Origin of the sequence: Streptomyces sp. NPDC088810 (genome assembly GCF_044750305.1) — a bacterium.
GTDB lineage: Bacteria > Actinomycetota > Actinomycetes > Streptomycetales > Streptomycetaceae > Streptomyces.
This window is the reverse complement of sequence record NZ_JBIVJQ010000002.1, coordinates 167879-224388: the sequence shown is the minus strand read 5'-3', so window position 1 is coordinate 224388 and position 56510 is coordinate 167879. Positions and strand designations below refer to the sequence as shown.

General features: G+C 72.5%; 52 protein-coding genes (2 of these 52 running past the window's edge). 35 read left to right on the top strand and 17 right to left on the bottom strand.

The window, feature by feature from the left end:
• The 4 genes from ACIP4Y_RS07685 to ACIP4Y_RS07670 form a co-directional block, all read right to left on the bottom strand.
• Positions 1-689, bottom strand: partial view of an acyl-ACP desaturase gene (locus ACIP4Y_RS07685; RefSeq protein WP_401389143.1) — the 5' portion only. It extends 286 nt beyond the left edge of the window; only the first 689 of its 975 coding nucleotides appear in the window; it begins with the start codon at positions 687-689; its stop codon lies beyond the left edge, outside the window.
• 227 nt (positions 690-916) lie between these two features.
• Complete coding sequence (gene ddaH, locus ACIP4Y_RS07680; protein ID WP_401389140.1) at positions 917-1693, bottom strand: dimethylargininase; 777 nt, start codon at positions 1691-1693, stop codon at positions 917-919.
• A gap of 143 nt (positions 1694-1836) precedes the next feature.
• Positions 1837-3462: an ABC-F family ATP-binding cassette domain-containing protein gene (locus tag ACIP4Y_RS07675; protein WP_401389138.1), complete on the bottom strand. Its 1626-nt coding sequence runs from the start codon at positions 3460-3462 to the stop codon at positions 1837-1839.
• Between the two features lie 303 nt (positions 3463-3765).
• Positions 3766-4182: an SsgA family sporulation/cell division regulator gene (locus tag ACIP4Y_RS07670; protein ID WP_401389135.1), complete on the bottom strand. Its 417-nt coding sequence runs from the start codon at positions 4180-4182 to the stop codon at positions 3766-3768.
• 223 nt (positions 4183-4405) lie between these two features.
• Here ACIP4Y_RS07670 and ACIP4Y_RS07665 point away from each other — a divergent pair, with 223 nt between their 5' ends.
• Together ACIP4Y_RS07665 and ACIP4Y_RS07660 are read left to right on the top strand one after the other, a co-directional pair.
• Complete coding sequence (locus ACIP4Y_RS07665) at positions 4406-5551, top strand: WD40/YVTN/BNR-like repeat-containing protein (RefSeq protein WP_401390619.1); 1146 nt, start codon at positions 4406-4408, stop codon at positions 5549-5551.
• A 75-nt stretch (positions 5552-5626) separates the two neighbouring features.
• Complete coding sequence (locus ACIP4Y_RS07660) at positions 5627-5965, top strand: plasmid stabilization protein (protein WP_358637064.1); 339 nt, start codon at positions 5627-5629, stop codon at positions 5963-5965.
• 43 nt (positions 5966-6008) lie between these two features.
• Here ACIP4Y_RS07660 and ACIP4Y_RS07655 read toward each other — a convergent pair whose 3' ends face one another.
• The gene (locus ACIP4Y_RS07655) at positions 6009-6305 is read right to left on the bottom strand and encodes a YciI family protein (RefSeq protein ID WP_358637066.1); all 297 of its coding nucleotides are present in this window, start codon (positions 6303-6305) and stop codon (positions 6009-6011) included.
• Positions 6306-6365: 60 nt separating this feature from the next.
• Between ACIP4Y_RS07655 and ACIP4Y_RS07650 the strand changes: the two genes are divergently transcribed.
• Positions 6366-7109 carry an endonuclease V gene (locus tag ACIP4Y_RS07650; RefSeq protein ID WP_401389131.1) on the top strand — a complete coding sequence of 248 codons (744 nt, stop codon included), beginning with the start codon at positions 6366-6368 and terminating at the stop codon, positions 7107-7109.
• Here ACIP4Y_RS07650 and ACIP4Y_RS07645 read toward each other — a convergent pair.
• Complete coding sequence (locus ACIP4Y_RS07645) at positions 7073-7255, bottom strand: hypothetical protein (protein ID WP_401389128.1); 183 nt, start codon at positions 7253-7255, stop codon at positions 7073-7075. The two genes, ACIP4Y_RS07650 and ACIP4Y_RS07645, sit on opposite strands and share 37 nt — an antisense overlap.
• Positions 7256-7343: 88 nt before the next feature.
• Positions 7344-8522 carry a saccharopine dehydrogenase family protein gene (locus ACIP4Y_RS07640; protein ID WP_401389125.1) on the bottom strand — a complete coding sequence of 393 codons (1179 nt, stop codon included), beginning with the start codon at positions 8520-8522 and terminating at the stop codon, positions 7344-7346.
• Positions 8523-8824: 302 nt separating this feature from the next.
• Here ACIP4Y_RS07640 and ACIP4Y_RS07635 point away from each other — a divergent pair, with 302 nt between their 5' ends.
• From ACIP4Y_RS07635 to ACIP4Y_RS07625, 3 genes are read left to right on the top strand one after another with little or no spacing between them, the layout of a single operon-like run.
• Positions 8825-9985 carry a CaiB/BaiF CoA transferase family protein gene (locus ACIP4Y_RS07635; protein ID WP_401389122.1) on the top strand — a complete coding sequence of 387 codons (1161 nt, stop codon included), beginning with the start codon at positions 8825-8827 and terminating at the stop codon, positions 9983-9985.
• 43 nt (positions 9986-10028) lie between these two features.
• On the top strand, positions 10029-11243 hold the full coding sequence (locus ACIP4Y_RS07630; protein ID WP_401389119.1) for an acetyl-CoA C-acetyltransferase: 1215 nt from the start codon (positions 10029-10031) through the stop codon (positions 11241-11243).
• Between the two features lie 48 nt (positions 11244-11291).
• Positions 11292-13475: a 3-hydroxyacyl-CoA dehydrogenase NAD-binding domain-containing protein gene (locus ACIP4Y_RS07625; RefSeq protein WP_401389116.1), complete on the top strand. Its 2184-nt coding sequence runs from the start codon at positions 11292-11294 to the stop codon at positions 13473-13475.
• Here the strand turns inward: ACIP4Y_RS07625 and ACIP4Y_RS07620 are convergent.
• The gene (locus tag ACIP4Y_RS07620) at positions 13461-14168 is read right to left on the bottom strand and encodes a MerR family transcriptional regulator (RefSeq protein WP_401389113.1); all 708 of its coding nucleotides are present in this window, start codon (positions 14166-14168) and stop codon (positions 13461-13463) included. The two genes, ACIP4Y_RS07625 and ACIP4Y_RS07620, sit on opposite strands and share 15 nt — an antisense overlap.
• Positions 14169-14389: 221 nt before the next feature.
• On the opposite strand from ACIP4Y_RS07620, the gene ACIP4Y_RS07615 reads away from it, so the two are divergent.
• Genes ACIP4Y_RS07615 through ACIP4Y_RS07605 form a run of 3 tightly spaced genes read left to right on the top strand, consistent with a single transcriptional unit; the run spans position 14390 to position 17301 of the window.
• Entirely contained in the window at positions 14390-15856 is a 1467-nt protein-coding gene (locus tag ACIP4Y_RS07615; RefSeq protein ID WP_401389110.1) for an amino acid permease, read from the top strand.
• Between the two features lie 42 nt (positions 15857-15898).
• Positions 15899-16387 carry a macro domain-containing protein gene (locus ACIP4Y_RS07610; protein WP_401389107.1) on the top strand — a complete coding sequence of 163 codons (489 nt, stop codon included), beginning with the start codon at positions 15899-15901 and terminating at the stop codon, positions 16385-16387.
• Positions 16384-17301 carry a PfkB family carbohydrate kinase gene (locus ACIP4Y_RS07605; RefSeq protein ID WP_401389104.1) on the top strand — a complete coding sequence of 306 codons (918 nt, stop codon included), beginning with the start codon at positions 16384-16386 and terminating at the stop codon, positions 17299-17301. Before ACIP4Y_RS07610 ends, ACIP4Y_RS07605 begins: the two co-directional genes overlap by 4 nt.
• A gap of 4 nt (positions 17302-17305) precedes the next feature.
• On the opposite strand, the gene ACIP4Y_RS07600 is transcribed toward ACIP4Y_RS07605, so the two are convergent.
• Positions 17306-18793: a M1 family metallopeptidase gene (locus tag ACIP4Y_RS07600; protein ID WP_401389101.1), complete on the bottom strand. Its 1488-nt coding sequence runs from the start codon at positions 18791-18793 to the stop codon at positions 17306-17308.
• Between the two features lie 178 nt (positions 18794-18971).
• On the opposite strand from ACIP4Y_RS07600, the gene ACIP4Y_RS07595 reads away from it, so the two are divergent.
• Positions 18972-20918, top strand: coding sequence for a Xaa-Pro dipeptidyl-peptidase (locus ACIP4Y_RS07595; RefSeq protein WP_401389098.1), 1947 nt, complete (start codon positions 18972-18974; stop codon positions 20916-20918).
• A 108-nt stretch (positions 20919-21026) separates the two neighbouring features.
• Here ACIP4Y_RS07595 and ACIP4Y_RS07590 read toward each other — a convergent pair whose 3' ends face one another.
• Positions 21027-21941 (bottom strand): FAD-dependent oxidoreductase, encoded by a 915-nt coding sequence (locus ACIP4Y_RS07590; RefSeq protein WP_401390616.1) that lies wholly within the window; start codon positions 21939-21941, stop codon positions 21027-21029.
• A gap of 136 nt (positions 21942-22077) precedes the next feature.
• Here ACIP4Y_RS07590 and ACIP4Y_RS07585 point away from each other — a divergent pair, with 136 nt between their 5' ends.
• On the top strand, positions 22078-23718 hold the full coding sequence (locus ACIP4Y_RS07585) for an ABC-F family ATP-binding cassette domain-containing protein (RefSeq protein ID WP_401389095.1): 1641 nt from the start codon (positions 22078-22080) through the stop codon (positions 23716-23718).
• Here the strand turns inward: ACIP4Y_RS07585 and ACIP4Y_RS07580 are convergent.
• Complete coding sequence (locus ACIP4Y_RS07580) at positions 23715-24290, bottom strand: DinB family protein (protein ID WP_401389092.1); 576 nt, start codon at positions 24288-24290, stop codon at positions 23715-23717. The two genes, ACIP4Y_RS07585 and ACIP4Y_RS07580, sit on opposite strands and share 4 nt — an antisense overlap.
• A 99-nt stretch (positions 24291-24389) precedes the next feature.
• The gene (locus tag ACIP4Y_RS07575) at positions 24390-26780 is read right to left on the bottom strand and encodes a Tex family protein (protein ID WP_401389089.1); all 2391 of its coding nucleotides are present in this window, start codon (positions 26778-26780) and stop codon (positions 24390-24392) included.
• 250 nt (positions 26781-27030) lie between these two features.
• On the opposite strand from ACIP4Y_RS07575, the gene ACIP4Y_RS07570 reads away from it, so the two are divergent.
• A complete protein-coding gene (locus ACIP4Y_RS07570; RefSeq protein WP_358638524.1) occupies positions 27031-27990 on the top strand; it encodes a GlxA family transcriptional regulator in 960 nt (319 codons plus the stop codon).
• A 10-nt stretch (positions 27991-28000) separates the two neighbouring features.
• Positions 28001-28636, top strand: coding sequence for a DJ-1/PfpI family protein (locus ACIP4Y_RS07565; RefSeq protein ID WP_401389086.1), 636 nt, complete (start codon positions 28001-28003; stop codon positions 28634-28636).
• Here ACIP4Y_RS07565 and ACIP4Y_RS07560 read toward each other — a convergent pair.
• Complete coding sequence (locus tag ACIP4Y_RS07560; protein ID WP_401389083.1) at positions 28623-29378, bottom strand: enoyl-CoA hydratase/isomerase family protein; 756 nt, start codon at positions 29376-29378, stop codon at positions 28623-28625. The genes ACIP4Y_RS07565 and ACIP4Y_RS07560 overlap by 14 nt on opposite strands.
• Positions 29379-29590: 212 nt before the next feature.
• On the opposite strand from ACIP4Y_RS07560, the gene ACIP4Y_RS07555 reads away from it, so the two are divergent.
• A complete protein-coding gene (locus ACIP4Y_RS07555) occupies positions 29591-30088 on the top strand; it encodes an ATP-binding protein (protein WP_358638739.1) in 498 nt (165 codons plus the stop codon).
• Between the two features lie 16 nt (positions 30089-30104).
• On the opposite strand, the gene idi is transcribed toward ACIP4Y_RS07555, so the two are convergent.
• The 3 genes from idi to galE all read right to left on the bottom strand — a co-directional run bounded on the left by idi (position 30105) and on the right by galE (position 32919).
• Positions 30105-30698 carry an isopentenyl-diphosphate Delta-isomerase gene (gene idi, locus ACIP4Y_RS07550; protein ID WP_358638530.1) on the bottom strand — a complete coding sequence of 198 codons (594 nt, stop codon included), beginning with the start codon at positions 30696-30698 and terminating at the stop codon, positions 30105-30107.
• A 174-nt stretch (positions 30699-30872) separates the two neighbouring features.
• Positions 30873-31814, bottom strand: coding sequence for a cation diffusion facilitator family transporter (locus tag ACIP4Y_RS07545; protein WP_401389079.1), 942 nt, complete (start codon positions 31812-31814; stop codon positions 30873-30875).
• 133 nt (positions 31815-31947) lie between these two features.
• On the bottom strand, positions 31948-32919 hold the full coding sequence (galE, locus tag ACIP4Y_RS07540) for a UDP-glucose 4-epimerase GalE (protein ID WP_401389076.1): 972 nt from the start codon (positions 32917-32919) through the stop codon (positions 31948-31950).
• A 264-nt stretch (positions 32920-33183) separates the two neighbouring features.
• Here galE and ACIP4Y_RS07535 point away from each other — a divergent pair, with 264 nt between their 5' ends.
• The 20 genes from ACIP4Y_RS07535 (at position 33184) to ACIP4Y_RS07440 (ending at position 54367) form a co-directional block, all read left to right on the top strand.
• Positions 33184-34995 carry a DUF5941 domain-containing protein gene (locus ACIP4Y_RS07535; RefSeq protein WP_401389073.1) on the top strand — a complete coding sequence of 604 codons (1812 nt, stop codon included), beginning with the start codon at positions 33184-33186 and terminating at the stop codon, positions 34993-34995.
• Positions 34992-35744 carry a phosphocholine cytidylyltransferase family protein gene (locus ACIP4Y_RS07530; protein WP_358638537.1) on the top strand — a complete coding sequence of 251 codons (753 nt, stop codon included), beginning with the start codon at positions 34992-34994 and terminating at the stop codon, positions 35742-35744. The genes ACIP4Y_RS07535 and ACIP4Y_RS07530 overlap by 4 nt, the downstream gene beginning before the upstream one ends.
• Complete coding sequence (locus tag ACIP4Y_RS07525) at positions 35732-36793, top strand: iron-containing alcohol dehydrogenase family protein (protein WP_401389070.1); 1062 nt, start codon at positions 35732-35734, stop codon at positions 36791-36793. The genes ACIP4Y_RS07530 and ACIP4Y_RS07525 overlap by 13 nt, the downstream gene beginning before the upstream one ends.
• Complete coding sequence (locus tag ACIP4Y_RS07520; protein WP_358638540.1) at positions 36771-37550, top strand: CDP-alcohol phosphatidyltransferase family protein; 780 nt, start codon at positions 36771-36773, stop codon at positions 37548-37550. The genes ACIP4Y_RS07525 and ACIP4Y_RS07520 overlap by 23 nt, the downstream gene beginning before the upstream one ends.
• An 8-nt stretch (positions 37551-37558) precedes the next feature.
• Positions 37559-38431, top strand: coding sequence for a glycosyltransferase family 2 protein (locus ACIP4Y_RS07515; protein ID WP_401390613.1), 873 nt, complete (start codon positions 37559-37561; stop codon positions 38429-38431).
• Between the two features lie 83 nt (positions 38432-38514).
• Entirely contained in the window at positions 38515-39444 is a 930-nt protein-coding gene (locus ACIP4Y_RS07510) for an ABC transporter permease (RefSeq protein ID WP_401389066.1), read from the top strand.
• Complete coding sequence (locus ACIP4Y_RS07505) at positions 39437-40255, top strand: ABC transporter ATP-binding protein (protein ID WP_401389063.1); 819 nt, start codon at positions 39437-39439, stop codon at positions 40253-40255. The genes ACIP4Y_RS07510 and ACIP4Y_RS07505 overlap by 8 nt, the downstream gene beginning before the upstream one ends.
• Before the next feature lie 360 nt (positions 40256-40615).
• Positions 40616-41512 (top strand): squalene synthase HpnC, encoded by an 897-nt coding sequence (gene hpnC, locus ACIP4Y_RS07500; RefSeq protein WP_401389060.1) that lies wholly within the window; start codon positions 40616-40618, stop codon positions 41510-41512.
• Complete coding sequence (gene hpnD, locus ACIP4Y_RS07495) at positions 41509-42471, top strand: presqualene diphosphate synthase HpnD (protein ID WP_401389057.1); 963 nt, start codon at positions 41509-41511, stop codon at positions 42469-42471. Before hpnC ends, hpnD begins: the two co-directional genes overlap by 4 nt.
• A complete protein-coding gene (locus ACIP4Y_RS07490) occupies positions 42471-42707 on the top strand; it encodes a DUF6380 family protein (RefSeq protein WP_401389054.1) in 237 nt (78 codons plus the stop codon). The genes hpnD and ACIP4Y_RS07490 overlap by 1 nt, the downstream gene beginning before the upstream one ends.
• The gene (gene hpnE, locus ACIP4Y_RS07485) at positions 42704-44131 is read left to right on the top strand and encodes a hydroxysqualene dehydroxylase HpnE (RefSeq protein WP_401389051.1); all 1428 of its coding nucleotides are present in this window, start codon (positions 42704-42706) and stop codon (positions 44129-44131) included. Before ACIP4Y_RS07490 ends, hpnE begins: the two co-directional genes overlap by 4 nt.
• Positions 44131-45264 carry a polyprenyl synthetase family protein gene (locus ACIP4Y_RS07480; RefSeq protein ID WP_401389048.1) on the top strand — a complete coding sequence of 378 codons (1134 nt, stop codon included), beginning with the start codon at positions 44131-44133 and terminating at the stop codon, positions 45262-45264. The genes hpnE and ACIP4Y_RS07480 overlap by 1 nt, the downstream gene beginning before the upstream one ends.
• 116 nt (positions 45265-45380) lie before the next feature.
• A complete protein-coding gene (shc, locus tag ACIP4Y_RS07475; RefSeq protein WP_401389045.1) occupies positions 45381-47405 on the top strand; it encodes a squalene--hopene cyclase in 2025 nt (674 codons plus the stop codon).
• A 1-nt stretch (position 47406) separates the two neighbouring features.
• Positions 47407-48048: a 1-hydroxy-2-methyl-2-butenyl 4-diphosphate reductase gene (locus ACIP4Y_RS07470; RefSeq protein WP_401389042.1), complete on the top strand. Its 642-nt coding sequence runs from the start codon at positions 47407-47409 to the stop codon at positions 48046-48048.
• Positions 48049-48053: 5 nt separating this feature from the next.
• A complete protein-coding gene (hpnH, locus tag ACIP4Y_RS07465) occupies positions 48054-49076 on the top strand; it encodes an adenosyl-hopene transferase HpnH (protein WP_358638557.1) in 1023 nt (340 codons plus the stop codon).
• A gap of 4 nt (positions 49077-49080) precedes the next feature.
• Positions 49081-50214 carry a flavodoxin-dependent (E)-4-hydroxy-3-methylbut-2-enyl-diphosphate synthase gene (gene ispG, locus ACIP4Y_RS07460; RefSeq protein ID WP_401389039.1) on the top strand — a complete coding sequence of 378 codons (1134 nt, stop codon included), beginning with the start codon at positions 49081-49083 and terminating at the stop codon, positions 50212-50214.
• Between the two features lie 31 nt (positions 50215-50245).
• Positions 50246-52144: a 1-deoxy-D-xylulose-5-phosphate synthase gene (gene dxs / locus ACIP4Y_RS07455; protein ID WP_401389036.1), complete on the top strand. Its 1899-nt coding sequence runs from the start codon at positions 50246-50248 to the stop codon at positions 52142-52144.
• Positions 52141-53526 carry an aspartate aminotransferase family protein gene (locus ACIP4Y_RS07450; RefSeq protein ID WP_401389033.1) on the top strand — a complete coding sequence of 462 codons (1386 nt, stop codon included), beginning with the start codon at positions 52141-52143 and terminating at the stop codon, positions 53524-53526. The genes dxs and ACIP4Y_RS07450 overlap by 4 nt, the downstream gene beginning before the upstream one ends.
• 92 nt (positions 53527-53618) lie before the next feature.
• Positions 53619-54248 (top strand): XRE family transcriptional regulator, encoded by a 630-nt coding sequence (locus ACIP4Y_RS07445; RefSeq protein WP_358638565.1) that lies wholly within the window; start codon positions 53619-53621, stop codon positions 54246-54248.
• The gene (locus ACIP4Y_RS07440; protein ID WP_358638567.1) at positions 54245-54367 is read left to right on the top strand and encodes a DUF6126 family protein; all 123 of its coding nucleotides are present in this window, start codon (positions 54245-54247) and stop codon (positions 54365-54367) included. The genes ACIP4Y_RS07445 and ACIP4Y_RS07440 overlap by 4 nt, the downstream gene beginning before the upstream one ends.
• A gap of 15 nt (positions 54368-54382) precedes the next feature.
• On the opposite strand, the gene ACIP4Y_RS07435 is transcribed toward ACIP4Y_RS07440, so the two are convergent.
• The gene (locus tag ACIP4Y_RS07435; RefSeq protein WP_358638569.1) at positions 54383-55180 is read right to left on the bottom strand and encodes a tyrosine-protein phosphatase; all 798 of its coding nucleotides are present in this window, start codon (positions 55178-55180) and stop codon (positions 54383-54385) included.
• A 171-nt stretch (positions 55181-55351) separates the two neighbouring features.
• Between ACIP4Y_RS07435 and ACIP4Y_RS07430 the strand changes: the two genes are divergently transcribed.
• Positions 55352-56510 carry the 5' portion of an alpha-galactosidase gene (locus ACIP4Y_RS07430; RefSeq protein WP_401389028.1) on the top strand. 914 nt of this gene lie beyond the right edge of the window, so only the first 1159 of its 2073 coding nucleotides appear in the window; it begins with the start codon at positions 55352-55354; the stop codon falls past the right edge of the window.

The window sequence follows — 56510 nt, the reverse complement described above, 5'->3', positions numbered from 1 at the left end:
ACGTCCCGCACCGCCTGCATGGTCAGGTCCGGGGCCAGTTCGAAGGCGGCCTTGAGCAGGTTGCGGTAGAAGACCATGTGCAGGTTCTCGTCGGTCGCGATGCGGGCCAGCATGCGGTCGCAGACCGGGTCGCCGGACTGGTGGCCGGTGTTGCGGTGCGAGATCCGCGTGGCCAGCTCCTGGAAGGCGACGTAGGCGATCGAGTGCAGCATCGAGTGCCGGTTGTCGGACTCGAAGCCCTCGCTCATGTGGGCCATGCGGAACCGCTCCAGCTTGTCCGGGTCCACCGCGCGGGAGGCCAGCAGGTAGTCCCGCATCACGATGCCGTGCCGGCCCTCCTCGGCCGTCCAGCGGTGCACCCAGGTGCCCCAGGCGCCCTCGCGGCCGAAGAGCGTGGCGATCTCGTGGTGGTAGCTCGGCAGATTGTCCTCGGTCAGCAGGTTGACCACGAGGGCGGTACGGCCGATCTCCGTCACCTTGGACTGGTCCTTGTCCCAGGCCTCGCCGTCCTCGAACAGGCCCGGGAAGTTGCGCCCGTCGCTCCACGGCACGTACTCGTGCGGCATCCAGTCCTTGGCGACCTGCAGATGCCGGTTCAGCTCCTTCTCGACCACTTCCTCCAGTGCGTACAGCAGCCGTGCGTCGGTCCAGACGGACGGGTTGCCGGGGTGCGAGGAGGTGATCGTCACGGGAGCTCCAGGGGGACGCCGAACAAGGGGAAGTGGAACGGGGTGGGCCGGCGAGCGGTGCCGGGCCTACGTGATCGTAAGCTACGAATCCGTAGGTTACGAAGCCGTAGGTTAAGTCTGCTGTAAAGAACCGCTGATCAGCCCACCCCGGCCGGCCTTCCGCGGGGACGCCGGACGGCCCCGGGACCCGCAGGTCCCGGGGCCGTCAAAGCGCCGGGATCACCCGATCAGGCGTACAGCTCCCGCAGCCGCACCGAGAGGCAGGTCACACAGCCTTCCAGCTTCTCGAACTCGCTGATGTCGACCGTCACCACCTCGTGGCCGAGATCGGTCAGCAGCTCGGCGGTCTTCGGTGCGCTCGCCGCCATCAGCAGTGTGCTGCCGCCGAGCAGCACCACGTGCGCGCCGGACTCCTCCGGCACCGACAGGAAGCCCGGGAACAGCGACGGCCGGTCGATCTTCGGGATGTGCCCGATGACCGTGCCGTCGGGCAGCGCGGTCACCGCCGACTTCAGGTGCAGCACCCTGCTCACGGGCACGGCCACCACACGGGCGCCCAGCGGTTCGAAGGCCGCCCGCAGCTGCTGCACGCCGGCCGCGTTGGTCCGCCCGCCGCGGCCGACGTACACGGTGTCGCCGACCTTCAGGACGTCACCGCCGTCCAGCGTGCCCGGCTCCCATATCCAGTTCACCGAGCAGCCGAGGCGGGCCACGGCCTCCTCGACGCCGGCGGTCTCCGCCCGCCGGGACTCGGCGCCGGGTCGGGTGATCAGCGCCACGTTCCTGTACATGACGACGGTGTCCTCGACGAACACCGAGTCGGGGCAGTCGTCGGCCGGTTCGACCTCGATCGTCTCCCAGCCGTGCGTACGCAGGGCCTCGACGTAGGCCTCCCACTGTGCACCGGCGAGCCCGACGTCGACCTTCTCCCGCTCGATGTGCGTGACCAGGCCGTCGGCGAGGCGGGTGCTGGGGCGGCGGACGAGGGCCTTCTTGCTGGGCACGGGGGGCCTTTCGAATCGGTCGGGGCGATGGTGCGGTGTCCGGCGCCGAGCACGAAGGCGCCGGTCCGTCATCATGCAGGGCGCTCCGGCCAGGACAAAACCCTCGTTGTCAGGCTGTGTCCGTCCCGGGACCCGCCGGCCGGTCAGGCCGGGTCCGCGAGCGCCTCGACGGTCGTCTCCGTCAGCACACCTCCCTCCATCAGCAGCCAGCGCGTGATCCCGATCGACTCCAGGAACGGCAGGTCGTGCCCGGCGACGACCAGCGCCCCCTCGTACGACTCCAGAGCCGTGGTCAGCTGCCGGACGCTGGCCATGTCGAGGTTGTTGGTCGGCTCGTCGAGCAGCAGCAACTGGGGTGCGGGCTCGGCGAGCATCAGCGCGGCCAGGGCCGCCCGGAAACGCTCGCCGCCCGACAGGGTGCCCGCCTTCTGGTCGGCCCGCGCGCCCCGGAACAGGAAGCGGGCGAGACGGGCCCGGATCCGGTTGTTGGTGGCGCCCGGCGCGAACCGGGCCACGTTCTCGGCGACCGACAGGGCGTCGTCCAGCACGTCCAGCCGCTGGGGCAGGAACCGCAGCGGGACGTGCACCGTCACCGTGCCGGCCGACGGCGCCAGCTCGCCGGCGACCGTGCGCAGCAGCGTCGTCTTGCCGGAGCCGTTCCGGCCGACCAGCGCGATCCGTTCGGGGCCGCGCAGATCGAGAATGCCCTCCACGCGCGCGTGGCAGGCCGTCTGAAGATTCTCCAGGGTGAGCACCTGCCGGCCGGGCGGTACGGCCGTGTACGGCAGCTCGACGCGGATCTCGTCGTCGTCCCGTACGGCCTCCACCGCCTCGTCCAGCCGCTCCCGAGCCTCGGCGAGCCGCTCCTGGTGCATGATGCGGTGCTTGCCCGCGGACTCCTGGGCGGCGCGTTTGCGCGCGCCCATGACGATCTTGGGTTCGCGTTTGGAGTCCCACATCTTCTGGCCGTACCGCTTGCGGCGGGCCAGTTTGACCTGGGCGTCGGCCAGTTCGCGCTGCTGCTTGCGCACATCGGCCTCGGCGACGCGCACCAGGCGCTCGGCCGCCTCCTGCTCGACGGCCAGCGCCTCCTCGTACGCCGAGAAGTTGCCGCCGTACCAGGTGACCTCCCCGGAGTGCAGCTCCGCGATCTGGTCGACCAGGTCGAGCAGGTCCCGGTCGTGACTGACCACGACCAGGACGCCCGGCCAGGAGGCGACGGCCTGGTACAGCCGCCGGCGCGCGTACAGGTCGAGGTTGTTGGTGGGCTCGTCCAGCAGCAGGACGTCGGGGCGGCGCAGCAGCAGTGCGGCGAGCCGCAGCAGCACCGACTCGCCGCCGGAGACCTCGCCGACGGTCCGGTCCAGGCCGATGTGGCCGAGGCCGAGTTCGCCGAGGGTGACCAGGGCGCGTTCCTCGACGTCCCAGTCGTCGCCGAGGGTCTCGAAGTGCTGCTCGGCGACGTCGCCCGCCTCGATGGCGTGCAGGGCGGCCCGCTGCTCGGCGATGCCGAGGGCCTGGTCGACGCGGAGCCCGGTGTCGAGCGTGACGTTCTGCGGGAGGTGGCCGATCTCGCCGGCCGCCCGGACGGTTCCGTCGGCCGGGACGAGTTCCCCGGCGAGCAGCTTGAGCAGGGTCGACTTGCCCGATCCGTTGACGCCGACGAGCCCGGTCCTGCCGGGACCGAAGGAGATGTCCAGGCCCTCGAAGACGGCGGTGCCGTCGGGCCAGGCGAAGGACAGGGAGTAAGCGGTGAGGGAAGCTGACATGGGGCGCCTCGCGAGGGTGTGAGCGTTCGGGTGGACGCGTGTGGAGACACCGCGAGGCGGAAACCGAAGGGCCGGGCACGGAGGGCCATGAAAAAAGGCCTGTGCCGGGGGACGGCTCGGACGCCGAGGTCGTACGCCGCGCACACCTGACCGGTGCGACGCGGTGCCTCAGGACCTCAGACGAGCAACGTCCTTCTCCAATCGACGGCAACAGAACCGTCGTACACCGTAGGAGGGCGCCGGAGGGCTGTCAACGCATTAAAACGCCGGCCCCACGCGCGCGGGGCGCTCGGGAAGCGGCGTTCAGCAGGCGTCCCGCATCAACTCGGCCAGGTCGTGGTCCAGGTCAAGCTGGAGGTGCTCCAGGCCGACCGGGACCAGGTCGTCGGCCGCCGCCAGGAACCGCCGTATCTCGCCCGAGCGCACATGCACGATCGCGGTGCCCTCGGGGGCGTGGAACTCCAGCACCGTGCGGTCGTACCCGTACGGCCGGACCCGGACGTCGCCCTGGCCCTCGGGGCCCTGCAGCCCCGCCATGAGCAGTTCGCGGGAGAAGGTCCAGCACACGTCGACCCCCTCCAGGGTGGCCGGGGCCGGGAAGGTCATGCGGACGGCGAACGGGTCGCGCCGGTCGTAGCGCAGCGTCGCGGGAATGCTCGGCATGCGCGGTGCGGCGGCGACGAGTCGGGCCTCGACGGGCTGCTCGATGACGGTGGACAACGCCTTGCTCCCTCGTGACGGCTGGACTGCGCCCGGATGTGCGGCGCCCGGCACTGGAAGAGACGACGGAATCGGCCGATGCGTGCACACGGGGAACGAGTGACCTCGGTCACCGCGTTCATGCACGGGGAACGCACTGGTGTTCCCGTTCGTCCGCCGTCGCGCGGGGCACGGCAGGCCCTCTGGACGGGGCCCGGACGGTCGGCTAGCTTCGCCCGCCATGATGCACTCGGGGAGCACGCGACGCAGGGGACGGGCGAGCCGACTGGTGGCGGCGGGAGTGGCGTGCGGGGCGGCGCTGGCCGCGCTGACGGCCCCGGCGGCCGGGGCCCGCCCGCTGGGGCAGGGCGGCAACGGCCCGGCGGCCGCGGTTGCGGTGAACTCCGGGCGGGGAAGCGTGCACTGGGCGGCGAAGGAGACCGGCACGCCGCAGGTCCGCTTCCGGGGACTTGCGGCCGTCGACCGGCACACCGCCTGGCTGGCCGGCACCGGCGGTACGGTGCTGCGGACCACGGACGGCGGCGCGAGCTGGCGGAACGTCTCTCCGCCGGGCGCGGCCGACGTGCAGTTCCGGGACGTGACGGCGTTCGACGCGCGGCGCGCGGTGGTGCTGGCCATCGGCGAGGGCGAGGCGTCCCGCGTCTACCGCACCGACGACGGCGGTACCACCTGGACGGAGTCCTTCCGCAACACCGACCCGCAGGCCTTCTACGACTGCCTCACCTTCTTCGACCGCCGGCACGGCCTCGCCCTGAGCGACCCCGTGGACGGCAGGTTCCGCCTGCTGTCCACCGCCGACGGCGGGCGCTCCTGGCGCGTACTGCCCTCCGCCGGCATGCCGCCCGCGCTGGACGGCGAGGCGGGCTTCGCCGCGAGCGGCCAGTGCCTGGTCGCCTCCGGCCCGCGGGACGTCTGGCTGGCCACCGGCGGCGGCGCCCACGCGCGCGTGCTGCACTCCGCCGACCGCGGGCTGACCTGGACGGCCGCCGACACGCCGATCCCCGCGGGCGATCCGGCGAAGGGCGTCTTCGCGCTCGCCTTCCGCGACCGCACCCACGGCATCGCGGTCGGCGGCGACTACCGCCCCGACCAGCCCTCGCCGGACTCCGCCGCGGTCAGCGCCGACGGCGGCCGGACCTGGCGGCCCGCCGCCACCCCGCCGCCCGCCTACCGCTCCGGGGCCGCCTGGCTCCCGCACAGCCGCACCGCCGCGCTGGCCGTCGGCCCGACCGGCACCGACCTGACCACCGACGGCGGCCGCAGCTGGCGCACCCTCGACACCGGCTCCTACGACACGGTGGCCTGCACCCCCGACCCGAGCTGCTGGGCGGCCGGCGAACAGGGCCGGGTGGCACGGCTCGAACGCTGAGGCGCGGCCGGAACGGTAGAGGTAGGTGCGCGGAACGCGGGTACTCGTTCCCTGCCGCAGAGGAAGGGAGCGATCATGCCAGCCGGTTCCAGCCCCAAGCGCGAGCGTCAGTACGAGCACATCAAGAAGAGCGCGGAGGACCGGGGCGAGAGCACCGGGCGCGCCAAGGAGATCGCCGCGCGGACGGTGAACAAGGAACGCGCTCGCTCCGGCGAGTCCAAGACCGCCAGCCGCAGCTCGACACAGGACATGTCGTCGTCCAAGCGCGGCGGTCAGCGGTCGGGCAACCGGGCCGGTTCACAGGGCCCGACGCGCGACCAGTTGTACAACGAGGCGAAGCAGCGCGGCATCGAAGGCCGTTCACACATGAACAAGGACGAGCTGCAGCGCGCCCTGAACGCCAAGAAGGGCTGACGGCCGCGAGGCAGGACGCCCCGCAGCCCCGGGCCGCGCGGCGTCAGCCGAGTGTCTGCCGGTGACGCGCCAGTTCGGGAGCCGTCTTCGTGGCGATGAACTCCGTGACGCGGTAGGCGCACACGCCGGCCACGGTGAACGGGTCGCCCGCGACGAGTTCCTCGATGCGGGCGCGGTCCCCCGCGACGGCGAGGATCACCCCGCCGTCGCGGGGGTTCTTGCGTCCCGAGGCCAGGAAGAAGCCCTTCTCGTACTGCTCCTCCAGCCAGGCCACATGGGCCGGCAGAACGGCGTCCACGGCGTCGAGCGGCGCGGTGTAGGTCAGCTCCAGTACGAACATGATCGCGAGCCTACCCCCGCCGGTCCGGCGGGGTGCGGCGGGCCCGTAGAGTCACCCGGCATGACGATCGTCGGCGTACCCGCGGGCTGGCCCGCGACGGAGGAGGAGGCCCGCGCCGTCCAGGACGAGCTGCGCGGGCGGGTGGTGCTGGACGAGCCCGGCCCGCCGCCCGGGACGGGCCGGGTCACGGGGGTCGACGTCGCCTACGACGACGGCCTGGACCTGGTCGCGGCGGCCGCCGTCGTGCTGGACGCCGCCACCCTGGACGTCGTCGCGGAGGCGACGGCCGTCGGCCGGGTCTCCTTCCCGTACGTGCCCGGACTCCTCGCCTTCCGTGAGATCCCCACCGTCCGCGCCGCCCTGGAACGGCTGCCGTGCCCGCCCGGCCTGGTGGTGTGCGACGGCTACGGCCTGGCCCACCCGCGCCGCTTCGGCCTGGCGAGCCACCTGGGCGTGCTCACCGGCCTGCCGACCGTCGGCGTCGCCAAGAACCCGTTCACGTTCACGTACGACGACCCCGGGCCGGCGCGGGGCCGGTCCGCGCCGCTGCTCGCCGGGACCGAGGAGGTCGGACGGGCCCTGCGCACCCGGGACGGCGTCAAGCCGGTGTTCGTCTCGGTCGGCCACCGGGTGAGCCTCGGCAACGCCTTGGCGCACACCCTGGCGCTGACCCCCCGGTTCCGGCTGCCGGAGACCACCCGGCGGGCGGACGCCCTGTGCCGGCGGGCCCTGCGCGAGGCGGCACAGGGCCCGGCCGGCGGCGGCGCTCAGGACTCCACGACGCGCCAGGCGCCGACCTCCTGATACGCCGAGTCGTAGACGGCCGAACCGTCGCCGGGTTCCAGGGCGTAGTGACGCAGGTTGCCACCCCAGTACCGCAGGATGCGCTCCAGCTCACCCACCCGGTCCACCACGCCGTCGTCCACGGTCACCTCGAGCACGAACTTCACGTCCGCTCCGCCTCCTTGGGTCGTCCGGGATGAGCCCCCATCGTCTCAGCCGGGCGCCCGGCCGTGCCCCGGAGCGGGCGGCCGCCGGCTATCGCCGCGCCGCCACCCGGAAGGTGATGCCCGCCGCGCGCAGCCGCTCGGTCAGGGCGTCGCCCATCGCCTGCACCGTGGTGACCTGGCCGGCCGTCTCCGGCAGGTCGTCGAAGGCCAGACACAGGGCCGCCTCGGCGAACATCTTCGCCGTCTCGCCGTAGCCCGGGTCGCCGCCCGCGACCTCGGTGAACACGCGCCGTCCGCCGCCCTCGCCGACGAACCGCACCGAGAACCAGCTCTTCGCCCGCTTCTGCGCGCTCGGCCCCTCGCCCGGCTCCAGCCGGGCCGACAGCCAGCGGCGCGCGGGCGGCAGCTGGGCCGCGGCCGCCACCGCGCCGACGGCGGCGATCCCGCCGAGGGCGACCGGCAGCCGCCGCACCGCGGCGTAGTGCCGGTACCGGAAGTCCGGGCCGTACCGCTCCAGGGCCCGCGCCGAACGGCGCACGATCTGCGGGTCGATGGTGGGCAGCGGCAGCGCCCACGCGCCGACCTCCGCGGCGAACCTCGGCGTGCCCGCCGGCGCCGTCACCCGGCGGCCCGGCAGCCGCGGCTCGTGCCGGGCCCGGTCGCGCGCGGCGGCCAGCATCCGCCGCCCGCGGGCCATCTGGTTCAGGGCCGAGGCGAGGGTGCCGCCGGAGAAGGCCGCGTCGGCGGTCACATAGCCGTCCACGGTCAGCGGCACGCCCTCGGGGAGCTGCCGGACCGTGAAGTACACGCCCAGGTCGTGCGGCACGGAGTCGAAGCCGCAGGCGTGCACCAGACGGGCGCCCGTCTCCCGCGCGCGTGCGTCGTGCCGGACGTACATCAGGTCCACGAACTCCGGCTCGCCGGTCAGGTCCAGGTAGTCGGCGCCGGTGTCGGCGCAGGCGGCGACGAGTTCCTCGCCGTGCAGCACGTACGGCCCCACGGTCGTGGCGACCACGCGCGCGTGCTCGGCGAGGGCGCGCAGGGTGGCCGGTTCGGCCGCGTCGGCCCGCAGGACACCGACGTCCGCGCCGCCCGGCAGGTTCGCGCGCAGCTCCTCCAGCCGCCGTTCGTCGCGGCCGGCGACCGCCCAGCGGAGCTCCCGCGGCGCGTGCTCGGCGAGATAGTGGGCGGTGAGCGTGCCGACGAAGCCCGTGGCTCCGAAGAGCACGAGGTCGTACGGACGGTCCGTCCTGCTCATCCTGCTCATGACACCCCTCGGTTCGTGCGGCCGTCGTGCAGCCCGCGCCGCTGTCGGTGGCCGAGGCTAGCGTGAGGAGAGCAGAGCCCGACGACCAGCCCGGAGGCAGCGGTGGCCGTAGCCAGGAATGCCCTGACGAAGCGGGGAACGGCGCACGCGCCTCGCCACTCCGGTCACTCATCCGGGTGATGACGGGCGTGCCGGGCACTTGGCTAAGCGCTTGCTCGTTCAGGTCTTGTGTCCGGTGGAACGCGTTCCTAGCATCACCGGTGTTACATCAGTTGTGTCACACACGCTTGGGGGCTGGACGCATGACAACGGCAGGGACGCCGCCGACGCCGGGCAACGGCCCGCTGTCCGGCGTGCGCGTGGTCGAGCTGGCCGGTATCGGGCCGGGCCCGTTCGCCGCCATGCTGCTGGCCGACCTGGGCGCCGACGTGGTCCGGGTGGACCGCCCGGGCGGGCCGGGCCTCGCGATCGACCCGGCCCACGACGTCACCAACCGCAACAAGCGCTCGGTCCTGGTCGACCTGAAGGCACCGGACGGCCCCGCCCGCGTCCTGGACCTCGCCGAGCGCGCCGACGTCCTCATCGAGGGCTACCGCCCGGGCGTCGCCGAGCGGCTCGGCGTCGGCCCCGGGGACTGCCACGCCCGCAACCCCCGCCTGGTCTACGGCCGCATGACCGGCTGGGGCCAGGACGGCCCGCTCGCCCGGCGCGCCGGCCACGACATCGCCTACATCGCGCTCACCGGCACCCTCGGCATGATCGGCCGCCCGGACGAGCCCCCGGCCGTGCCCGCCAACCTCCTCGGGGACTACGCGGGCGGCTCGCTCTACCTGGTCGTCGGCGTCCTCGCCGCCCTGCACCACGCGCGCGCCACCGGCACCGGCCAGGTCGTCGACGCGGCCATCGTGGACGGCACGGCCCACCTGTCCGCGATGATCCACGGCATGCTCGCCGCCGGCGGCTGGCAGGACCGGCGCGCCGCCAACCTGCTGGACGGCGGCTGCCCGTACTACGGCACCTACGAGACCGCCGACGGGCGGTACATGGCGGTCGGTGCCCTGGAGGGCAAGTTCTACGAGGAGTTCCTGCACCTGCTCGGCCTGGACGACCTGGCCCCCGCCCGCAAGGACTGGACCCGCTGGGGCGAGCTGCGCGAACGGATCGCCGCCGCCTTCGGCTCCCGCACCCGCGACGAGTGGACCGCCGTCTTCGAGGGATCCGACGCCTGCGTGGCGCCGGTCCTGAGCCTGCGTGAGGCCCCGCACCACCCGCACCTGGCCGCCCGCGGCACCTTCACCGACCACGGCGGCATCACCCAGCCCGCCCCCGCGCCCCGCTTCTCCGCGACCCCCACCACCGTCCGCACCGGGCCCGCCCGGCCCGGCGCGGACACGGCCGCGGTCGCCCGGGACTGGGGGATACCGGACCGACCCGCCGACGACCTCGTCACCGACCGCGGCTGACCCCGCCCACCCCGCTCGGCCCACCCTCCCGAAAGGCACCCCAGTGAGCACCGAAGCGTACGTGTACGACGCGATCCGCACCCCGCGCGGCCGCGGCAAGGCGAACGGCGCCCTGCACGGCACGAAGCCCATCGACCTGGTCGTCGGCCTCATCCACGAGATCCGCGACCGCTTCCCCGGCCTGGACCCGGCCGCCATCGACGACATCGTGCTCGGTGTCGTCGGCCCCGTCGGCGACCAGGGCTCCGACATCGCCCGGATCGCCGCCATCGCCGCCGGACTGCCGGACACGGTCGCGGGCGTACAGGAGAACCGCTTCTGTGCCTCCGGTCTGGAGGCCGTCAACCTGGCCGCCGCCAAGGTCCGCGCGGGCTGGGAGGACCTGGTCCTCGCGGGCGGCGTCGAGTCCATGTCCCGGGTCCCGATGGCCTCGGACGGCGGCGCCTGGTTCAACGACCCGATGACCAACCTGGCCGTCAACTTCGTGCCCCAGGGCATCGGCGCCGACCTGATCGCCACCATCGAGGGCTTCTCCCGCCGGGACGTGGACGAGTACGCGGCCCTGTCCCAGGAGCGCGCCGCCACCGCCTGGAAGGAGGGCCGCTTCGACCGCTCCGTGGTCCCCGTGAGGGACCGCAACGGCCTGGTCGTCCTCGACCACGACGAGCACCTGCGCCCCGGCACCACCGCCGACTCCCTCGGCAAGCTGAAGCCGTCCTTCGCGGACATCGGCGACCTGGGCGGGTTCGACGCGGTCGCGCTGCAGAAGTACCACTGGGTGGAGAAGATCGACCACGTCCACCACGCGGGCAACTCCTCCGGCATCGTGGACGGCGCCTCCCTCGTCGCGATCGGCTCCCGGGAGGTCGGCGAGCGCTACGGACTCACCCCGCGCGCGCGGATCGTCTCCGCGGCCGTCTCCGGCTCCGAGCCGACCATCATGCTCACCGGCCCCGCCCCCGCCACCCGCAAGGCCCTTGCCAAGGCCGGCCTCACCATCGACGACATCGACCTGGTCGAGATCAACGAGGCGTTCGCCGCGGTCGTGCTGCGCTTCGTGAAGGACATGGGCCTCACCCTGGACAAGGTCAACGTCAACGGCGGCGCCATCGCCCTCGGCCACCCGCTCGGCGCCACCGGCGCCATGATCCTCGGCTCCCTCGTCGACGAACTGGAACGCCAGGACAAGCGCTACGGCCTCGCCACCCTGTGCGTCGGCGGCGGCATGGGCATCGCCACCGTCGTCGAGCGCATCTGAACTCCCCGCGGAACCAAGCGACCGCAGACCTCAACGGAGACGACTGTCATGACCGAGAGCACCACCATCCGCTGGGAGCAGGACGACACCGGTGTCGTCACCCTCGTCCTGGACGACCCGAACCAGTCCGCGAACACCATGAACCAGGCGTTCCGCGACTCCCTCGCCGCGATCACCGACCGGCTGGAGGCGGAACAGGAGAACATCCGCGGCATCATCTTCACCTCCGCCAAGAAGACCTTCTTCGCGGGCGGCGACCTGCGCGACCTCATCCGGGTCACGCCGGAGACCGCGCAGGAGCTGTTCGACGGCGGCCTCGCCATCAAGCGGAACCTGCGCCGCATCGAGACCCTCGGCAAGCCGGTCGTCGCCGCGATCAACGGCGCGGCCCTCGGCGGCGGTTTCGAACTGGCCCTCGCCTGCCACCACCGGGTGGCCCTCGACACCCCCGGCACCAAGATCGGCTGCCCCGAGGTCACCCTCGGCCTGCTCCCCGGCGGCGGCGGAGTCGTCCGCACCGTGCGGCTGCTGGGCATCGCGGACGCCCTGCTGAAGGTGCTCCTCCAGGGCCAGCAGTACAACGCGCGGCGCGCCCAGGAGAACGGCCTCGTCCACGAGGTCGCCGCCACCCCCGGCGAACTGCTCGAAAAGGCCCGTGCGTTCATCGACGCCCACCCCGAGTCCCAGCAGCCCTGGGACAAGCCGGGCTACCGGATCCCCGGCGGTACGCCGGCCCACCCCAAGTTCGCCGCGAACCTGCCCGCCTTCCCGGCCAACCTGCGCAAGCAGACGGGCGGCGCCCCCTACCCGGCGCCGCGCAACATCCTCGCCGCCGCCGTCGAGGGCTCCCAGGTCGACTTCGAGACCGCACAGGTCATCGAGGCCCGCTACTTCGTGGAACTGGCCGCCGGGCAGACCTCGAAGAACATGATCCAGGCCTTCTTCTTCGACCTCCAGGCGGTCAACTCGGGTGCCAACCGCCCCCAGGGCATCGAGCCCCGCCAGGTCCGCAAGGTGGCCGTCCTCGGCGCCGGCATGATGGGCGCCGGCATCGCCTACGCGTGCGCCCGCGCGGGCATCGACGTCGTCCTCAAGGACGTCTCCCTGGAGGCGGCCGTCAAGGGCAAGGGGTACTCCGAGAAGCTGTGCGCCAAGGCCGTCACCAGGGGCCGTACCAGCCAGGAGAAGGCGGACGCGCTGCTCGCCCGGATCACCCCCACCGCCGAGGCGGCCGACCTCGCCGGCTGTGACGCGGTCATCGAGGCCGTGTTCGAGGACACCGCCCTCAAGCACAAGGTGTTCCAGGAGATCGAGCAGGTCGTCGCCCCCGACGCGCTGCTGTGCTCCAACACCTCCACGCTGCCCATCACCACGCTCGCCGAGGGCGTGCAGCGCCAGGCCGACTTCATCGGGCTGCACTTCTTCTCGCCGGTCGACAAGATGCCGCTGGTGGAGATCATCAAGGGCGAACGCACCGGAGACGAGGCCCTCGCGCGCGCCTTCGACCTGGTCCGGCAGATCAACAAGACGCCGATCGTCGTCAACGACTCGCGCGGCTTCTTCACCTCCCGGGTGATCGGCCACTTCATCAACGAGGGCGTCGCCATGGTCGGCGAGGGCGTCGAGCCCGCCTCCGTGGAACAGGCCGCCGCCCAGGCCGGCTACCCGGCCAAGGTGCTCTCCCTGATGGACGAGCTGACCCTCACCCTGCCCCGCAAGATCCGGGGCGAGACGAAGCGGGCCGTGGAGGAGGCGGGCGGCACCTGGACGGCCCACCCGGCGGAGGCGGTCATCGACCGCATGGTCGACGAGTTCGGCCGCACCGGCCGCAGCGGCGGCGCCGGCTTCTACGACTACACCGAGGACGGCAAGCGGGCCGGGCTGTGGCCGGGCCTGCGCGAGCACTTCACCAAGCCCGGGTACGAGATCCCGTTCCGGGACATGCAGGAGCGCATGCTCTTCGCCGAGGCGCTCGACACCGTGCGCCTCCTGGAAGAGGGCGTGCTCACCTCCGTCGCGGACGCCAACATCGGCTCGATCCTCGGCATCGGCTTCCCCGGCTGGACCGGTGGCGTGCTCCAGTACATCAACGGCTACGAAGGGGGCCTGCCCGGCTTCGTGGCCCGCGCCCGCGAACTGGCCGAGCGCTACGGCGAGCGGTTCACCCCGCCCGCCCTGCTCGTGACGAAGGCCGAGAAGGGGGAGCCGTTCGGCGACTCAGCCCGTTCCTGAGCCGGTGAGCCACTCGCCCAGCTCTTCCCGCAGCGATCGCTGGAAGGTGGTCAGCAGAGCCTGTACCACCAACGGGTGCATGTGCGCCGACAGGGACTTCACGTCCCGGGCGTCCCGCTCCTCCACCTCGCCGCGGAAGAGCTGGGAGAGTTCGTGAGCCGCGGCGCGCGAGTGCTCCACGAGCACCTTGCGCGCCGCGAGGATCGCCTCCTGCGACAGCGGTACGTCGAGGAGCCGGACGCCGAGCCGGAGCAGCCCGGCGTCCACCCGGAACGTGTCCCCGTCGCCCGGCACGACGACATTCATCGCCGCCAGCCGCTCCACGTCCTCCGCGCCGAGCGGGCGTCCCGCCCGCCGCTCCAGCTCCCGGCGCGGCACCGTCTCCACCACGTCCGGCGCCCAGGACGCGACCACCGCGCGGTGGATGGCCAGGTCGTGCGGGGTCAGGTCCTCCGGCAGCTGCCGCAGGTACCGCTCGATCGCCGCCAGGGTCATGCCCTGCTGCTGCAACTCCTCGATGAGCGCCAGGCGCGCCACATGCCCGGGTCCGTAGTGCCCCACCCGGCGTGGACCGATCACCGGCGGCGGGAGCAGCCCCTTGCTGCCGTAGAAGCGGACGGTGCGGACGGTGACGCCCGCCCGAGCGGCCAGCTCGTCGATGGTGAGGGGGCTCTCCCCGGTACCGGTCGTCATGTGCAGCAGTATCGCTGTCTCACCAATGGTGTGAAACCTGGGGAGGGCCCGCGGCGGCCATGTGAGAAGAACCGCTCTGTGACGTGGGCCACCGCGTACCGGCTGATCCCTCTGGGAAGCTGCTGCCTTGGTCTGTGCCGCAACACAAAGGGTGGTGCGGGCCAAGACCTGCACGAACCCCGGGCCCAAGAGGTCCGGGCGCACCAGGAATGGAACCACCCGTGAGCAAGGAAGCCGTGGAATCGGCACCGGCCACCACCCACCCCCAGGTGGCCCAGACGCCCGCGGACGCGGGCGACGCCGGTTACAGCAAGGACCTCAAGGCCCGCCACGTCAACATGATCGCCATCGGTGGCGCCATCGGCACCGGACTTCTCCTGGGCGCCGGCGGCCGCCTGCACAACGCCGGTCCGGCGCTCGCCCTGGCCTACCTGGTCTGCGGCGTCTTCGCCTTCTTCGTCGTCCGGGCCCTGGGCGAGCTGGTCCTGTACCGCCCGTCCTCCGGGTCCTTCGTGTCCTACGCCCGAGAGTTCCTCGGCGAGAAGGGCGCCTACGTCGCCGGCTGGATGTACTTCCTGAACTGGTCGACCACCGGCATCGCCGACATCACCGCGATCGCGCTCTACACGCACTACTGGAGCATGTTCACCAGCATTCCGCAGTGGGTGCTCGCCCTGATCGCCCTCGCGGTGGTCCTGGCCGTGAACCTGATCTCGGTGAAGATCTTCGGCGAGATGGAGTTCTGGTTCGCGATCATCAAGGTCGCCACCATCGTCGGCTTCATGCTGGTCAGCATTTTCCTGCTCGCCACCCAGCACAAGGTCGGCGGCCACACCCCCGGTCTGAGCGTCATCACGGACCACGGCGGACTCTTCCCGCACGGCATGATGCCGGTCGTCCTGGTGATGCAGGGCGTGATCTTCGCGTACGCCGCGCTGGAGCTGGTCGGCGTCGCAGCCGGCGAGACCGCCGAGCCGGAGAAGGTCGTCCCGCGCGCGGTGAACTCGATCATGTGGCGTGTGGGCCTGTTCTACGTCGGCTCTGTTGTGCTGCTCGCACTGCTGCTGCCCGGGTCCGTGTACTCCGCCGACCAGAGCCCGTTCGTCACCGTGCTGTCGAAGATCGGCGTGCCGGCGGCCGGTGACGTGATGAACCTGGTCGTGCTGACCGCGGCCATGTCGTCCCTGAACTCCGGTCTGTACTCCACCGGCCGCATCCTGCGCTCCATGGCCATGGCGGGCTCCGCCCCGAAGTTCACCGCCCGCATGAACCGCAGCCAGGTCCCCTACGGCGGCATCCTGCTGACCTGCGCCGTCTGTGTCCTCGGCGTCGGCCTGAACTACCTGGTGCCCAGCCAGGCCTTCGAGATCGTGCTGAACGTCGCCTCCCTCGGCATCATCAGCACCTGGGTGATCATCATGCTCTGCCACATGATCTTCGTCCGCCGTGCCCGCGCCGGCCTGGCGACCCGGCCGCACTTCCAGCTGAAGTTCAGCCCCGTCACCGAGATCGCCACGATCGCGTTCCTGCTGGTCTGCCTCGGCATGATGTGGAACGACCCCGAGGTCGGCCGGAAGACCATCCTGCTGATTCCGCTGATCGCCGTCATGCTGGTCGCCGGCTGGTTCGGCGTCCGCCGCCGCGTGTCGCGGAACGCCGACCAGGAGCTGTCCGAGCTGTCGAAGTAGCAGCTCGGGGCCACTGTCAGTGGCCTCGCCTACGGTGGCGTCATGTCGGAGATCACGTATGTCCGGGGTGACGCCACCGTGCCGTCGGTGAAGGGCGTCAAGGTGATCGCCCATGTCTGCAACGACATCGGAGGCTGGGGGAAGGGCTTCGTGCTGGCCCTGTCCCGACGCTGGCCGGAGCCGGAGGCGGCGTACCGCGCCTGGCACCGCGACCGCGCGAGGAACGACTTCGGTCTGGGCGCGGTCCAGCTGGTGCGGGTCGGCCCGCACGTGTGGGTGGCCAACATGATCGGCCAGCGGGGGACCAGAACCGGCAGCAAGGGCGTCCCCGTGCGCTACGAGGCGGTCGACACCGCCCTCGACCGCCTCGCCGGCGAAGTGATCGAACTCGGCGCGTCCGTGCACATGCCCCGCATAGGCTGCGGCCTGGCAGGGGGCAAGTGGTCCCGCGTGGAGCCGCTCGTCACCGAGAGGCTCGTCAAGCGAGGGATCGCCGTGACGGTGTACGACCACGGGGAGGGCGCGGGATGACCGCACGCGCGGAGACGGCCGATGTGCTGGTGCTGGGCGGGGCCGGTGTGGACACGATCGTCCACGTCCCCGAGCTGCCCCTGCCGTACGCCGACAGCTACATGATCGACTCGGGGATCCGTACCCGCGCCGGGCAGACCGGCGACTTCGTCGCCCTGGGCCTGGCCAGGCTCGGGCTGGCAACCCACCACCTCGACCTGCTCGGCGACGATCCCGAGGGCGACCTCGTCCGCGCCCTGCACCACGAGCACGGCATCGCCCTCACCGCACTGCCCCAGCCGGCCGGCACCAAGCGGGCGGTCAACCTGGTCGGCCCGGACGGCCGCCGCCTGTCGCTGTACGACACCAGCCGCGCCCGCCCCGACGACCGTTTCCCCCAGGCCACCCTGCGCGCGCTGGCCGCCGCGAGCCGGCACGTGCACGTGACGATCACCCAGCCCTGCGCCCACGCCCTGCCGGTCCTGCGGGAAGCCGGCGTGCCGCTCTCCACGGACCTGCACGACTGGGACGGTGAGAACCCGTACCACGAGCCGTTCGCGTACGCGGCCGACGTCGTCTTCCTGTCGGCCGCCGCCCTCGCCGACCCCGAGCGGACCATGCGGCGCATCGCCGAGCGCGGCCGGGCCGAGACCGTCGTCGCCACCGCCGGAGCGGACGGCGCGTATCTGCTGGCCGGCGGCGAGCTGACCCGGGTGCCGGTGGCGGACCCGCCCGCGCCGGTGGTCGACTCCAACGGCGCGGGCGACGCCTTCGCCGCCGCGTTCCTCTACGGCCGGCTGAGCGGCGAGCCGCCCGAGCGCTGTGCCCGGTACGGCGCGGTCGCCGGTGCCTACGCCTGCACCGTCCCGGCCTCCCGCGCGGACGCGATAGGCCGGGCGGACCTCCTGCGGCAGGCGGCCGGGCCGAACCGGTGAGGCGTCAGTGCCCGTGCACGTCGTTCGTCGCCTCGATCTTCTTCCACGACTTCGGCCGCTCCACCGCCGTACCCGTCTTCACCAGGGCGCGGACCGCCGGGGCGGCCGGCTTCGACGGCTGGAACAGCCAGGTGTCGAACAGCGCGGACAGCGGCTTGCCGGACACCTGCTCGGCGTACTTCTGGAAGTCGGCCACCGAGGCGTTGCCGTAGGCGTGCTCCTTCGGCCAGCCCTTCAGGACCGCGAAGAACGCGTCGTCACCGATCTCGTTGCGCAGCGCCTGGATGGCCAGGGCACCCCGGTCGTAGACGGCGCCGCTGAACTGCTCGTCCGGGCCCGGGTCGCCGGGCTTCACCGTCCAGAAGGCGTCGTCGGCCGGGTGTGAGGCGTACACGTAGTCGGCGAGTTCCTGCGCGGTGCCCTCGCCCTCGTGCTCGGACCACAGCCACTGCGCGTACCGGGCGAAGCCCTCGTTGATCCAGATGTCCTTCCAGCCCTTGAGCGACACGTAGTCGCCGTACCACTGGTGGGCCAGCTCGTGCACGACCACCGAGGTGTTGGAGCCGTTCGCGAACTGCCGCGGGCTGTAGTAGATCCGGGTCTGCGTCTCCAGGGCGTACCCGGTGGTGGTGTTCGGCACGTAGCCGCCCGCGGTACTGAACGGATACGGCCCGAAGTAGCCGCTCAGCCAGTCCACCAGCTCCCCGGTGCGCTCCACGCTGGCCCGCGCGGCGCCGTCGTTGTCGCCCAGGTCCTTGCTGTAGGCGTTGATGACGGGGACCCCGCCGTCGGAGGTGCCGGTGGTGATGTCGAACTTCCCGACGGCGAGCGTGGCCAGATAGGTCGCCTGCGGCTTGTTCTGCCGCCAGGTGTAGCGGGTCCAGCCCAGCTTCGAGGAAGCCGACTGGAGCGTGCCGTTGGAGAGGGCCTGGGTGCCGTCCGGCACCGCCACCGACACGTCGTAGGTGGCCTTGTCGGTCGGGTGGTCGTTGCTCGGGAACCACCACCAGGCGGCCTCGGGCTCGTTGGCGGCCACGCCCCCGTCGGGCGTGCGGTGCCAGGAGGTGAAGCCGTAGGCGCTCTTCGCCGACGGCACCCCGCTGTAGCGGACCACGATCGTGACCGGCGTGCCCTTGGCCAGCGGCGTCTTCGGGGTGACGACCAGTTCGTGCTCGCCGGACGTCGTGAAGGCCGCCTTGGTGCCGTTGACCCGCACCTCGCTCACGTCCAGCAGGAAGTCCAGGTCGAAGCTGGACAGGTCCTGGGTGGTCTTCGCCAGGATCGTCGCCGTGCCTTGCAACTCGTCCGTCTTCGGCTGGTACTGCAGCCTCAGGTCGTAGTGGGAGACGTCGTAGCCGCCATTGCCGTAGGACGGGTAGTAGGGGTCGCCGATGCCCGGTGCGCCGGGGGAGTAGCTCGCGGCCGATGCCGGGATCGCCAGCAGGAGGGAGGCCGCCGCCAGTGCGCCCGGGGCGATGATTCTGCGGTGCACGTCAGCTCCAAGTCGTCGGGACTGCAGGTCCGTTCGGAGAAGTCTGGTCAGAGCCTATTCAGTCCCTGTGGCCCCTGACCTGTCCATGATCCCTGCTGTCACACGATCGCCATTCAGCCGACACGCGCAACAGGAAAGCCCTCTTCTGCACGGGAGTTGGCCGGAGTACCGTCCGCGCATGCCGAAACGCACGCGCTGCACGCCCTGGAGAACGCTCGTCACCGCCGCCGTCACCGCCCTGACGGCCGCCTTCCTCACCCCGGCCGCCGCCCAGGCCGCGCCCCGGGAGAGCAGACCCGTCTACTCCTACGCCGACGCCGTCCGTGAGTCCGTATGGGTGGACACCGGCCTCGACGAGGACGGCGACGGCAGGACCGACCGTGTCGCCGCCGACATCGTCCGGCCCGCCGAACCCGCCCGGCAGGGCCGCAAGGTGCCGGTCATCATGGACGCCAGCCCCTACTACTCCTGCTGCGGCCGCGGCAACGAGAGCCAGCGCAAGACGTACGACGCACAGGGCCACGTCGTCCAGATGCCGCTGTTCTACGACAACTTCTTCGTGCCCCGCGGCTACGCCTTCGTCGGCGTCGACCTCGCCGGCTCCAACCGCTCCGACGGCTGCGTCGACGTCGGCGGCCGCTCCGACGTCCAGTCCGCCAAGGCCGTGATCGACTGGCTCAACGGCCGCGCCAGGGCCTGGACCAGCCGCACCGGCGGCACCCCCGTGCGGGCCGGCTGGACCAACGGCCGCACCGGCATGATCGGCAAGAGCTGGGACGGCACCATCGCCAACGGCGTCGCCGCCACCGGCGTCAAGGGCCTCAGAACCATCGTCCCGATCAGCGCCATCTCCTCCTGGTACGACTACTACTTCGCCCAGGGCGCCCCCCTCTACGACGGCGGCCCCGACGAACTGGCCGGCTACGTCGAGAGTGCCGACGCGCTCGCGCACTGCGCCGCCGTACAGCACAAGCTCGCCGACGGCAGCCCGCGCAGCGGCGACTGGACCCCGCTGTGGACCGAGCGGGACTACGTCAAGGACGCGGCCAAGGTGCGCGCCAGCGTGTTCCTGGTGCACGGCATGCAGGACCTCAACGTCCGCACCAAGCACCTCGGCCAGTGGTGGGACGCCCTCGCGCGGCACGGCGTCGAGCGGAAGATCTGGCTGTCCCAGACCGGGCACGTCGACCCGTTCGACTACCGGCGCGGCGCCTGGGCCGACACCCTGCACCGCTGGTTCGACCACGAACTCCTCGGCTACGACAACGGCATCGACCGCGAGCCGACGGCCGACATCGAACGCCACCCCGGCCAGTGGGTCACCTCCGCCGCCTGGCCCCCGCACGGCACCCGCACCACCGTCCTGCACCCGGCCGCCGGCAGCCAGGCCGGCGTCGGCACCCTCGGCCTGCGCCCGGCCGCCGGCACCGAGACCTTCACGGACGACCCGGCGCGGAGCGAGACCGACTGGGCCGCACACCTCACCACGTCCACGCCGGAGAAGGCCGGCTTCCTCACCGCGCCGCTCACCCGGGACGTGCGCCTGTCCGGTTCCTCCACGGTGACGGTCACCGCGACCCCGACCACGGCCTCGGCCCACCTGTCCGCCGTCCTGGTCGACGTCGGCCCGGACACCATCCGCGACTACGCCGACCCGGCCGAGGGCATCACCACCCTCACCGACCGCACCTGCTGGGGCGCGAGCACCGCCGGGGACAGCGCCTGCTTCAAGAAGACCAGGGCCAAGACGGCCGCCGTCGACTACACCGTGGTCAGCCGCGGCTGGGCCGACCTCGGCCACTACGCCTGGCCGGCGAAGGGCGTCCCGCTCACCCCGGGCCGGGCGTACACCATCACCCTCGACCTCGCGGCCACCGACCACGTCGTCCCCGCGGGGCACCGCCTGGCCCTGATCGTCGCCGGCACGGACAAGGACCTCATCGACCCGCCGTCCACCAGGCCGACGCTCACCGTGGACCTGTCCCGGACGACGGCCAGGGTCCCGCTGGTGGGCGGCACGGCGGCCTTCGACCGGGCCACGTCCGGCGGCGCCGGGGCGCCCGCGCCGACGGTTCTGCACGGCGTCGGGGCACCGCGTACGGTCCGGCACGTTCCGGCGAGCTGACGGGCCGGCGCCGGCGTGCCGCGCCGGTTCGGGGGGTGGCTGGTCGTGGTCTCCGGCTCCGGGCCGTCGTGGGCTGGCCGGGCAGTTCCCCGCGCCCCTGCCGACGGGTCAGGCGGTCCGGAACGCCAGGTCGGCCGCCTCCCTCGCGCAGCCCCACGCCACCGTGACGCCCGCGCCGCCGTGGCCGTAGTTGTGCACCAGCAGGCGGCCGTCCGGGAGGGGCCGGCGTTCCAGCCGTACCGCCTCCCGGGCCGGCCGCAGGCCCACCCGGTGCGCGAGCACGCGCGCCCCGGCGATCTCCGGGCGGACGGCCGCGCACCGGGCGACGATCGCCGCGGCGGTGGCCGGGTCCGGTGCCAGGGACCAGTCGTCCTCCTCGGCCGTGCCGCCCAGCAGCAGCCGTCCCGGCTGCGGAATGACATAGGTGGAGGCGGCCGAGGAGTGGTCGACGGAGGTGAACCAGCTGGTGACGCCCGGGTTCTCCACGACGACCAGCTGCCCGCGCACCGGCCGCACCGCGGGGTCCGGCACCAGCGAACGCGCCCCGAGACCGGTGCAGTTGACCACCACGGCGGCCGGCACGGCGGCCAGGTCGGTCACTTCCCGGACCTCCACCGCACCGCCCGCCGTCGCCAGCCGCTCGCGCAGCCACGTCAGATGCACCGGCATGTCGATCACCGGCAGCCGGGCCGCCAGCCCCTCGGCGACCGCCCGCAGCCCCGGCACCTGCCCCGCCCACGCGCCCAGCTCGTCCAGCCGGCTCCCGTGGTGCACGCCGTCGACCAGACGCACCCCCGTCTCCTCGGGGCGCTCCGCCAGCTCCTCGTACACCCCGAGGGACTCCAGTGCCCACGCGCCGGCCAGCGGCTCGGGTTCGATGCGGTACGGCCACCACAGGCCGCCGGCGACCGCCGACGTCGTCCGCTCGGCCGGCTCCCGCGTCCACACCCGCACCCGCCGCCCGGACTCGGCCAGCAGCACGGCCGTCGTCAGCCCGGCGACCCCGCCTCCGACCACGATCACTTCGTCTCTCGGCTCACTGTCCACGCCAGGACGATAGGCCCTGCGCGGCCGGCGCCGGCGGGCCGGGTTCAGCGCCGGTGACCGGCGGAAGACGTGGCGGGGACGCGCGCCCGCCGCCGCTAGGATCGACGTCCTGATGACTGCCACCCTTGTTGCCAAGAACCTCGCCGCCGGACACGGCGACCGCTCGCTGTTCTCCGGGCTCGACCTGGTCGTCGCGCCCGGCGATGTGATCGGGCTGGTCGGCGCCAACGGCGCGGGGAAGTCGACCCTGCTGCGGATGCTCGCCGGGCTCGTCCCGCCCGAGCAGGGCGAACTGCGGCTGTCCCCGACGGCCGCGACCGTCGGCCATCTGCCGCAGGAACCGGAGCGCCGGCCGGGGGAGACCGTCCGGGAGTTCCTGGCCCGCCGCACCGGGGTCGCCGAGGCCCAGCGGACGATGGACGAGGCCACCCAGGCCCTGGTCGACGGCGCGCCCGGCGCCGACGACGCCTACGCGGCCGCCCTGGAGCGGTGGCTCGGCCTGGGCGGCGCCGACCTGGAGGAACGCGCCGAGGAGGTCGCCGACTCCCTCGGCCTGGCCGTGGACCTGGACCAGCCGATGACCGCCCTGTCCGGCGGCCAGGCGGCCCGTGCCGGCCTCGCCTCCCTGCTGCTGTCCCGCTACGACGTCTTCCTCCTGGACGAGCCCACCAACGACCTGGACCTGGACGGCCTGGAGCGTCTGGAACGGTTCGTCACCGGCCTGCGCGCCGGCACGGTCGTCGTCAGCCACGACCGCGAGTTCCTCACCCGCACCGTCACCAAGGTGCTCGAACTCGACCTCGCCCAGCAGCAGATCAACCTCTACGGCGGCGGCTACGCGGCCTACCTGGAGGAGCGGGAGGTGGCCCGCCGGCACGCCCGCGAGGACTACGAGGAGTACGCCGACAAGAAGGCCGCCCTCCAGGACCGCGCCCAGACGCAGCGGGCCTGGATGGACAAGGGCGTGAAGAACGCCCGCCGCAAGGCGGGCAACGACAACGACAAGATCGGCCGCAAGTTCCGCAGCGAGGCCAGCGAGAAGCAGGCCGCCAAGGCCCGGCAGACCCAGCGCATGATCGAGCGCCTCGAGGTGGTCGACGAGCCGCGCAAGGAGTGGGAGCTGCGCATGGAGATCGCGTCCGCCCCGCGGTCGGGCGCGGTCGTGGCGACGCTGCGGGACGCCGAGGTGCGGCGCGGCGACTTCACCTTCGGCCCGGTCTCCTTGCAGATCGACTGGGCGGACCGGATCGCGGTGACGGGCGCCAACGGTTCCGGGAAGTCCACCCTGCTCGGCGCGCTGCTGGGCCGCGTCCCGCTCGACTCCGGCCACGCGGCCCTCGGCTCCGGGGTCCTGGTGGGCGAGGTGGACCAGGCCCGGGGGCTGTTCCACGGCCCGGAGACCCTGCTCGACGCCTTCTGCGCCGCCGTCCCCGACACCGAACCGGCGGAGGTCCGCACCCTGCTGGCCAAGTTCGGCCTGAAGTCCGCCCATGTGCTGCGCCCGGCCGCGACCCTGTCCCCGGGCGAACGCACCCGCGCCGCGCTCGCCCTGCTCCAGGGCCGGGGCGTCAACCTCCTCGTCCTGGACGAGCCGACGAACCACCTGGACCTGCCGGCCATCGAGCAGCTGGAGGGTGCCCTCGACGCCTACACGGGCACCCTGCTCCTGGTCACCCACGACCGCCGCATGCTGGACGCGGTCCGGGTGACCCGGCGCCTTGAGGTGGCGGACGGCAAGGTGACGGAGCGTTAGCTCCGCCGGGCCGCGGCCTCTTTCGCCGCCCGTTCGACCCGGTCCAGGTGTGCCGGGTCGTGGGGCGCCACGTTGAGACCCTCCCGCCGCTGGCCCACGGCCCCGTCGATCAGCTCGCGCACGACGTCCGCGTGTCCGGCGTGCCGCTGGGTCTCGGCGACCATGTGGGTCAGGACCCGGTGCAGTGTCGTCCCGCCCGGGGCACCGGGCACCCGGCCGACCGCGTCCAGCGGGAGCGCCGCGATGGTCTCGTCGGCCCGGGCGCACGCCCGCCGGTACCGCCCGGTGATGTCCTCCCGGGTCTCGTCGGCCCGCGCCCACAGGTCCGCGTCCGGCTCGGCGTCGCCCGTGATCCACAGGGGCGTGCCGGGGAAGGGCCGGCCGAATGCTGCGCCGAAGTACAGCGCCTCGGCGCCCGTCAGGTGCTTCACCAGGCCCAGCAGGTTGGTGCCGGTGGGCGTCAGGGGGCGCCGGACGTCGTACTCCGGCAGGCCGTCGAGTTTCCAGAGCAGGGCGTCGCGGGCGTCCTGGAGGTACACCTGGAGGTCGGCTTTGGGATCTGGTTGGGTCATGGGACGAGTCTGGCGATCAGGTGATCGTTGTCCACCGGGTTTCGCGGTGGCGCGGGGCCGGGCCGGGCGAGGCCCGTCCGCCCGGCCCGGCCCCGCTCGTCAGCGCTTCTTCGGGTCCAGCAGGCCCGCGCGGCGCAGCGCGTCCGCCATCGCGCTGTTGGCCGGTGCCGGTGCCGGTGCCTGCCGGCCGCCCCGGTCACCGCCGCCCCGTGCCTGCCGCTGGCCGCCGCCCTGCCGCTGCTGGGGCGGACGGGCCCCGCCGCCGCGCTGCTGCCGGCCGCCGCCCTGGCCCTGCGGGGCCGCCTCGTCGTCCAGCCGCAGCGTCAGCGCGATGCGCTTGCGCGGGATGTCGACGTCGAGCACCTTCACCTTGACGATGTCCCCGGGCTTCACCACGTCCCGCGGGTCCTTGACGAACGTCTTGGACATCGCCGAGACGTGCACCAGGCCGTCCTGGTGGACGCCGACGTCGACGAACGCGCCGAAGGCGGCCACGTTGGTGACCACGCCCTCCAGGACCATCCCGGCGGACAGGTCGGAGATCTTCTCGACGCCCTCCTTGAAGGTGGCCGTGCGGAACGCGGGCCGCGGGTCGCGGCCCGGCTTCTCCAGTTCCTTGAGGATGTCGGTGACGGTCGGCAGACCGAAGGTGTCGTCCACGAAGTCGGCCGGCCGCAGCGAGCGCAGTACGGCCGTGTTGCCGATGAGGGACGCCACCTCCTGGCCCGTGGTCTTCACCATGCGGCGCACCACCGGGTAGGCCTCGGGGTGCACGCTGGAGGCGTCCAGCGGGTCGACGCCGCCGCGGATGCGCAGGAAGCCCGCGCACTGCTCGTACGCCTTCGGGCCGAGCCGCGCCACCTTCTTCAGCTCGGAGCGGGACGTGAACGGCCCGTTCTGGTCGCGGTGCGCGACGATGTTCTCGGCCAGCCCGGCCGAGATGCCCGACACCCGTGCGAGCAGCGGCACGGACGCGGTGTTGACGTCCACGCCGACGCCGTTCACACAGTCCTCGACGACCGCGTCCAGCGAGCGGGACAGCTTCACCTCGGACAGGTCGTGCTGGTACTGGCCGACGCCGATCGACTTTGGGTCGATCTTCACCAGCTCGGCCAGCGGGTCCTGGAGCCGGCGGGCGATGGAGACGGCGCCGCGCAGCGACACGTCCATGTCCGGCAGCTCCTGCGAGGCGTACTGCGAGGCGGAGTACACCGACGCGCCCGCCTCGGACACCATCACCTTGGTGAGGTTCAGCTCCGGGTGCCCGGCGATGAGTTCGGCGGCGAGCCTGTCGGTCTCGCGGGACGCCGTGCCGTTGCCGATCGCGACCAGCTCGACCGCGTGCTCCTTCGCCAGCCGCGCCAGCTTGGCGAGGGCCTCGTCCCACTTGTTGGCCGGGACGTGCGGGTAGATCACGTCGGTGGCGACGACCTTGCCGGTGGCGTCGACCACGGCGACCTTCACGCCCGTACGGAAACCGGGGTCCAGGCCCAGCGTCGCGCGCGTGCCGGCCGGGGCGGCCAGCAGCAGGTCGCGCAGGTTCGCCGCGAACACGTTCACCGCCTCGTCCTCGGCTGCCGTCCGCAGCCTGAGGCGGATGTCGATCCCGAGGTGGACCAGGATGCGGGTCCGCCAGGCCCAGCGGACCGTGTCCGTCAGCCACTTGTCGGCCGGGCGGCCCCGGTCGGCGATCCCGAACCGGTGGGCGATGGTGCCCTCGTACGACGACGGGCCCTCGGTTGCCTCCTCCGGCTCCAGGACGAGGTCCAGGACCTCCTCCTTCTCGCCGCGCAGCATCGCCAGGATCCGGTGCGAGGGCAGCTCGGTGAACGGCTCGGCGAAGTCGAAGTAGTCGGCGAACTTGGCGCCCGCCTCCTCCTTGCCCTCCCGCACCTTCGCGGCCAGCCGCCCGCGCACCCACATCCGCTCGCGCAGCTCGCCGATCAGGTCGGCGTCCTCCGAGAACCGCTCGGTGAGGATCGCCCGCGCGCCGTCCAGCGCGGCCTGCGGGTCGGCGACGCCCTTGCCGGCGTCGACGAACGCGGCGGCGGCCGCCAGCGGTTCGACCGTCGGGTCGTCCAGCAGCCCCTCCGCGAGCGGCTCCAGACCGGCCTCGCGCGCGATCTGCGCCTTGGTGCGGCGCTTGGGCTTGTAGGGGAGGTAGATGTCCTCCAGCCGCGCTTTCGTCTCGGCGCCGCGGATCCGCGCCTGAAGCTCCTCGGTGAGCTTGCCCTGTTCCCGCACCGAATCCAGGATCGCGGTGCGCCGCTCCTCCAGCTCCCGCAGGTAGCGCAGCCGCTCCTCGATGGTGCGCAGCTGCGCGTCGTCGAGCATCTCGGTCGCTTCCTTGCGGTAGCGAGCGATGAAGGGCACGGTGGAACCGCCGTCGAGCAGTTCCACCGCGGCCTTCACCTGCCGCTCCCGTACGCCGAGTTCCTCGGCGATCCTGCCTTCGATGGACCCTGCTCCGAGGGACCCGGGTGTCGTCACGATCCCGTACCGCCTTCTCCACTCAAGGTTGCGCGGCAATTGTGGCAGGTGACACCGGCATCCCGGGGATCAGGGCGCACCCGGCGGGGCGCCGGGCCGGATGCCAGGCGGGGACGACGGTTCCCGACGACCGGAGACCTTCCGTGTGCGGTGCCCTCCCAGGCCTCGGTCCGTCCCGCGCAACCGCATGGCAGAAAAGGTGGGAAAGACGTCATTGCGGCCACGGCCGGGGCCGCGAAGAATCGAGGGCATGGCGCAGCGAACCCTCCTCTTCGTCCTCTTCGACGGTGTCCAGAGCCTCGACGTCACCGGTCCGCTGGAGGTGTTCGCCGGCGCGGAGAAGCACACGCCGGGCACCTACCGGGTCCGTACGGCCTCCCTGGACGGCGGCCCGGTGCGCACCTCCTCCGGCCTGACCCTCGTACCGGACGAGGCGCTCACCGCGGCGGCCCGCCCGCACACCCTGCTGGTCCCCGGCGGCGAGGGCACCCGCGCCCCCGACCCCCGGCTGACCGAGTGGCTGCGCACCCACGGACCGCGCGCCCCACGCCTGGTCTCCGTGTGCACGGGCGCCGTCCTGCTCGCCGCCGCCGGACTCCTCGACGGCCGCCGGGTGACGACCCACTGGGCGTACTGCGGCACGCTCGCCCGCGACCACCCGGCCGTCGAGGTGGACCCGGAGCCCATCTACGTCCGGGACGGGCACGTCGCCACCTCGGCCGGGGTGACCTCCGGCATCGACCTGGCCCTCGCCCTGGTCGAGGAGGACCTGGACCGGGACGTCGCCCTCGCGGTCGCCCGGCATCTGGTGGTCTTTCTGCGCCGGCCCGGCAACCAGGCGCAGTTCAGCGCCCAGCTCGCCGCCCAGACCGCGCAGCGGGCACCGCTGCGCGAGGTCCAGCGCTGGATCACCGAGCACCCGGCCGGCGACCTCACGGTCGAGTCGCTCGCCGCCAGGGCCCGGCTGTCACCGCGGCACTTCGCCCGCGCCTTCCGGGAGGAGACCGGCATGACCCCCGGCCGCTACGTCGACCGGGTCCGCCTGGAACACGCCCGCCGTCTGCTGGAGGACACCCCCGACGGCATCGAGGAGGTCGCCCGCGCCAGCGGCTACGGCACCCCGGAAGCCATGCGCCGCGCCTTCGTCAAGGCGCTCGGCACGGCTCCGGCCGAATACCGGCGCCGGTTCCGGCCGGCACCCGCCCACTGAGAGGAAGCCGATGCAGATCGCCCTGGTCGTCTACGACCGCTTCACCGCCCTGGACGTCGTGGGACCCTACGAGATCCTCAGCCGGCTGCCGGACGCGCGACTCGCCTTCGTCGCCGAGCGGCCCGGCCCCGTACGCACGGACACCGGATTCCTCGCCGTCACCGCCGACAAGGCCCTGGACGAGGTGCCCGCTCCCGACCTCCTGGTGGTCTCGGGCGGGCCCGGCACCATGGCCCAGATGGAGAACCCGGCCCTGCTGGACTGGCTGCGCGCGGCCGACGCGACGAGCACCTGGACGACGTCGGTCTGCTCCGGCTCCCTGCTGCTGGCTGCCGCCGGACTGCTGCGCGGCCGCCGCGCGACCAGCCACTTCACCGCCCTGGACCTGCTGGGGACGTTCGGTGCCGAGCCGACGGGGGAGCGGGTCGTGACCGACGGCAAGTACGTCACCGCCGCCGGGGTCTCCTCCGGCATCGACATGGCGCTCACCCTGACCGGCCGGATCGCGGGCGACGAACACGCCCAGGCCGTCCAGCTGTTGACCGAGTACGATCCGCAGCCGCCCTACGACGCCGGTTCCCCGCACAAGGCGCCCGCGCACCTGGTCGAGGAAGTGCGCACGGGCCGGCGGTTCAGCCTGACGTAGACACGCTCCAGGTGAAGCGCGGCTTCCGGCGCTCCAGGAACGCGGCGACTCCCTCCGCGACGTCCCCGCTGCCGCGTGCCTGCGCGGTCCAGTAGGCGTCGCGGTCGGTGCGGCCGTCGGCGAACTCCTTGGCGGCGGCCTGGGTGAGCTGCGAGCGGGACACCAGGACCCCGGTCAGGTCCGCGACCCGCTTGTCCAGTTCCCCCTCGGGCAGCACCTCGTCCACCAGGCCGGTGCGCAACGCCCGTCCGGCGTCGATCAACTCGCCGGTGAACAGCAGGTACTTGGCCGTGGCCGGGCCGACCAGCGACACCAGCCGGCGGGTCGAGGAGGCCGGGTAGACGACGCCGAGCTTCGCCGGTGTCACTCCGAACAGCGCCCCCTCCTCGGCCAGCCGCAGATCACAGGCCGCCGCGAGCTGCGCCCCGCCGCCCACGCAGTGCCCGCGCACCGCGGCCAGGGTCGGCTTGGGGAACGCGGCCAGGGCCTCCTCGGCCGCGACCGCGAGGGCCGGCGCCTCCTCCGGCGAGCCCTTCAGCGTGGAGATGTCGGCGCCCGCGCAGAAGGTGTTGCCCTCGCCGGTCAGCACCAGCGCCCGTACCCCGTCGTCACGGGCCAGCGCGTCCAGCAGCGGGGGCAGGGCCCGCCACATCGCGGTCGTCATGGCGTTGCGCTTGGCGGGATGGCGGATCACCACGGTGGCGACGGAGTCGGTGACCTGGTGGGACAGCTGGGGCTCCATGCGGGGATCGTATCGTCGGCCTCGTACAACCCGACTAGTTCGCGAACCGGCGCCCGGGGAACAGGAACAGTCCCGACCGCGACCAGGTCATGCGGAGTCGGTCAGAAACCGTTCGATACCCGCCGACTTGTGTTCAGGTATCCGGGCCGGAGCGCCTCGTTACCAACACTCGACGTGTGGTGACAATCGAGCGCGAGGGTGGCGACCGGACGATGGACGACCATGGGCGCGGGGACGGCCCGCGCCCAGCGGGGGGCGGCGCCGAGCGGCCGCCGGATCCCCTGCCGTACGAAGGTGTCTGGCGGTTCACCGCGGCCGCGGTGGACGCCTCGGTCCCGCAGGCCCGGCACGCGGTGCGGGACCTGCTGCTGCGCCAGGGTGTACCGGTCTCCGACGACCTGGTGCACGGCCTGCTGCTGATCGTCTCCGAGCTGGTCACCAACGCGGTCCGGCACGCGGCGCTGCTGTCGCCGGTGCTCGCCGTGGAGGTGGCCGTCGGAGCCGAGTGGGTGCGGGTGTCCGTGGAGGACAACCACCCCTACCGCCCCACCGCCCTGGAGGCCGACCACGGCCAGACCGGCGGCCGGGGACTGCTGCTGGTGCGCGAGGTGGCCCGGGAGGCGGGCGGGGTGGTCGACGTGGAGCACACCGCGAGCGGCGGCAAGGTGATCTGGGCCGCCCTGCCGCTCAAACCCGCCGCACTCCCCTAGGCCCGGGGCCCGGCGCCTACCAGCCCGCGGACGGGCCCGTCAGCTCCCTGATCGCCGGACGGGCCGCATCCAGCACGGTCATGAACCAGGCCGAGAACGGGTCCCCGGCATGCCGCTCGGCCAGCTCGGCCGCCGTCACGAAGGCGGTCTCGGCGACCTCCTCCGGGTCCGGTCCGAGCGGCGCCTGCACCAGGCCGACGAACAGGTGGTTGAACTCCTGCTCCACCAGGCCCGAGACGGGGTCCGGGTGGTTGTAGCGGACCGTGCCGGCCTCCGCGAGCAGCGACGGCGACACGCCCAGCTCCTCGTACGTGCGCCGGGCCGCCGCCGCGAACGGCGCCTCGCCCGGGTACGGGTGGCCGCAGCACGTGTTGGACCACACACCGGGGGAGTGGTACTTGCCGAGCGCCCGCTGCTGGAGGAGCAGCCGGCCCTGCTCGTCGAAGAGGAACACCGAGAACGCCCGGTGCAGCTGCCCGGGCGGCTGATGGGCGGCGAGCTTCTCCGCCGTACCGGTCGTCACACCCTTCTCGTCGACCAGTTCCAGCAAAATCGCCTCTGCGGTGCCTTTCGACGAGCTGTGCGTCGCGGTGGCAGGTGTGATCGGCATACCCATCCTTCGCCTCGGTCTTCGCACCTCAAGTCTGCCGTACGAATCCGGCACTCCCGGCACGCCCAGGGGTCCGCGCGCGGCGCGGCACAGGGAGCCGGACCCGGTGATCATCGTGCCCGGCGTCCGCCGCGCGGAACCGCCCGGGGATGCGCCGAACGGGAGTGCGCACGGTCAGTGGCACAGCCGCGCTTCGTGCTCCGCGTGACCGCCCGGCTCCAGCTGGAAGGTGCAGTGCTCCACGTCGAAGTGGTGGCCGATGCAGCCCTGCAGCTCGTGCAGCATCTTCTCGTGCCCGATGGCGTTCAGCGCCTCGGAGCTGACCACCACGTGCGCCGACAGCACCGGCATGCCCGAGGTGATCGTCCAGGCGTGCAGGTCGTGGACGTCCTCCACGCCGTCCAGCGCCAGGATGTGCGCCCGGACCTCAGCCATGTCGACGCCCTTGGGGGCCGCCTCCAGCAGCACGTCCAGCGTCTCGCGCAGCAGCTTCAGCGTCCGCGGCACGATCATCAGCCCGATGACCAGCGAGGCCACCGGGTCCGCCGCCCGCCAGCCGGTGGTCAGCAGCACGGCCGCCGAGATCAGCACCGCCACCGAGCCCAGCGCGTCCGCGGCCACCTCGAGGAAGGCGCCGCGCACGTTCAGGCTCTCCTTCTGGCCGCGCATCAGCAGGACCAGCGAGACGGAGTTCGCGACCAGGCCGACGAGACCGAACACGACCATCAGGCCGCCCCGGGTCGCCGCGGGTTCCACGAACCGCTGCACCGCCTCGTACAGGACGTATCCGCCGACCCCGAGCAGCAGCAGGCAGTTGGCCAGGGCCGCGAGGATCTCGGCGCGGGCGTAGCCGAAGGTGCGGTTGGTGCTCGCCGGGCGGTTCGCGAAGTGCACGGCGACCAGCGCCATGCCGAGGCCCACCGCGTCGGTCGCCATGTGGGCCGCGTCCGCGATCAGGGCGAGCGAGTCCGCGACCAGGCCGCCGGCGATCTCGACCACCATGACCGTGAGCGTGATGCCGAGCGCGATCCGCAGCCGGCCCCGGTACGCGGCCGTGGCCGTACCCGGGGCCGGCGCGTGGGAGTGCGCGTGCCCGTGGTCGTGCCCTGCCCCCATGACTACCGCCTTCCGTGTGCCTGCACAGAGGCCAGTGAACTACGGGGCGGGGGTATCGGGCAACGCGGCACTGAACACCGTTGTCATGTGCCGTGACCTGCGGAAACGTTCCGCAGGTCAGCGCGGTCCCGGCTCACCGGCCGTGGTGCAGCCGCCAGCCCGCCCACGCCGACTCGACCATCTCCCGCACCCCGCGCCGGGCCCGCCAGCCCAGCACCTCGGCGGCCCGCTCGGCCGAGGCCACCGCGCGCGGCGCGTCGCCGGGACGGCGGCCCTCCACCACGGGTGCCCGGCGGTCCCCGCTGACCTCCCCGACGACCGTGATCAGCTCGCGCACCGAGACGCCCTCGCCGCGGCCGATGTTCAGCGTCAGATCGCCGGCCAGGTCCCCGCCGGCCAGCCGTCGCGCCGCCGCCAGGTGGGCGTCCGCGAGGTCGGCGACGTGGATGTAGTCCCGCACGCAGGTGCCGTCCGGCGTCGGATAGTCGTCGCCGAAGATGCGCGGGGCCTCGTCGCGGGTGAGCCGGTCGAAGACCATCGGCACGATGTTGGACACGCCCGTGTCCGCGAGCTCCGGCGCCGCCGCGCCCGCCACGTTGAAATAGCGCAGGCAGACCGTGGAGATCCCGTGCGCCCGGCCCGCCGCCCGCACCAGCCACTCCCCGGCCAGCTTGGTCTCGCCGTACGGGTTCACCGGGGCGCACGGGGTGTCCTCGGTGATCAGGTCCACGTCCGGGTTGCCGTACACGGCCGCCGACGAGGAGAACAGCAGCCGGCCGATGCCCGCCTCGGCGACCGCGTCCAGCAGCGTGGCCAGACCGCCCACGTTCTCCCGGTAGTAGCGGGTGGGCTGCGCCACCGACTCCGCGACCTGCTTGCGCGCCGCGAGATGGACCACGCCCGTCACGCCGTACTCCGCGAAGACCCGCTTCAGCAGGTCCCCGTCCAGCGTCGAGCCCCGGACCAGCGGCACCTCGGCCGGCAGCCGCGCGGGCACGGCCGCCGACAGGTCGTCCAGCGCCACGACGCTCTCCCCGGCGCCCGCCATGGCCCGTGCCACATGCGCCCCGATGTATCCGGCTCCGCCGGTGATCAGCCACGTCATGGTCGTCCACCCTATGCCGAGGCGCCCGGTGTCCCGGTTGCCCGGGTCTGCCCCACCGGTTTGTGGGCCGGGCCCCCGATCCCCGATGATGATCGCGGCAAAGGCCGGGGCAGCCCCCGTGGGCCGGGCCGTGAACGGCCGGTGAACACGGGCTCCGGCCCATCCGATAGCCTCTGCCGACATGCCGCCCGGGTGCCGCAGGCAGGGGCGCCCCACCACGCAGACGACCGGCGCCCGCGCGCCGGCACCAGGGAGTGAGTTCGGTTGTCGACCGCCATCGTCACCGGTCAGCCGGTCCCCGGATCGTCCCTGGAGCACGATCTGCGGTCCCTCGGCTTCGAGGTGCGAGTGGCGGCCGACGCCGCCGAGACGGAGTCCCTGCTCGCCGCCGTACCGGCCGACCGGCGCGTGGCCCTGGTCGACGCCCGCTTCGTCGGCCACCCGCACGCGCTGCGCCTCGGCCTGACCGACCCGCGCTTCCCGCTCGCCGCCGTGCCCGGCGCCGTCACCGCCCAGCCCGCCGCCCGGCAGGCGCTCGCCCGGGCCGTGGCCCGCGAGACCCCCGCCGACGGCGGGACCACCGGGGCCGCCGCGCTCGCCGTGGACAGCCTCGCCGACCGCGTCGCCACCGTGCTGGACGCCGACGGCGGCGCGGTGCACCGGCCCGAGCTGGGCAGCCTGGTCGCCACGGTGCCGGCCGACCCGCAGGCCCGCAACGAGGCCCGGCAGGCCGTGGCCGCCGTCGACGACGAGGCCGTCCGCCTGAAGTCGGCCGTGAAGTCCCGCGACGGCTTCTTCACCACGTTCTTCATCAGCCCGTACTCGCGCTACCTCGCCCGCTGGTGCGCCCGCCGCGGCCTGACCCCCAACCAGGTCACCACGGCCTCGCTGCTCACCGCGCTGATAGCGGCGGGCTGCGCGGCGACCGGCACCCGCGGCGGCTTCGTCGCGGCCGGTGTGCTGCTGATCGCCTCCTTCGTCCTCGACTGCACCGACGGCCAGCTCGCCCGGTACGCGCTGAAGTACTCCACCCTCGGCGCCTGGCTCGACGCCACCTTCGACCGGGCCAAGGAGTACGCCTACTACGCCGGCCTCGCGCTCGGCGCGGCCCGCGGCGGCGACGACGTGTGGGCCCTCGCCCTCGGCGCGATGATCCTGCAGACCTGCCGGCACGTGGTCGACTTCTCCTTCAACGAGGCCAACCACGACGCCACCGCCAACACCAGCCCCACCGCCGCCCTCTCCGACAAGCTCGACAGCGTCGGCTGGACGGTCTGGCTGCGCCGCATGATCGTGCTGCCGATCGGCGAGCGCTGGGCGATGATCGCGGTCCTCACCGCGGCCACCACCCCGCGGATCACCTTCTACGTCCTGCTCGTCGGCTGCGCCTTCGCCGCGGCGTACACGACCGCGGGCCGGGTGCTGCGCTCCCTGACCCGCAAGGCGCGGCGGACCGACCGGGCGGCACAGGCCCTCGCCGACCTCGCCGACTCGGGACCGCTCGCCGGGGCCGTGCGGCGCGTGGCCGGCAAGGGGCTGCCCGGGCTCGCCGTACCCGCCGTCGCCCTGCTCGGCGGCGCCGCCGTCGCGGCCACCTCGGCCCTCACGGACTTCGGCGGCCTGCTGCCGGTCGCCGGCGCCGTCGTGTACGTCCTCACCTCGGCCCTCGCCGTCGCCCGCCCCCTCAAGGGCGCCCTCGACTGGCTGGTCCCGCCCTTCTTCCGGGCCGCCGAGTACGGCACGGTGCTCGCCCTGGCCGGCAAAGCCGGGGTGAACGGGGCCCTCCCTGCGGCTTTCGGCCTGGTGGCGGCCGTCGCCTACCATCACTACGACACGGTGTACCGCATCCGCGGCAACGCCGGAGCGCCCCCGGCCCGGCTGGTGCGCGCCATCGGGGGACACGAGGGGCGGACCCTGCTCGTCACCGTCCTCGCCGCGGTGCTCACCGCTGCGCAGTTCAAGGCCGCGCTCACGGTCCTCGCCGTGGCCGTCGCCCTGGTGGTGCTCGTCGAGAGCATCCGCTTCTGGGTGTCCGCTGGGGCGCCCGCCGTACACGACGAAGGAGAAACCGCATGATCGGCCTCGTGCTCGCGGCCGGCGCCGGCCGGCGTCTGCGCCCCTACACCGACAGCCTGCCGAAGGCGCTGGTGCCGGTGGGGCCCGCGGGCATAGAGGACTCGATCACGGTGCTGGACCTGACGCTCGGCAACTTCGCCGAGATCGGGCTGACCGAGGTCGCGATCATCGTCGGCTACCGCAAGGAAGCCGTCTACGAGCGCAAGGCGGCCCTGGAGGCCAAGTACGGCCTCAAGCTCACCCTCATCGACAACGACAAGGCCGAGGAGTGGAACAACGCCTACTCCCTGTGGTGCGGCCGTGACGCCCTCAAGGACGGCGTGATCCTCGCCAACGGCGACACCGTGCACCCGGTCTCGGTCGAGAAGACGCTGCTCGCCGCGCGGGGCGAGGGCCGTCGCATCATCCTGGCCCTGGACACCGTCAAGAACCTCGCCGACGAGGAGATGAAGGTCGTCGTCGACCCCGACAAGGGCATGACGAAGATCACCAAGCTGATGGACCCGGCCGAGGCCACCGGCGAGTACATCGGCGTCACCCTGATCGAGGGCGACGCCGCGCCGGAACTGGCCGACGCGCTGAAGACGGTCTGGGAGACCGACCCGCAGCAGTTCTACGAGCACGGCTACCAGGAGCTCGTCAACCGGGGCTTCCGCATCGACGTGGCGCCGATCGGCGACGTCAAGTGGGTCGAGATCGACAACCACGACGATCTCGCCCGCGGACGGGAGATCGCGTGCCAGTACTGACCCGGCTCATTCCCTCGCCGGTCGTCGTGGACATCCGCCCGGGTGCCCTGGACGACCTGGCCTCGGTCCTCGCCGACGAACGCGTCTCGCAGTCCGGCAAGCTCGCCATCGCCGTCAGCGGCGGCTCCGGCGCCCGGCTGCGCGAACGGATCGCCCCCTCGCTGCCCGGCGCCAGCTGGTACGAGGTCGGCGGCGGCACGATCGACGACGCGGTGCGGCTGGCGAGCGACATAAAGGCCGGCCGCTACGACGCGGTCGTCGGCCTGGGCGGCGGGAAGATCATCGACTGCGCCAAGTTCGCGGCGGCCCGCGTCGGCCTGCCGCTGGTCGCGGTCGCCACCAACCTCGCCCACGACGGCCTGTGCTCCCCGGTCGCGACCCTCGACAACGACGCGGGCCGCGGCTCGTACGGCGTGCCCAACCCGATCGCGGTCATCATCGACCTCGACGTGATCCGCGAGGCACCCGTCCGGTTCGTCCGCTCCGGCATCGGCGACGCCATCTCCAACATCTCCGCGGTCGCGGACTGGGAGCTGGCGAGCCGCGTCAACGGCGAGAAGATCGACGGTCTGGCCGCCGCCATGGCCCGCCAGGCCGGCGAGGCGGTGCTCCGGCACCCCGGCGGAGTCGGCGACGACGGCTTCCTCCAGGTGCTCGCCGAGGCGCTGGTCCTCACCGGCATCGCCATGTCCGTGTCGGGCGACTCCCGCCCGTCCTCCGGCGCCTGCCACGAGATCAACCACGCCTTCGACCTGCTCTACCCCAAGCGCGCCGCCGCCCACGGCGAGCAGTGCGGCCTCGGCGCCGCCTTCGCGATGTACCTGCGCGGCGCCCACGAGGAGTCGGCGTACATGGCCGAGGTGCTGCGCCGGCACGGGCTTCCGGTGCTGCCGGAGGAGATCGGTTTCACGCTGGACGAGTTCGTCCGCGCGGTGGAGTTCGCCCCCGAGACCCGGCCCGGCCGCTACACGATCCTCGAACACCTCGACCTCAAGACGAACCAGATCAAGGACATCTACGCCGACTATGTCAAGGCCATCGGTAGCTGAACTCCGTCCGGTCGTCCACCCCGCGGGGGTGAAGGACCGGCGCAGCGGTGAGCACTGGGCGGGACGCCTCTACATGCGCGAGGTGTCCCTGCGCGTCGACCGCTACCTGGTGAACACCAGGGTCACGCCCAACCAGCTCACGTACCTGATGACCGTCTGCGGGGTGCTCGCGGCCCCGGCCCTGCTGGTGCCGGGGATCGCGGGCGCCGTGCTCGGCGTGGTCGCCACCCAGCTGTACCTGCTGCTGGACTGCGTCGACGGCGAGATCGCCCGCTGGAAGAAGCAGTACTCGCTCGGCGGGGTCTACCTGGACCGCGTCGGCGCCTACCTCACCGACGCGGCCGTGCTGGTCGGTCTCGGCCTGCGCGCCGCCGACCTGTGGGGCAGCGGCCGGATCGACTGGCTGTGGGCCTTCCTCGGCACCCTCGCCGCGCTCGGCGCCATCCTGATCAAGGCCGAGACCGACCTGGTCGGCGTCGCCCGCCACCAGACCGGCAAGCCCCCGGTGCAGGAGGCCGCCTCCGAGCTGCGCTCCTCCGGCATGGCGCTGGCCCGCCGGGCCGCCGCGGCGCTGAAGTTCCACCGGCTGATCCTCGGCATCGAGGCCTCGCTGCTCATCCTGGTCCTCGCGATCGTGGACCAGGCCCGCGGCGACCTGTTCTTCACCCGCCTCGGTACGGCCGTCCTCGCGGGCATCGCCCTGCTGCAGACGCTGCTGCACCTGGTGTCCATCCTCGCCTCCAGCAGGCTGAAGTGAGCGCGCCCGTGAAGGTCGGCGCCGTCATCATCACCATGGGCAACCGGCCCGAGGAGCTGCGGGCCCTGCTGGACTCCGTCGCCAAGCAGGACGGCGACCCGGTCGAGGTGGTCGTCGTCGGCAACGGCTCGCCCGTCCCGGACGTCCCCGAGGGCGTACGGACGGTCGAGCTGCCCGAGAACCTGGGCATCCCCGGCGGGCGCAACGTCGGCATAGAGGCCTTCGGGCCCAGCGGCCGCAACGTCGACATACTGCTCTTCCTCGACGACGACGGCCTGCTCGCCCGGCACGACACCGCCGAGCTGTGCCGCGAGGCCTTCGCGGCCGACCCGGAGCTGGGCATCATCAGCTTCCGCATCGCCGACCCCGACACCGGCGAGACCCAGCGCCGGCACGTGCCGAGGCTGCGCGCCTCCGACCCGATGCGCTCCTCCCGGGTCACCACCTTCCTCGGCGGCGCCAACGCCGTCCGCACCCGCGTCTTCGCCGAGGTCGGCGCGCTCCCGGACGAGTTCTTCTACGCGCACGAGGAGACCGACCTGGCCTGGCGGGCCCTCGACGCCGGCTGGATGATCGACTACCGGTCCGACATGGTGCTGTACCACCCCACGACCGCGCCCTCGCGGCACGCGGTCTACCACCGCATGGTCGCCCGCAACCGCGTCTGGCTCGCCCGCCGCAACCTCCCCGCCCTCCTGGTGCCGGTCTACCTGGGCGTCTGGCTGCTGCTCACCCTGCTCCGCCGCCCCTCGGGGCCGGCCCTGAAGGCATGGTTCGGCGGTTTCCGGGAAGGCTGGACCACGCCCTGCGGCCCGCGCCGCCCGATGCGCTGGCGTACGGTGTGGCGACTCACCCGACTGGGCCGTCCCCCGGTCATCTGACAAGCTCGTCCCTGTGCGCCGGTGCGCCCGCGCACGGCAGGACGCACGCGTACGCGAACCCGAAGACGAAAGTTTCCACACCTGTGAGTGAGACCACGCACGACGGCACGGTCGCGGTGACCGCGGCCCCGTCGCCCGACGAGGGACTGACGGCGGCCGAGCTCGCCGCCAAGTACGGGCTCTCCGTGAGCGGCGCCCGGCCCTCGCTCGTGGAGTACGTCCGTCAGCTCTGGGGACGCCGCCACTTCATCCTCGCCTTCTCCCAGGCGAAGCTGACCGCGCAGTACAGCCAGGCCAAGCTCGGCCAGCTCTGGCAGGTGGCCACGCCGCTGCTGAACGCGGCCGTGTACTTCTTCATCTTCGGGCTGATCCTGCACGCCAGCCGCGGCATGTCCCGGGACGTGTACATCCCGTTCCTGGTGACCGGCGTGTTCGTGTTCACCTTCACCCAGAGCTCGGTGATGTCCGGCGTCCGTGCGATCTCCGGCAACCTCGGCCTGGTGCGCGCCCTGCACTTCCCGCGCGCCTCGCTGCCCGTCTCCTTCTCGCTGCAGCAGCTCCAGCAGCTGCTGTTCTCCATGATCGTGCTGTTCGTCGTGGCGATCGGCTTCGGCAGCTACCCGGGCCCGTCCTGGCTGCTGATCGTGCCGGTGCTGGTGCTGCAGTTCCTGTTCAACACCGGCCTCGCGCTGATCGTGGCCCGCATGGGCGCCAAGACGCCGGACCTCGCGCAGCTGATGCCGTTCCTGCTGCGGACCTGGATGTACGCGTCCGGCGTGATGTTCTCCATCCCGGTCATGCTGCAGGACAAGCCGCACTGGATCGCGACGGCCCTGCAGTGGAACCCGGCCGCCATCTACATGGACCTGATGCGCTTCGCGCTGATCGACGGCTACGGTGCCGAGAACCTGCCCGACCATGTCTGGGCCGCGGCCGGCGGCTGGGCCGTGCTCTTCGCCGTGGGCGGTTTCGTGTACTTCTGGAAGGCGGAGGAGAGGTACGGCCGTGGCTGAGCAGAACGTCGGGCAGAACGCCGAGAGCACCGAGAACGCGGGGGAGCGCCGGCCCACCGTCATCGCGGACGACCTGCACATCGTCTACCGGGTCAACGGCGCCAAGACCGGCAAGGGCAGCGCGACGGCGGCCCTGAGCCGGATCCTCCGGCGGGGCTCCGACGACACGGCGCGCGGGGTGCGCAAGGTGCACGCCGTGCGCGGGGTGTCCTTCGTCGCCTACCGCGGCGAGGCCATCGGCCTGATCGGCTCCAACGGCTCCGGCAAGTCCACCCTGCTGCGCGCCATCGCCGGCCTGCTGCCCGCGGAGAAGGGCAAGGTCTACACCGACGGCCAGCCCTCCCTGCTGGGCGTCAACGCGGCCCTGATGAACGACCTCACGGGTGAGCGGAACATCATCCTGGGCGGTCTCGCCATGGGCATGTCCCGGGAGCAGATCAAGGAGCGCTACCAGGACATCGTCGACTTCTCGGGCATCAACGAGAAGGGCGACTTCATCACCCTGCCGATGCGCACGTACTCCTCCGGCATGGCGGCGCGCCTGCGCTTCTCCATCGCCGCCGCCAAGGACCACGACGTCCTCATGATCGACGAGGCGCTGGCCACCGGCGACCGCAAGTTCCAGAAGCGCTCGGAGGAACGCATCCGGGAACTGCGCAAGGAGGCCGGAACGGTCTTCCTGGTCAGCCACAACAACAAGTCCATCCGCGACACCTGCAACCGTGTGCTGTGGCTGGAACGCGGCGAACTGCGCATGGACGGACCCACCGACGAGGTCCTGAAGGAGTACGAGAAGTTCACGGGCAAGTGACGCGTTTCGGCCAGGGCCCCGCCGGAATTCCTCCGGCGGGGCCCTGCGTCTGCAAAGGAAGCGTCAACTCGGCCTGGGGTAAGGAATCTTGGAGCCAATCGGTGTGTTGTTGTGATGTGCAGGACACCCCGACGGCCCGTGCAGCGTTGTACAACGTAAGCTGTACCGGTGCCGGAAACCGGCAAGTGGGGCGATAATGCGCGACACCCTGCGACGGGACACCCCCGCGCAGGGCGGGGCGGCGTGTCCGAAATAGTGTGTATTGGGTCGGCAGTGTAGAACGGGAGATGTGACGGCAATGGCTACGGAGACTCCCCTGCTCAGCGCAGCGTGTGCCGTCCCCGCCGCGGGCAGCGCCCGGTGACGGCCACCGGCACGGCGCCCGACCTGGAACGCGCCACGCTGGACAAGGCCGCGGGTGAGAACTTCCCCGTGGCCCCCTTCTTCCTGCCCCGGGCCTGGCGCGAGGACCTCATGGCCGTCTACGGCTTCGCCCGTCTCGTGGACGACATCGGCGACGGCGACCTCGCCCCCGGCGGCGCCGACGCCCGGCTGCTCGGCGTGTCGCCCGCCGCGGCCGCGGACCGGCTCGTCCTCCTCGACGCCTTCGAGTCCGACCTGCGCCGCGTCTTCGGCGGCACCCCGCGCCACCCGCTGCTGCGCCGCCTGCAGCCCACCGTCCGCCGCCGCGCCCTCACCCCCGAGCCGTTCCTCGGGCTGATCGCCGCCAACCGCCAGGACCAGCTCGTCACCCGGTACGAGACCTACGACGACCTCCTCGCCTACTGCGAACTGTCCGCCAACCCCGTCGGCCGCCTCGTCCTCGCCGTCACCGGCACCGCCACCCCCGAGCGGATCCGGCTGTCCGACGCGATCTGCACGGCGCTGCAGATCGTGGAACACCTCCAGGACGTCGCCGAGGACCTCGGCCGCGACCGGATCTACCTCCCCGCCGAGGACATGAAGCGCTTCCACGTCCAGGAAGCGGACCTGGCCGCGAAAACCGCGGGCGCATCGGTGCGCGCCCTGGTTGCATACGAAGCGCAACGCGCTCGCGATCTGCTGAATGAAGGCGCCCCCCTGGTGGGTAGCGTCCACGGAAGGCTGAAGCTGCTGCTCGCGGGGTTCGTGGCGGGAGGAAGGGCGGCGATCCGGGCGATCGCCGCCGCCGAATACGACGTACTTCCCGGCCCGCCCAGACCCGGCAAGGTCCAGTTGCTGCGTGAGGCGGGCGTGATCCTGCGAGGAGAGGGGTGATCAGGACCGTGGAGTCCCCGCCGCACGTGTCCGCGCCGGTACTCGCCGCCTACAGCTACTGCGAGGCCGTGACCGGGCAGCAGGCCCGCAACTTCGCGTACGGCATCCGGCTGCTGCCGACGGCCAAGCGCCGCGCCATGTCGGCGCTGTACGCGTTCTCCCGGCGCGTGGACGACATCGGCGACGGCGACCTGGCCGGCGAGGTCAAGCTGGCGCGCCTGGAGGACACCCGGGCGCTGCTCGCCCGGATCCGCGAGGGCGGGGTCGAGGAGGACGACACCGACCCGGTGGCCGTCGCCCTCAGCCACGCCGCGGACGCTTTCCCGATCCCGCTCGGCGGCCTCGACGAGCTGATCGACGGCGTCCAGATGGACGTGCGCGGGGAAACCTACGAGACCTGGGACGACCTGAAGGTGTACTGCCGGTGTGTCGCCGGTGCCATCGGCCGCCTCTCGCTCGGCGTGTTCGGCACCGAACCGGGAGCCCGCGGCGCCGAGCGCGCGTCCGAGTACGCCGACACGCTGGGCCTCGCCCTGCAGCTCACCAACATCCTGCGCGACGTCCGCGAGGACGCGGCGGGCGGCCGTACCTACCTGCCCGCCGACGACCTCGCCAAGTTCGGCTGCTCGGCCGGGTTCCACGGTCCGACCCCGCCGGAGGGCTCCGACTTCGCCGGTCTGGTCCACTTCGAAGTGCGACGCGCCCGGGCCCTGTTCGCCGAGGGCTACCGGCTGCTGCCCATGCTCGACCGGCGCAGCGGCGCCTGCGTGGCCGCGATGGCCGGCATCTACCGCCGGCTGCTGGACCGCATCGAGCGCGACCCGGAGGCCGTGCTGCGCGGCCGGGTCTCGCTGCCCGGCCACGAGAAGGCCTACGTCGCCGTGCGCGGCCTGTCCGGGCTCGACACCCGGCATGTGACCCGCCATGTCTCCCGGCGCTCCGTCCGGAGGCGCGCCTGATGCAGCGCACCGCACCAGAGCCGGCCGGACCGGACGGCATGCGACAGGCAACCCTTTCCTGCGGCGTGGCGTCCCTGACTGCGACGGCCGGGCGTGCACCGTTCAACCAGCACACTCGCGCCCGAAAGGGGCGCGGGGAACTGCGCGATCGGCCACGACCGGCCCGCAGGCGACCGACGGCCCCTCCCGGCCCGGCCCGCGGAGCGCTGGCGCTCGCACGGAAGGACGCACGATGAGCGACGGCTCACCCCCCGGACAGGACCGGGGCGGCACCGCGCGCACGGCAGGCCGCAGCGCGGTCGTGGTCGGCGGCGGCCTCGCCGGGATCACCACTGCCCTCGCCCTCGCCGACGCGGGCGTCCGGGTCACCCTGCTCGAAGGCAGGCCCCGGCTGGGCGGCCTCGCCTTCTCCTTCCAGCGCGGCGAGCTGACCGTCGACAACGGCCAGCACGTGTACCTGCGCTGCTGCACCGCCTACCGCTGGTTCCTCGACCGGATCGAGGGCACGGCGCTGGCACCGTTGCAGGACCGCCTGGACGTGCCCGTCGTCGACGTCGCCAAGCCCGAGGGGCGGCGGCTCGGCAGGCTGCGGCGCGACCCGCTGCCCGTCCCCCTCCACCTGGGGCGCAGCCTGGCCGCCTATCCGCACCTCTCGCTCGCCGAGCGCGCGGCCGTCGGGCGTGCCGCGCTGGCGCTGAAGGGGCTCGACCTCGCCGATCCGGCCCTGGACACCCGGGACTTCGGCAGCTGGCTGGCCGCCCACGGCCAGTCGGCGCGCGCCGTCGAGGCCCTGTGGGACCTGGTCGGCGTCGCCACCCTCAACGCGGTCGCGGGCGACGCCTCGCTGGGGCTCGCCGCGATGGTGTTCAAGACCGGTCTGCTGTCCGACCCGGGCGCGGCCGACATCGGCTGGGCCCGCGTCCCGCTGGGCGAACTGCACGACCGGCTGGCCCGCAAGGCGCTCGACTCCGCGGGCGTGCGTACCGAGGTCCGTACACGCGTCACCTCCGTCTCTGTCAACGAGAACGGGACGTGGAGCGTTCAGGTTCCCGGCGATAATCTCGAAACCGACGCGGTCGTCCTCGCCGTACCCCAGCGCGAAGCCCACGACCTGCTGCCGCCCGGTGCCCTCGACGCGCCCGAGCGGCTGCTGGGGATCGGCACCGCGCCGATCCTCAACGTCCATGTGGTCTACGACCGCCCGGTGCTCGCGCGGCCCTTCTTCGCCGCCCTCGGCACCCCCGTGCAGTGGGTGTTCGACCGCACCCACGCCTCCGGGCTGCGCACGGGACAGTACCTCGCGCTGTCGCAGTCGGCCGCGCAGGACGAGATCGACACCCCGGTCGCCGAGCTGCGCGAGCGCTACCTGCCCGAGCTGGAAAGACTCATTCCGGGCACGCGCGCGGCCGTCGTCGAGGACTTCTTCGTGACCCGGGAGCGCACGGCGACGTTCGCCCCCACCCCCGGCGTCGGGCGGCTGCGGCCCGGCGCCCGCACCAAGGCCCCCGGCCTGTACCTGGCCGGAGCGTGGACCGCCACCGGGTGGCCCGCGACCATGGAGAGTGCGGTCCGCAGCGGAGTGAGCGCGGCCGACGCCGCCCTCAGCGCCCTGGGCCGGCCCCGCCCCCGTCACCTCTTCGCATTCGAGGAGGCGGCCTGATGACCGATCAGCAGGCGGCACGCCCCCGCACCCCCGGCACCGCAACAAGAGGAGAGACTGTGCCCACTGTGCCCCCGGCCTCGACGCCCGCTCCACGGGCCGCGGTGGACGTCGCCGCGCTGCTGGAGCGCGGCCGGACCCTGGCCACACCGGTGCTGCGCGCGGCCGTCGACCGCCTGGCGCCTCCCATGGACACCGTCGCCGCCTACCACTTCGGCTGGATCGACGCCGCCGGCAACCCCGCCGACGGCGACGGCGGCAAGGCCGTCCGCCCCGCGCTCGCCGTGCTCTCCGCCGAGGTCACCGGCGCCGCACCCGAGGTGGGCGTCCCGGGCGCGGTCGCCGTCGAACTCGTGCACAACTTCTCGCTGCTGCACGACGACCTGATGGACGGCGACGAGCAGCGCCGGCACCGCGACACCGTCTGGAAGGTGCACGGTCCCGCCCAGGCCATCCTGGTCGGCGACGCCCTGTTCGCCCTCGCCGGCGAGGTCCTGCTGGAACTCGGCACCGTCGAGGCCGGCCGCGCCACCCGCCGCCTGACCACCGCCACCCGCGCCCTGATCGACGGTCAGGCCCAGGACATCTCCTACGAGCACCGCGACCGGGTCAGCGTCGAGGAGTGCCTGGAGATGGAGGGCAACAAGACCGGCGCCCTGCTCGCCTGCGCCTCCTCCATCGGCGCGGTCCTCGGCGGCGCGGACGACGCCACCGCCGACGCGCTGGAACGGTACGGCTACCACCTCGGGCTCGCCTTCCAGGCCGTGGACGACCTGCTCGGCATCTGGGGCGACCCGGAGGCCACCGGCAAGCAGACCTGGAGCGACCTGCGCCAGCGCAAGAAGTCCCTGCCGGTGGTGGCCGCGCTCGCGGCCGGCGGCCCCGCCTCCGAGCAGCTCGGCGAGATCCTCGCCGCCGACGCCAAGAGCAGCGGCTTCGAGAACTTCTCCGAGGAGGAGTTCGCGGCCCGCGCCGCGCTCATCGAGGAGGCCGGCGGCCGCGTGTGGACGGCCGAGGAAGCGCGCCGTCAGCACACCATCGCCATCGAAGCCCTCGACGCCGTCGACATGCCCGACCGGGTGCGGGACTCCTTCACGGCGCTCGCGGACTTCGTCGTCGTACGAAAGAGATGATCAGTATTGGCTGGATAAGCCTCGCGTAGTCGCCGGCCGGTGCCGAAGGGTTCAGGACACCGGCCGACGGCGGACCCACAGCAGCACGACTCGCACGACTGCACGAAGGGGAAGCCATGACAGCGACGACCGACGGAAGCACCGGGGCGACCTTGCCGTCCCGAGCTGCCGCGGCCAGCGACACCACCCTCACCACCCCCGAGACGGCCGGGGTACAAGAAGCCGCCGCCCGCGCCGCCCGCCGCGCCACCGACTTCCTGCTCGCCACGCAGGACGCCCAGGGCTGGTGGAAGGGCGACCTGGAGACCAACGTCACCATGGACGCCGAGGACCTGCTGCTCCGTCAGTTCCTGGGCATCCTCGAGGAGGAGACCGCGCAGGCCGCTGCGAAGTTCATCCGCGGCGAGCAGCGCGAGGACGGCACCTGGGCCACCTTCTACGGCGGGCCCGGCGAACTGTCCACCACCGTCGAGGCGTACGTCGCCCTGCGCCTGGCCGGCGACGCGCCCGACGCCCCGCACATGGCGAAGGCCTCCGCCTGGATCCGCGAGCGCGGGGGCATCGCGGCCGCCCGGGTCTTCACCCGGATCTGGCTCGCCCTGTTCGGCTGGTGGAAGTGGGAGGACCTGCCCGAACTCCCCCCGGAGCTGATTTACTTCCCCACCTGGTTCCCGCTCAACATCTACAACTTCGGGTGCTGGGCACGGCAGACCATCGTGCCGCTCACCATCGTCTCCGCCAAGCGCCCGGTCCGCCCGGCCCCCTTCGCCCTGGACGAACTGCACACCGACCCGGCCAACCCGAACCCGCCGCAGCCGCTCGCCCCCGTGGCCGGCTGGGACGGTGTCTTCCAGCGGCTCGACAAGGTGGTCCGCGGCTACCGCAAGGTCGCCGTGCGCAGACTCCGCAGGGCCGCGATGAACTCGGCGGCCCGCTGGATCATCGAACGCCAGGAGAACGACGGCTGCTGGGGCGGCATCCAGCCCCCGGCCGTGTACTCGGTCATCGCCCTGCACCTGCTCGGCTACGACCTGCAGCACCCGGTGCTGCGCGAGGGCCTCGCCTCGCTGGACCGTTTCGCCGTCTGGCGCGAGGACGGCGCCCGGATGATCGAGGCCTGCCAGTCCCCGGTCTGGGACACCTGCCTGGCCACCATCGCCCTGGTCGACGCCGGGCTCCCCGTCGACCATCCGCAACTGGTCAAGGCGGCCGACTGGATGCTCGGCGAGGAGATCGTCCGGCCCGGCGACTGGGCCGTACGGCGCCCGCAGCTCCCGCCGGGCGGCTGGGCGTTCGAGTTCCACAACGACAACTACCCCGACATCGACGACACCGCCGAGGTCGCGCTCGCGCTGCGCCGGGTCCGCCACCACGACCCGGAGCGCGTGGACAAGGCCATCGGGCGGGCGGTGCGCTGGAACCTCGGCATGCAGTCGAAGAACGGCGCCTGGGGCGCCTTCGACGTCGACAACACCAGCCCGTTCCCCAACCGGCTGCCGTTCTGCGACTTCGGCGAGGTCATCGACCCGCCGTCCGCGGACGTCACCGCGCACGTCGTGGAGATGCTCGCCGCCGAGGGCCTGGCGCACGACCCGCGCACCCGGCGCGGCATCGACTGGCTGCTCGCCGAACAGGAGCCGGACGGTTCGTGGTTCGGCCGCTGGGGCGTCAACTACATCTACGGCACCGGGTCCGTGGTGCCCGCCCTGACGGCAGCCGGTCTGCCCGGCTCGCATCCGGCGATCCGGCGGGCCGTGGCCTGGCTGGAGAGCGTCCAGAACGACGACGGCGGCTGGGGCGAGGACCTGCGCTCCTACAAGTACGCCAAGGAGTGGAGCGGCCGGGGCGCGTCCACCGCCTCGCAGACCGCGTGGGCGCTGATGGCGCTGCTCGCGGCGGGGGAGAAGGAGTCCAAGGCCGTCGAGCGCGGCGTCCAGTGGCTGGCCGAGACCCAGCGGGAGGACGGCACCTGGGACGAGCCGTACTTCACCGGCACCGGCTTCCCCTGGGACTTCTCCATCAACTACCACCTGTACCGGCAGGTGTTCCCGCTCACCGCGCTCGGCCGGTACCTGCACGGCGACCCCTTCGAGCGCAACCTGCTCGCCAGGAAGCCCGTGTCCGGGACCAAGGTGAGCTGAGGTGAGCCACCAGCCCGCCCCGGCCCCGCTGCTGATCGCCTGCGCGCTCGGCATCGAGCACCTCGCCCTGCGCACCGGCGACCACGGCGGTGCCGGCGGGCCGGTGACCTTCGTCCGCACGGGCATGGGGCCCCGTGCGGCGGAACGCTCCGTCACCCGGCACCTGGCCGGCCCGGCGGCGGCCGACACGGCCGTCCTGGCCACCGGCTTCTGTGCCGGGCTCGCCCCCGGCATGCACCCCGGCGACCTGGTCGTCGCCGAGGAGACCCGGGACCCGCGCGGGACCGTCCCGTGCGTGGGCACCGAACTGCTGGTCGAGGAACTCGTGCGCCTGCTGCCCGGACGCACGGTCCACACCGGCCCGCTCACCGGCTCCGACCACGTCGTCCGGGGACCCGAGCGGTCCGATCTGCTCGCCACCGGCGCGATCGCGGTCGACATGGAGTCGGCGGCCACGATGCTGGCCGCCGTCCGCACGGGCGAACGCCCGGTCGCGGCCGTCCGGGTGGTCGTGGACGCTCCCGAACACGAACTCGTCCGGATCGGCACCGTGCGCGGCGGAATATCCGCCTTCCGCGTTCTCCGTTCCATCCTTCCTGCATTTTTCGAATGGCACCGTTCTTTGCTGCTCCCCCGGAGGTGAGCCAGATGGCCATGCCGTTGCGCCAGTCCATCAAGGTCGCTACGTACCTGGCTGAACAGAAGCTCCGCAGGCGGGACAAGTTTCCGCTCATTGTCGAGCTGGAACCGCTGTTCGCCTGCAATCTGAAGTGCGAGGGCTGCGGCAAGATCCAGCACCCGGCCGGTGTGCTCAAGCAGCGCATGCCGGTCGCCCAGGCGGTGGGCGCGGTGCTGGAGTCCGGTGCGCCGATGGTCTCCATCGCCGGCGGCGAGCCGCTGATGCACCCTCAGATCGACGAGATCGTCCGGCAGTTGGTGGCGAAGCGGAAATACGTCTTCCTGTGCACCAACGCGATGCTGCTGCGCAAGAAGATGGACAAGTTCACGCCCTCGCCCTACTTCGCCTTCGCCGTGCACATCGACGGACTGCGTGAGCGGCACGACGAGTCCGTTGCGAAGGAAGGCGTGTTCGACGAGGCGGTGGAGGCCATCAAGGAGGCCAAGCGGCGCGGCTTCCGGGTCACCACCAACTCCACCTTCTTCAACACCGACACCCCGCAGACCATCATCGAGGTGCTCAACTTCCTCAACGACGACCTCAAGGTCGACGAGATGATGATCTCGCCCGCCTACGCCTACGAGAAGGCCCCCGACCAGGAGCACTTCCTCGGCGTCGAGCAGACCCGCGAGCTGTTCAAGAAGGCCTTCGCGGGCGGCAACCGCAAGAAGTGGCGGCTCAACCACTCCCCGCTCTTCCTGGACTTCCTGGAAGGCAAGGTCGACTTCCCGTGCACCGCGTGGGCGATCCCGAACTACTCGCTCTTCGGCTGGCAGCGCCCCTGCTACCTGATGAGCGACGGGTACGTGCCGACGTACCGCGAACTCATCGAGGAGACCGACTGGGACAAGTACGGCCGCGGCAAGGACCCGCGCTGCGCCAACTGCATGGCGCACTGCGGCTACGAGCCCACCGCCGTCCTCGCCACCATGGGCTCCCTGAAGGAGTCGCTGCGGGCGATGCGCGAGACCGTCTCCGGAAACCGGGAGTGACGCGATGACCGCCGTCCCCTTGGGCGTTCCCGAGGTGCCGGCCCGTCCGGTCGCGCCGCGGCGCCCGTCGCGGCGGATCCAGGTCGGGCCGGTGGCGGTCGGGGGCGGCGCCCCGGTGTCGGTGCAGTCGATGACGACGACCCGCACGTCCGACATCGGCGCCACCTTGCGGCAGATCGCCGAACTCACCGCGTCAGGCTGTCAGATCGTCCGGGTCGCCTGCCCCACGCAGGACGACGCGGACGCCCTCGCTGCCATCGCCCGCACGTCGCAGATCCCGGTGATCGCGGACATCCACTTCCAGCCGAAGTACGTGTTCGCGGCCATCGAGGCCGGCTGCGCCGCGGTCCGGGTGAACCCCGGCAACATCAAGAAGTTCGACGACCAGGTGAAGGAGATCGCGCGGGCCGCCAGGGACCACGGCACGCCGGTCCGGATCGGCGTCAACGCCGGCTCCCTGGACCGGCGGCTGCTCCGGAAGTACGGCAGGGCCACCCCGGAGGCGCTGGTCGAGTCCGCCCTGTGGGAGGCGTCGCTGTTCGAGGAGCACGACTTCCGGGACCTCAAGATCTCGGTCAAGCACAACGACCCGGTCGTGATGATCGAGGCCTACCGGCAGCTCGCCGAGAGCTGCGACTACCCCCTGCACCTGGGGGTCACGGAGGCCGGTCCCGCCTTCCAGGGCACGATCAAGTCGGCCGTCGCCTTCGGCGCCCTGCTCTCGCGCGGCATCGGGGACACGATCCGGGTGTCCCTGAGCGCACCGCCCGCCGAGGAGGTCAAGGTCGGCATCCAGATCCTGGAGGCCCTGGGGCTCAGGCAGCGGCGGCTGGAGATCGTCTCCTGTCCGTCCTGCGGCCGGGCCCAGGTGGACGTGTACAAGCTCGCCGAGGAGGTCACCGCGGGCCTGGACGGCATGGAAGTGCCGCTCAGGGTCGCGGTGATGGGATGCGTGGTCAACGGTCCGGGGGAGGCCCGGGAGGCCGACCTCGGGGTTGCCTCGGGCAACGGCAAGGGGCAGATCTTCGTCAAGGGCGAGGTCGTCAGGACCGTTCCCGAGTCGAAGATCGTGGAGACCCTCATCGAGGAGGCCATGAAGCTCGCCGAGCGGACGAGCCCCGCAGACCAAGTGAGTTGAGGCAAGGCACGGACCGAGAGGGGGCCCGAGCGTGACCATTCTGGAGAACATCCGGGGACCACGCGACCTGAAGGCGCTGTCCGAGGCGGAACTCGGTGAGCTGTCCGAGGAGATACGTGAGTTCCTGGTGCACGCGGTGTCGAGAACCGGCGGCCACCTCGGGCCCAACCTGGGCGTGGTGGAACTGACCGTCGCCCTGCACCGGGTCTTCGAGTCACCGGTCGACCGGATCCTGTGGGACACCGGCCACCAGAGCTACGTGCACAAGCTGCTGACCGGCCGCCAGGACTTCTCGAAGCTGCGCGGCAAGGGCGGACTGTCCGGCTACCCCTCGCGCGAGGAGTCCGAGCACGACGTCATCGAGAACAGCCACGCCTCCACCGCGCTCGGCTGGGCCGACGGCCTCGCCAAGGCCCACCAGGTGCTGGGGGAGAAGGGCCATGTGGTCGCGGTCATCGGTGACGGCGCGCTGACCGGCGGCATGGCCTGGGAAGCGCTCAACAACATCGCCGCGGCCAGGGACCGGCCGCTGATCATCGTCGTCAACGACAACGAGCGGTCCTACGCGCCGACCATCGGCGGCCTCGCCAACCACCTGGCCACCCTGCGCACCACCGACGGCTACGAGAAGGTCCTGGCCTGGGGCAAGGAGGTGCTCCAGCGCACCCCGGTCGTCGGCACCACCCTCTACGAGTCCCTGCACGGCGCGAAGAAGGGCTTCAAGGACGCCTTCGCCCCGCAGGGCATGTTCGAGGACCTGGGCCTGAAGTACCTCGGCCCGATCGACGGCCACGACATCCAGGCCGTCGAGTCCGCGCTGCGCCGCGCGAAACGCTTCCACGGCCCCGTCCTGGTGCACTGCCTCACCGAGAAGGGCCGCGGCTACGAGCCCGCCCTCGCGCACGAGGAGGACCACTTCCACTCGGTCGGCGTGATGGACCCGCTGACCTGCGAGCCGCTCGCCCCGTCCAGCGGGCCCTCCTGGACCTCGGTGTTCGGCGAGGAGATCGTACGGATCGGTGAGGAGCGCGAGGACGTCGTGGCGATCACGGCGGCCATGCTGCATCCGGTGGGCCTCGGCAGGTTCGCCGAACGCTTCCCGGACCGGGTGTGGGACGTGGGCATCGCCGAGCAGCACGCGGCCGTCTCCGCGGCCGGCCTCGCCACCGGCGGGCTGCACCCGGTCGTCGCCGTCTACGCCACCTTCCTCAACCGGGCCTTCGACCAGCTGCTGATGGACGTCGCCCTGCACCGCTGCGGGGTCACCTTCGTCCTGGACCGGGCCGGCGTGACCGGCACCGACGGACCCTCGCACAACGGCATGTGGGACATGTCCGTCCTCCAGGTCGTCCCGGGCCTGAGGATCGCCGCCCCGCGCGACGCCGACCAGCTGCGCGCCCAGCTGCGCGAGGCGGTCGCCGTGGACGACGCGCCCACCCTGGTCCGCTTTCCGAAGGAGTCCGTCGGCCCGAGCGTCCCGGCGCTCGACCGGGTCGGCGGCATGGACGTGCTGCACCGCGCCGGACGCCCCGAGGTGCTGCTGGTCGCCGTGGGTGTGATGGCCTCCGTGTGCCTCCAGGCCGCCGAGCTGCTGCAGGCCCGCGGCATCGGCTGCACGGTGGTGGACCCGCGCTGGGTCAAGCCCGTCGACCCGGCGCTGCCGGGCCTCGCGGCCGAGCACCGCCTGGTCGCCGTGGTCGAGGACAACAGCCGGTCCGCGGGCGTCGGCTCGGCCGTGGCGCTGGCCCTGGGGGACGCCGACGTGGACGTGCCGGTACGGCGGTTCGGGATCCCGGAGCAGTTCCTCGCGCACGCCAAACGCAGCGAGGTGCTGGCCGACATCGGCCTCACGCCGGTGGAGATCGCCGGGCGGATCAGTGGGAGTCTGGCCGTCAAGGACGCGGGCGGCACCGTCAAGGAGAGTGAATGACCACCGAGTTCGACCTCGGCGCCCTGCTCGCCGAGCGCGGAGCCGAACGCTACGAGCTGCACGCGAAGCACCTCAACCCGCAGCTCCCGCGCATGCTGCACACCATTGGCTTCGACAAGGTCTACGAGCGCGCCGAGGGCGCCCACTTCTTCGACGCGGAGGGCAACGACTACCTGGACATGCTCGCCGGGTTCGGGGTGATGGGCCTGGGCCGCCACCACCCGGTCGTCCGCAAGGCGCTGCACGACGTCCTGGACCTGGACCTGGCCGACCTCACCCGCTTCGACTGCCAGCCGCTGCCCGGCCTGCTCGCCGAGCGGCTGCTGGCCCACAGCCCGCACCTGGACCGGGTGTTCTTCGGCAACAGCGGCACCGAGGCGGTCGAGACGGCCCTGAAGTTCGCCCGGTACGCCACCGGCAGGCCCCGCGTCCTCTACTGCGACCACGCCTTCCACGGCCTGACCACCGGCTCCCTGTCGGTCAACGGAGAGCGCGGCTTCCGCGACGGGTTCGCCCCGCTGCTGCCCGACACCGCCGTACCGCTCGGCGATCTCGACGCGCTCGCCCGGGAGCTGAAGAAGGGCGACGTCGCCGCGCTGATCGTGGAGCCGATCCAGGGCAAGGGCGTGCACGAGGCACCGCCCGGCTATCTGCGGGCCGCACAGGAACTGCTGCACCGGCACAAGGCGCTGCTCATCGCCGACGAGGTGCAGACCGGTCTCGGCCGCACCGGCGACTTCTACGCCTACCAGCACGAGGACGGCGTCGAACCGGACCTGGTGTGCGTGGCCAAGGCCCTGTCCGGCGGCTATGTGCCCGTCGGCGCGACCCTCGGCAAGGAGTGGATCTTCAAGAAGGTCTACTCGTCCATGGACCGGGTGCTGGTGCACTCGGCGAGCTTCGGCTCCAACGCCCAGGCGATGGCGTGCGGGCTCGCCGTGCTGTCGGTCATGGAGAACGAGCAGATCGTCGCCGGCGTGCGCCGGACGGGCGAGCTGCTGAAGTCCCGGCTCACCGCGCTGATCGACACCTACGAGCTGCTCGCCGACGTCCGCGGCCGGGGCCTGATGATCGGGATCGAGTTCGGCAAGCCGTCCTCGCTGAAGCTGCGCAGCCGCTGGACCATGCTGCAGGCGGCCCGCAAGGGCCTGTTCGCGCAGATGGTCGTCGTACCGCTGCTGCAGAAGCACCGGATCCTCACCCAGGTCTCCGGCGACCACCTGGAGGTGATCAAGCTGATCCCGCCGCTGGTCATCGACGAGGCGGACGTGGAGCGGTTCGTGGACGCCTTCACCGCGGTCATGGACGACGCGCACAGCGGCGGCGGCCTGATGTGGGACTTCGGCAAGACATTGATCAAGCAGGCGGTGGCCAACCGCTGACGGCAGCGCCGGCGGGCGCTCCTGTCCTGCGGCCCTTTTGCCTGTGAGGCAAGGAAATTGCCCAAGGGGCAATACTGGGGCTCAATGGAGGCATGAACGCCTCAGACGCCGCGCCGGCGGCGGGCCCGGCTCCGGACGACGGCCTGCCCGCCGTCGCGCCGCAGCTGCGCGCCCTGCGCCGGCGTGCCGGTCTCACGCTGGAGGCCGCGGCCCGCGCCGCCGGCCTCTCGCCGGCCCATCTGTCCCGGCTCGAGACCGGACACCGCCAGCCGTCGCTGCCGATGCTCCTCGCGCTCGCCCGTATCTACGGTACGACCGTCTCCGAGCTGCTCGGCGAGACGGTCGCCGACCGGGACGCGATCGTGCGGGCCGCCGACATGGAGCCGACCCGGGCGGGCGGCTGGACCTACGTCCAGGCCGGCGCGCCCGGCCGCGGCATGCAGGCCCTGCGGGTGCGGGTGCCGTACGGCTCGCAGGGCGACATCGTGCGCGTCCACCCCGGTGAGGAGTGGCTCTACGTCCTCACCGGGCGGCTGCGGCTGCGGCTCGGCGACACCGGGCACCTGCTCGGACCCGGCGACAGCGCGCACTTCGACTCGCTCACCCCGCACCGCCTCGCCGCCGAGGACCACGACGGCGTGGAGCTGCTGTTCGTCCACACCCTGCTGCAGAGCCCCACGGCCACGCTGTGCCTGGGCCCGCCGACCGGAGAGCTGCCATGAGCAACTACGAAACCAAGTTCCCCCGTTCCCTGTGGGTCCGGCTGATCATCTACATCGCCCTCGGGCACGTCCTGGCGGCGTTCCTCTACCTGCTGTTCGCGGTGGGCGGCAAGAGCTGACACCGGTACCCGGGGTCAGTCCAGCAGGCGCTCGCGCAGCCGGTCGCGGGACTCGGCCGACAGGCCCAGACCCTGCGCGAGGTACGTCTCCACGTCGCCCCAGGTCTCCTCGATGCTCGCGAAGGCCGCCTCCAGGTACTCGGCACGGGCGTCGAAGAGCGGGTCGAGCAGCTCCATCACCTCGGGGGTGTACGCGGTGTCCGCGCTGCCGCTGCGGCGGACCTTGTAGCGCCGGTGCTCGGCGCCCGACTCCAGGTAGTCGGCGACGATCGCGTCCCGCTCGACCCCCAGGGCGAGCAGCGTCACCGCGATCGAGATGCCCGCGCGGTCCTTGCCGGCCGCACAGTGCATCAGCGCGGGCACGCTGTCGTCGGCGAGCGCGTGCAGCACGCGGGAGTGCTCGGCGGTGCGCTCGACGACGATCTTCCGGTAGGAGGCGATCATGCGGGCCGCACCCTTGCCGTCGTCCAGGATCGCGCGCAGCTGGTCGAGGTCGCCCTCGCGGACCATCTTCCAGAACTCGGCGCCGTCCGCCGGGTCGCTCAGCGGCAGGTTCACGTTCCGCACGCCGGGCAGCTCGACGTCGGGGCCCTCCAGCTTCTGGTCGGCCGTGTTGCGGAAGTCGAAGACCGTGTGCAGGCCCAGGGAGGCGAGGAAGGCCGCGTCCTCCTGCGTCGCGTGCGCGAGGTGGCCGCTGCGGAAGAGCACTCCGTGACGCACCCGCCGTCCGTCCACGGTCGGCAGTCCGCCCACATCACGGAAATTGCGCACTCCGGCCAGCTCCGGCTCGGTCGACGGGACCTGCTGCGTCACGGGGGCTCCTCCCGGTCGGTCGCCGCCGTCGCGGCTCGTCGGCGGGCGCTCTGTCGACCATACGGCATCGATTTCCTCGGGCAATGAGTTGTCCACAGGCATTGCCAGAGGGGTGCGCGCACCCGATGATGTTGGCACTTGCGCGGATCTGTTGGCACTTGTGAGGTCTCGATGGTGGACATCGCCGAAAACGGTCGTACCTGGCTGCTGTCCGGCCCCAACAGCAGCTACGCCCTGCATCTCACCGACGCGGACGAGCTGCTGCACCTGCACTGGGGGCCGCGGATCGCCCTCGCCGACGCCGAGGCACTCGCGGTGCGCCCGCTGCCCGGCTACTGGCCCTTCGAGTCCCCGCTGGACGGCCGCGAGGAGTACCCCGTCGAGGGCGGACCCCGCTTCGTCCGCCCCGCGCTGTCCGTCCGCACCGAGGAGCGGCGCGGTACCGAGTGGCGCTTCGTGTCGTACGACACGGAGGGCGCCGAGCTGCGGCTGCGCTTCGACGACGACGGCGTGGGGATCACGCTGCACTACCGGATGCGCGACGACGTGGTCGAGCGCTGGGTGACCGTGGTGAACGGCGGCCACGCGCGCGTGGAGCTGCTGCGGGCCGACGCGGCCACCTGGACGCTGCCCGACCGCGAGGGCTGGCGGCTGTCCCTGCTGCACGGCCGCTGGGCCGCCGAGTCCCGGCTCACCGCCGCCCCCCTCGGCTACGGCGAGAAGGTCATCGGCAGCCGCCGCGGCCACACCGGCCACCAGCACCTGCCCTGGGTCGCCCTCGACACCGACGCCACCGAGGAGCGCGGCGAGGTCTACGGCTGCGCGCTCGGCTGGTCCGGCTCCTGGCGCATCGCCGTCGCCCAACTCCCCGACGCGCGCGTGCAGATCACCGGCGGCGCCGGCTACGACGACTCGGGCCTGCTGCTCCTCGCGCCCGGGGAGTCGTACACCACCCCGGTCTTCGCGGGCCTGTGGAGCGACGGCGGCTTCGGCGGCGCGAGCCGCGCCTGGCACGCCTACCAGCGCGCCTACGTCATCCCGGACGCCGACCGGGACCGGCCCGTGCTGTTCAACTCCTGGGAGGCCACCTTCTTCGACATCTCCGAGGAGCAGCAGCTCGCGCTCGCCCGCCGGGCCGCCGAGATCGGGATCGAGCTGTTCGTCGTCGACGACGGCTGGTTCGGCGCCCGCACCAGCGACCGCGCCGGCCTCGGCGACTGGACGCCCAACCCCGACCGGTTCCCGCACGGCCTGAAGCCCCTCGCCGACCAGGTGCACGGCCTGGGCATGCAGTTCGGCATCTGGGTCGAGCCCGAGATGGTCAACCCCG

What these genes read in the sequence shown, in the direction of transcription:
- ACIP4Y_RS07450 (WP_401389033.1), top strand. Translation starts at nt 52,141, where the DNA reads ATGACCACCGAGTTCGACCTCGGCGCCCTGCTCGCCGAGCGCGGAGCC.
- ACIP4Y_RS07650 (WP_401389131.1), top strand. Translation starts at nt 6,366, where the DNA reads ATGACGATCGTCGGCGTACCCGCGGGCTGGCCCGCGACGGAGGAGGAG.
- ACIP4Y_RS07665 (WP_401390619.1), top strand. Translation starts at nt 4,406, where the DNA reads ATGCACTCGGGGAGCACGCGACGCAGGGGACGGGCGAGCCGACTGGTG.
- ACIP4Y_RS07530 (WP_358638537.1), top strand. Translation starts at nt 34,992, where the DNA reads ATGATCGGCCTCGTGCTCGCGGCCGGCGCCGGCCGGCGTCTGCGCCCC.
- ACIP4Y_RS07520 (WP_358638540.1), top strand. Translation starts at nt 36,771, where the DNA reads ATGTCAAGGCCATCGGTAGCTGAACTCCGTCCGGTCGTCCACCCCGCG.
- ACIP4Y_RS07605 (WP_401389104.1), top strand. Translation starts at nt 16,384, where the DNA reads ATGACCGCACGCGCGGAGACGGCCGATGTGCTGGTGCTGGGCGGGGCC.
- hpnH (WP_358638557.1), top strand. Translation starts at nt 48,054, where the DNA reads ATGGCCATGCCGTTGCGCCAGTCCATCAAGGTCGCTACGTACCTGGCT.
- ACIP4Y_RS07595 (WP_401389098.1), top strand. Translation starts at nt 18,972, where the DNA reads ATGCCGAAACGCACGCGCTGCACGCCCTGGAGAACGCTCGTCACCGCC.
- ACIP4Y_RS07570 (WP_358638524.1), top strand. Translation starts at nt 27,031, where the DNA reads ATGGCGCAGCGAACCCTCCTCTTCGTCCTCTTCGACGGTGTCCAGAGC.
- ACIP4Y_RS07445 (WP_358638565.1), top strand. Translation starts at nt 53,619, where the DNA reads ATGAACGCCTCAGACGCCGCGCCGGCGGCGGGCCCGGCTCCGGACGAC.
- ACIP4Y_RS07585 (WP_401389095.1), top strand. Translation starts at nt 22,078, where the DNA reads ATGACTGCCACCCTTGTTGCCAAGAACCTCGCCGCCGGACACGGCGAC.
- ACIP4Y_RS07565 (WP_401389086.1), top strand. Translation starts at nt 28,001, where the DNA reads ATGCAGATCGCCCTGGTCGTCTACGACCGCTTCACCGCCCTGGACGTC.
- ACIP4Y_RS07440 (WP_358638567.1), top strand. Translation starts at nt 54,245, where the DNA reads ATGAGCAACTACGAAACCAAGTTCCCCCGTTCCCTGTGGGTCCGGCTG.
- ACIP4Y_RS07480 (WP_401389048.1), top strand. Translation starts at nt 44,131, where the DNA reads ATGACCGATCAGCAGGCGGCACGCCCCCGCACCCCCGGCACCGCAACA.
- ACIP4Y_RS07635 (WP_401389122.1), top strand. Translation starts at nt 8,825, where the DNA reads ATGACAACGGCAGGGACGCCGCCGACGCCGGGCAACGGCCCGCTGTCC.
- ACIP4Y_RS07625 (WP_401389116.1), top strand. Translation starts at nt 11,292, where the DNA reads ATGACCGAGAGCACCACCATCCGCTGGGAGCAGGACGACACCGGTGTC.
- idi (WP_358638530.1), bottom strand. Translation starts at nt 30,698, where the DNA reads ATGCCGATCACACCTGCCACCGCGACGCACAGCTCGTCGAAAGGCACC.
- ACIP4Y_RS07640 (WP_401389125.1), bottom strand. Translation starts at nt 8,522, where the DNA reads ATGAGCAGGATGAGCAGGACGGACCGTCCGTACGACCTCGTGCTCTTC.
- ACIP4Y_RS07610 (WP_401389107.1), top strand. Translation starts at nt 15,899, where the DNA reads ATGTCGGAGATCACGTATGTCCGGGGTGACGCCACCGTGCCGTCGGTG.
- galE (WP_401389076.1), bottom strand. Translation starts at nt 32,919, where the DNA reads ATGACGTGGCTGATCACCGGCGGAGCCGGATACATCGGGGCGCATGTG.
- ACIP4Y_RS07555 (WP_358638739.1), top strand. Translation starts at nt 29,591, where the DNA reads ATGGACGACCATGGGCGCGGGGACGGCCCGCGCCCAGCGGGGGGCGGC.
- ACIP4Y_RS07490 (WP_401389054.1), top strand. Translation starts at nt 42,471, where the DNA reads ATGCAGCGCACCGCACCAGAGCCGGCCGGACCGGACGGCATGCGACAG.
- ACIP4Y_RS07560 (WP_401389083.1), bottom strand. Translation starts at nt 29,378, where the DNA reads ATGGAGCCCCAGCTGTCCCACCAGGTCACCGACTCCGTCGCCACCGTG.
- shc (WP_401389045.1), top strand. Translation starts at nt 45,381, where the DNA reads ATGACAGCGACGACCGACGGAAGCACCGGGGCGACCTTGCCGTCCCGA.
- ACIP4Y_RS07620 (WP_401389113.1), bottom strand. Translation starts at nt 14,168, where the DNA reads ATGACGACCGGTACCGGGGAGAGCCCCCTCACCATCGACGAGCTGGCC.
- ACIP4Y_RS07655 (WP_358637066.1), bottom strand. Translation starts at nt 6,305, where the DNA reads ATGTTCGTACTGGAGCTGACCTACACCGCGCCGCTCGACGCCGTGGAC.
- ACIP4Y_RS07545 (WP_401389079.1), bottom strand. Translation starts at nt 31,814, where the DNA reads ATGGGGGCAGGGCACGACCACGGGCACGCGCACTCCCACGCGCCGGCC.
- ispG (WP_401389039.1), top strand. Translation starts at nt 49,081, where the DNA reads ATGACCGCCGTCCCCTTGGGCGTTCCCGAGGTGCCGGCCCGTCCGGTC.
- ACIP4Y_RS07660 (WP_358637064.1), top strand. Translation starts at nt 5,627, where the DNA reads ATGCCAGCCGGTTCCAGCCCCAAGCGCGAGCGTCAGTACGAGCACATC.
- hpnE (WP_401389051.1), top strand. Translation starts at nt 42,704, where the DNA reads ATGAGCGACGGCTCACCCCCCGGACAGGACCGGGGCGGCACCGCGCGC.
- ACIP4Y_RS07580 (WP_401389092.1), bottom strand. Translation starts at nt 24,290, where the DNA reads ATGACCCAACCAGATCCCAAAGCCGACCTCCAGGTGTACCTCCAGGAC.
- ACIP4Y_RS07675 (WP_401389138.1), bottom strand. Translation starts at nt 3,462, where the DNA reads ATGTCAGCTTCCCTCACCGCTTACTCCCTGTCCTTCGCCTGGCCCGAC.